At 74.5% G+C, this 57,671-nt stretch carries 42 protein-coding genes (2 of these 42 running past the window's edge); 32 read left to right on the forward strand and 10 right to left on the reverse strand.

Annotation, left to right across the window (positions count from 1 at the left end; genetic code table 11):
• On the reverse strand, positions 1-359 hold the 5' portion of the coding sequence (locus AMK27_RS14335) for a maleylpyruvate isomerase family mycothiol-dependent enzyme (RefSeq protein ID WP_073906523.1). Its footprint begins 310 nt before the window's first position; the window shows 359 of its 669 coding nt (coding positions 1-359); its start codon is at positions 357-359; its stop codon lies beyond the left edge, outside the window.
• Between the two features lie 71 nt (positions 360-430).
• Here AMK27_RS14335 and AMK27_RS14340 point away from each other — a divergent pair, with 71 nt between their 5' ends.
• Entirely contained in the window at positions 431-1,369 is a 939-nt protein-coding gene (locus tag AMK27_RS14340; protein WP_073906525.1) for a LysR family transcriptional regulator, read from the forward strand.
• Between the two features lie 102 nt (positions 1,370-1,471).
• Here the strand turns inward: AMK27_RS14340 and AMK27_RS14345 are convergent, their stop codons facing one another.
• Positions 1,472-1,957, reverse strand: coding sequence for a VOC family protein (locus tag AMK27_RS14345; protein ID WP_073906527.1), 486 nt, complete (start codon positions 1,955-1,957; stop codon positions 1,472-1,474).
• Between the two features lie 175 nt (positions 1,958-2,132).
• Between AMK27_RS14345 and AMK27_RS14350 the strand changes: the two genes are divergently transcribed.
• From AMK27_RS14350 to AMK27_RS14365, 4 genes are all read left to right on the forward strand, one after another.
• A complete protein-coding gene (locus tag AMK27_RS14350) occupies positions 2,133-2,564 on the forward strand; it encodes a cell division protein SepF (protein WP_073906529.1) in 432 nt (143 codons plus the stop codon).
• A gap of 55 nt (positions 2,565-2,619) precedes the next feature.
• Positions 2,620-4,092 (forward strand): biotin transporter BioY, encoded by a 1,473-nt coding sequence (locus AMK27_RS14355; RefSeq protein ID WP_073906531.1) that lies wholly within the window; start codon positions 2,620-2,622, stop codon positions 4,090-4,092.
• Positions 4,093-4,117: 25 nt separating this feature from the next.
• Positions 4,118-4,510, forward strand: coding sequence for a nucleotide pyrophosphohydrolase (locus tag AMK27_RS14360; RefSeq protein WP_073906533.1), 393 nt, complete (start codon positions 4,118-4,120; stop codon positions 4,508-4,510).
• A 127-nt stretch (positions 4,511-4,637) separates the two neighbouring features.
• Positions 4,638-5,123 carry a DUF6099 family protein gene (locus AMK27_RS14365; RefSeq protein ID WP_073907528.1) on the forward strand — a complete coding sequence of 162 codons (486 nt, stop codon included), beginning with the start codon at positions 4,638-4,640 and terminating at the stop codon, positions 5,121-5,123.
• A gap of 212 nt (positions 5,124-5,335) precedes the next feature.
• Here AMK27_RS14365 and AMK27_RS14370 read toward each other — a convergent pair whose 3' ends face one another.
• Positions 5,336-5,587 (reverse strand): hypothetical protein, encoded by a 252-nt coding sequence (locus AMK27_RS14370; RefSeq protein WP_073906535.1) that lies wholly within the window; start codon positions 5,585-5,587, stop codon positions 5,336-5,338.
• 249 nt (positions 5,588-5,836) lie between these two features.
• On the opposite strand from AMK27_RS14370, the gene AMK27_RS14375 reads away from it, so the two are divergent.
• From AMK27_RS14375 to AMK27_RS14455, 17 genes are all read left to right on the forward strand, one after another.
• Positions 5,837-6,760, forward strand: coding sequence for an LLM class F420-dependent oxidoreductase (locus AMK27_RS14375; RefSeq protein ID WP_073906537.1), 924 nt, complete (start codon positions 5,837-5,839; stop codon positions 6,758-6,760).
• A gap of 13 nt (positions 6,761-6,773) precedes the next feature.
• The gene (gene mmuM / locus AMK27_RS14380; protein WP_073906539.1) at positions 6,774-7,685 is read left to right on the forward strand and encodes a homocysteine S-methyltransferase; all 912 of its coding nucleotides are present in this window, start codon (positions 6,774-6,776) and stop codon (positions 7,683-7,685) included.
• A gap of 203 nt (positions 7,686-7,888) precedes the next feature.
• Positions 7,889-9,433, forward strand: a complete 1,545-nt coding sequence (locus AMK27_RS14385) for a 3' terminal RNA ribose 2'-O-methyltransferase Hen1 (RefSeq protein ID WP_107425566.1) — start codon at positions 7,889-7,891, stop codon at positions 9,431-9,433.
• Positions 9,430-12,000: a polynucleotide kinase-phosphatase gene (locus AMK27_RS14390; RefSeq protein WP_073906543.1), complete on the forward strand. Its 2,571-nt coding sequence runs from the start codon at positions 9,430-9,432 to the stop codon at positions 11,998-12,000. Before AMK27_RS14385 ends, AMK27_RS14390 begins: the two co-directional genes overlap by 4 nt.
• A 565-nt stretch (positions 12,001-12,565) precedes the next feature.
• A complete protein-coding gene (locus AMK27_RS14395; RefSeq protein WP_073906545.1) occupies positions 12,566-13,291 on the forward strand; it encodes a Crp/Fnr family transcriptional regulator in 726 nt (241 codons plus the stop codon).
• A 92-nt stretch (positions 13,292-13,383) separates the two neighbouring features.
• Positions 13,384-14,361, forward strand: a complete 978-nt coding sequence (locus AMK27_RS14400) for a hypothetical protein (protein WP_143204854.1) — start codon at positions 13,384-13,386, stop codon at positions 14,359-14,361.
• Positions 14,358-16,832: a hypothetical protein gene (locus tag AMK27_RS14405; protein ID WP_073906549.1), complete on the forward strand. Its 2,475-nt coding sequence runs from the start codon at positions 14,358-14,360 to the stop codon at positions 16,830-16,832. The genes AMK27_RS14400 and AMK27_RS14405 overlap by 4 nt, the downstream gene beginning before the upstream one ends.
• The gene (locus tag AMK27_RS14410) at positions 16,829-18,595 is read left to right on the forward strand and encodes a hypothetical protein (protein WP_073906551.1); all 1,767 of its coding nucleotides are present in this window, start codon (positions 16,829-16,831) and stop codon (positions 18,593-18,595) included. Before AMK27_RS14405 ends, AMK27_RS14410 begins: the two co-directional genes overlap by 4 nt.
• Before the next feature lie 245 nt (positions 18,596-18,840).
• A complete protein-coding gene (locus AMK27_RS14415) occupies positions 18,841-19,284 on the forward strand; it encodes a Pycsar system effector family protein (RefSeq protein WP_073906553.1) in 444 nt (147 codons plus the stop codon).
• An 8-nt stretch (positions 19,285-19,292) separates the two neighbouring features.
• Positions 19,293-21,746, forward strand: coding sequence for a VWA domain-containing protein (locus AMK27_RS14420; protein WP_073906555.1), 2,454 nt, complete (start codon positions 19,293-19,295; stop codon positions 21,744-21,746).
• Between the two features lie 21 nt (positions 21,747-21,767).
• Positions 21,768-25,412, forward strand: a complete 3,645-nt coding sequence (locus AMK27_RS14425) for a tubulin-like doman-containing protein (RefSeq protein WP_073906557.1) — start codon at positions 21,768-21,770, stop codon at positions 25,410-25,412.
• Positions 25,409-28,114, forward strand: a complete 2,706-nt coding sequence (locus AMK27_RS14430; RefSeq protein ID WP_073906559.1) for a hypothetical protein — start codon at positions 25,409-25,411, stop codon at positions 28,112-28,114. Before AMK27_RS14425 ends, AMK27_RS14430 begins: the two co-directional genes overlap by 4 nt.
• On the forward strand, positions 28,111-30,462 hold the full coding sequence (locus AMK27_RS14435; RefSeq protein WP_241847494.1) for a hypothetical protein: 2,352 nt from the start codon (positions 28,111-28,113) through the stop codon (positions 30,460-30,462). The genes AMK27_RS14430 and AMK27_RS14435 overlap by 4 nt, the downstream gene beginning before the upstream one ends.
• Complete coding sequence (locus AMK27_RS14440; RefSeq protein WP_073906561.1) at positions 30,459-33,233, forward strand: hypothetical protein; 2,775 nt, start codon at positions 30,459-30,461, stop codon at positions 33,231-33,233. The genes AMK27_RS14435 and AMK27_RS14440 overlap by 4 nt, the downstream gene beginning before the upstream one ends.
• 143 nt (positions 33,234-33,376) lie before the next feature.
• Positions 33,377-34,609 (forward strand): arginine deiminase, encoded by a 1,233-nt coding sequence (locus tag AMK27_RS14445; protein ID WP_073906563.1) that lies wholly within the window; start codon positions 33,377-33,379, stop codon positions 34,607-34,609.
• A 204-nt stretch (positions 34,610-34,813) separates the two neighbouring features.
• Positions 34,814-35,869, forward strand: coding sequence for an ornithine carbamoyltransferase (gene argF, locus AMK27_RS14450; protein ID WP_073906566.1), 1,056 nt, complete (start codon positions 34,814-34,816; stop codon positions 35,867-35,869).
• Positions 35,870-35,987: 118 nt separating this feature from the next.
• Positions 35,988-37,427 (forward strand): amino acid permease, encoded by a 1,440-nt coding sequence (locus AMK27_RS14455; RefSeq protein ID WP_073906568.1) that lies wholly within the window; start codon positions 35,988-35,990, stop codon positions 37,425-37,427.
• Here AMK27_RS14455 and AMK27_RS14460 read toward each other — a convergent pair.
• Complete coding sequence (locus AMK27_RS14460) at positions 37,381-37,929, reverse strand: ATP-binding protein (RefSeq protein ID WP_079188434.1); 549 nt, start codon at positions 37,927-37,929, stop codon at positions 37,381-37,383. The two genes, AMK27_RS14455 and AMK27_RS14460, sit on opposite strands and share 47 nt — an antisense overlap.
• A gap of 247 nt (positions 37,930-38,176) precedes the next feature.
• Here AMK27_RS14460 and AMK27_RS14465 point away from each other — a divergent pair, with 247 nt between their 5' ends.
• The 3 genes from AMK27_RS14465 to AMK27_RS14475 all read left to right on the forward strand — a co-directional run bounded on the left by AMK27_RS14465 (position 38,177) and on the right by AMK27_RS14475 (position 41,963).
• Positions 38,177-39,004 (forward strand): enoyl-CoA hydratase family protein, encoded by an 828-nt coding sequence (locus tag AMK27_RS14465; RefSeq protein ID WP_073906570.1) that lies wholly within the window; start codon positions 38,177-38,179, stop codon positions 39,002-39,004.
• A complete protein-coding gene (locus AMK27_RS14470; protein ID WP_241847495.1) occupies positions 38,989-41,337 on the forward strand; it encodes a bifunctional salicylyl-CoA 5-hydroxylase/oxidoreductase in 2,349 nt (782 codons plus the stop codon). The genes AMK27_RS14465 and AMK27_RS14470 overlap by 16 nt, the downstream gene beginning before the upstream one ends.
• A gap of 95 nt (positions 41,338-41,432) precedes the next feature.
• Positions 41,433-41,963, forward strand: a complete 531-nt coding sequence (locus tag AMK27_RS14475; protein ID WP_073906572.1) for an anthrone oxygenase family protein — start codon at positions 41,433-41,435, stop codon at positions 41,961-41,963.
• Here the strand turns inward: AMK27_RS14475 and AMK27_RS14480 are convergent.
• The gene (locus AMK27_RS14480; RefSeq protein ID WP_073906574.1) at positions 41,960-42,829 is read right to left on the reverse strand and encodes a PaaX family transcriptional regulator; all 870 of its coding nucleotides are present in this window, start codon (positions 42,827-42,829) and stop codon (positions 41,960-41,962) included. The two genes, AMK27_RS14475 and AMK27_RS14480, sit on opposite strands and share 4 nt — an antisense overlap.
• 115 nt (positions 42,830-42,944) lie before the next feature.
• Entirely contained in the window at positions 42,945-44,567 is a 1,623-nt protein-coding gene (locus tag AMK27_RS14485; protein WP_073906576.1) for an AMP-binding protein, read from the reverse strand.
• Positions 44,568-44,789: 222 nt separating this feature from the next.
• Here AMK27_RS14485 and AMK27_RS14490 point away from each other — a divergent pair, with 222 nt between their 5' ends.
• The 3 genes from AMK27_RS14490 to AMK27_RS14500 all read left to right on the forward strand — a co-directional run bounded on the left by AMK27_RS14490 (position 44,790) and on the right by AMK27_RS14500 (position 48,008).
• Positions 44,790-45,944 (forward strand): acyl-CoA dehydrogenase family protein, encoded by a 1,155-nt coding sequence (locus tag AMK27_RS14490; protein ID WP_073906577.1) that lies wholly within the window; start codon positions 44,790-44,792, stop codon positions 45,942-45,944.
• On the forward strand, positions 45,941-46,354 hold the full coding sequence (locus AMK27_RS14495; RefSeq protein ID WP_073906579.1) for a RidA family protein: 414 nt from the start codon (positions 45,941-45,943) through the stop codon (positions 46,352-46,354). Before AMK27_RS14490 ends, AMK27_RS14495 begins: the two co-directional genes overlap by 4 nt.
• A 97-nt stretch (positions 46,355-46,451) precedes the next feature.
• On the forward strand, positions 46,452-48,008 hold the full coding sequence (locus AMK27_RS14500) for an MFS transporter (RefSeq protein ID WP_073906581.1): 1,557 nt from the start codon (positions 46,452-46,454) through the stop codon (positions 48,006-48,008).
• Between the two features lie 75 nt (positions 48,009-48,083).
• On the opposite strand, the gene AMK27_RS14505 is transcribed toward AMK27_RS14500, so the two are convergent.
• Positions 48,084-49,067 (reverse strand): Lrp/AsnC family transcriptional regulator, encoded by a 984-nt coding sequence (locus AMK27_RS14505; RefSeq protein ID WP_073906583.1) that lies wholly within the window; start codon positions 49,065-49,067, stop codon positions 48,084-48,086.
• A 421-nt stretch (positions 49,068-49,488) separates the two neighbouring features.
• Here AMK27_RS14505 and AMK27_RS14510 point away from each other — a divergent pair, with 421 nt between their 5' ends.
• Entirely contained in the window at positions 49,489-50,949 is a 1,461-nt protein-coding gene (locus tag AMK27_RS14510) for an MFS transporter (RefSeq protein WP_073906585.1), read from the forward strand.
• Positions 50,946-52,169: a M20 family metallopeptidase gene (locus AMK27_RS14515; protein ID WP_107425568.1), complete on the forward strand. Its 1,224-nt coding sequence runs from the start codon at positions 50,946-50,948 to the stop codon at positions 52,167-52,169. The genes AMK27_RS14510 and AMK27_RS14515 overlap by 4 nt, the downstream gene beginning before the upstream one ends.
• 181 nt (positions 52,170-52,350) lie before the next feature.
• Here AMK27_RS14515 and AMK27_RS14520 read toward each other — a convergent pair whose 3' ends face one another.
• The 3 genes from AMK27_RS14520 to AMK27_RS14530 all read right to left on the reverse strand — a co-directional run bounded on the left by AMK27_RS14520 (position 52,351) and on the right by AMK27_RS14530 (position 56,310).
• Positions 52,351-53,880: a helix-turn-helix domain-containing protein gene (locus tag AMK27_RS14520; protein WP_073906587.1), complete on the reverse strand. Its 1,530-nt coding sequence runs from the start codon at positions 53,878-53,880 to the stop codon at positions 52,351-52,353.
• Positions 53,881-53,931: 51 nt separating this feature from the next.
• Entirely contained in the window at positions 53,932-54,288 is a 357-nt protein-coding gene (locus tag AMK27_RS14525) for a VOC family protein (protein ID WP_073906589.1), read from the reverse strand.
• Positions 54,289-54,432: 144 nt separating this feature from the next.
• Positions 54,433-56,310 carry an amidohydrolase gene (locus AMK27_RS14530; protein ID WP_073906591.1) on the reverse strand — a complete coding sequence of 626 codons (1,878 nt, stop codon included), beginning with the start codon at positions 56,308-56,310 and terminating at the stop codon, positions 54,433-54,435.
• A gap of 93 nt (positions 56,311-56,403) precedes the next feature.
• Between AMK27_RS14530 and AMK27_RS14535 the strand changes: the two genes are divergently transcribed.
• Both AMK27_RS14535 and acnA read left to right on the forward strand, forming a co-directional pair.
• Complete coding sequence (locus AMK27_RS14535) at positions 56,404-57,402, forward strand: LacI family DNA-binding transcriptional regulator (protein WP_241847496.1); 999 nt, start codon at positions 56,404-56,406, stop codon at positions 57,400-57,402.
• A gap of 268 nt (positions 57,403-57,670) precedes the next feature.
• Position 57,671: a 1-nt sliver of an aconitate hydratase AcnA gene (gene acnA, locus AMK27_RS14540; protein WP_073906595.1), read on the forward strand. 2,714 nt of this gene lie beyond the right edge of the window; just 1 of its 2,715 coding nucleotides falls inside the window; only part of the start codon is in view: it crosses the right edge, with 1 base visible at position 57,671; the stop codon falls past the right edge of the window.

The raw sequence follows: 57,671 nt of genomic DNA on the forward strand, positions 1-57,671 counted from the left end.
AGTGCCGCCGCGAACCCGCCGACGGGCGGCGTCCACGGGTGGCCGGCGTTCTCCCGCAGGAACGCGGCGAGCGCGGTGGTGGAATGGGCGGCCGCGTCGCGGCGCGCGACCCGGTCGGTCATGCGGTGGAGGTTCCCGCGCGCCCGTACCAGCGCGCCGAGCGTCGCGGGCAGCGAGAGCCGGAACCCCATCGACATGTGCGCCGCGACCTCGCGGACCCGCCACCCCGCGCACAGGCTGGGCTCGTTCCACTGCGCGGTCGACAGGCCGTCGAACAGGTCGGCCAGTTCCCGGCGTTCGGCCGCGATGGCGGCCCTGATCTCGGTGCTGTTCCTCGTGCGGGCCGTGGCTCTCTCCATGGGACCCACCCTGCGGCCCAGCGGGTGATAAGGCCAATAGATGGTTCTGCTGCGACCTAGAATCAACGCTTATGGAGCTTCGTCAGCTGCGGTACCTCGTCTCCGTCGTAGAGGAGGGCGGCTTCACCCGGGCCGCGGCCCGGCTGCATCTGGCCCAGCCCGGCCTCAGCGCCCAGATCCGCCAGCTGGAGAAGGAGTTGGGGCAGCCGCTGCTCGACCGCTCCGGCCGCTCGGTGACCCCGACCGAGGTCGGCCGGGCCGTCCTGCCCTACGCCCGCGCCGCACTGGCCGCCGCGGACGCGGTCCGGCAGACGGTGGACGCGTACACGGGGCTGCTGCGCGGCCGGGTCACACTGGGGCTGGTGTCCGGCGCCTCCGGGCACGTCTTCGACATCGCCGGCCTCCTCGCGGACTTCCACGCGGACCACCCGTCGGTGGAGGTGGCCCTCACCGAGGACACCACCGAACGCATGCAGGCCGCGCTCCTGGCCGGCGAGCTCGACATCGCCCTCCTCGGGACGGCGGCGGAGGAGCCACCGCCGGGAGCGGCCTTCCAGATGGTGATCGACGTGCCCCTGGTCGCCGTCGTCGCGCCCGGCGATCCGCTGCTCGGACACGTCGACGGCACGACCGTCCCGCTCGGCGCGCTGCGTGACCGGCCGCTGATCTGCCTGCCACGCGGCACGGGGGTGCGCGCGGCGCTCGAACGGGGCTGCGCGCAGGCGGGATTCCGGCCCCGGGTCACCTTCGAGGCGGCGACCCCGGACGTGCCGGCGCGGCTCGCCGCGCGAGGCCTCGGCGTCGCCGTACTGCCCGCCGGGGAGGACGGGGCACCCTCCGACGGAGGGCTTCGCACCCTGCGGATCGTCGAACCCGAGATGCGGGGCCGCCTCGCCCTCGCCTGGCAGGCCACCGGCCCTTCGAGCCCCGCGGCCCGGGTCCTCCTCGACCGCCTGCGGGAGGCCCTCCCCACGCCGCGCCCCGTCGAGGCGGTGCCCGGTCGGCCCTGACGGTCGGTCCCGGCCCGGAGGAGATCCGCGCCCGCTGCGGCTCGCCCGCGTCCGTCCCGGGCCGTCGGTCCCGGCCCGGGAGGAAGCCCGCGCTCCGGGACTTCAGTCCCGGCCCGGGAAGAAGTCGGCGCTCTGGACGTACTCCATGGCCTTGATGAACTCCGGGTCGCCGAGACGCCGTTCCATCTCCTCCGGGCCCACCTCCTCCACGCGGGTGTGGATCCAGTACAGGTTGCCCAGCGGGTCGCGCACGCGTCCGACCCGGTCGCCGAAGAACAGATGGGTGACCCCGGTGACCGAGGTGCCGCCGGCCGCGACGGCCCGCCGGTGCACGGCGTCGGCGTCGTCCACGTACAGACGGAGGAAGCCGGGGGTGGCCGGCCACTCCGGTCGCGCGTCGAACATCATCACCACCGAGTCGCCGATCCTGACCTCGGCGTGCTGGACGCTTCCGTCCTCGCCGGTCAGGCACGAGAGCTCCTCCGCGCCGAAGGCCTCCCTGAGGAACGCGATGAGCCGCACGGTGTCGCGCGAGATGATCCACGGCGTCACCGTGTGGTAGCCCTGGGGAACGGAGTTGACGGACATCTGGCTGCCTCCTGGGATGCGAGTACCTCCGTGCGAAGACGATCCTGGACCCGATATAGGTCGCTTCACGGCCTAGAAGACCAGGCTCGCCGGGTGACGGGGCCCGGCACCCCCGCCCGGCCATCACCTCGTGTCGTTGTTGGGCCGAACGGGTGAGGAGCGGGAGGATGTGCCCATGAGTAGGTACGAGAGGTACGACGTCACCGACGAGCAGTGGGAGGGCCTCGCCCAGGTCGTGCCCCTGCGCGGCCGTGACGAATGGCCGTCCAGGGTCGACCACCGCACGATCCCCGAGCAGTACGAATCCGCCGAGCAGCGCCGTATGGTCGTGCTCCGCGTGCAGGTGTTCGCCGACGCCCGTGAGGTCGCCGAGTACCTCATCGCCCAGATCCCGGTGCTCCTCGACCTGACGAGCGCCGACACCGAGGTCGCCAAGCGCATCCTCGACTTCAGCAGCGGTGTGGTCTTCGGTCTCGGCAGCGGGATGCACCGCGTCGACCGGAACGTCTTCCTGCTGGCCCCGGCCGGTACGGAGGTCGAGGGCTCGGAAGGCGAGGACGAGGAGGGTGTCGTGGGCGGCCGGACCGCCGGCGTCCCCCGATCGTAGGAAGGTCATCTAGCCGTAACGGTTCGTCAGGGAACGGACTGCGTACGGTCCGGGCATGGACCTCACCGGTGGCTTCAGGCTCGACCACTCCTCCTCCACGGCTGCCCCTTCCCGCCGCACTCCTTCCCGGGGCGCGTCCGCCACTGGCACCTCCGCCACCGGCGCCCCCGCCGTCGGTGCGCCGGCCGGTGGTGCCCCCGCGGTCGGCGCGCCGGCCATCGGTGCCCCCGGCATCGGCGCACCGGCCGGCGGGTCTCCCTCGACCGGTGCGCCGTCCGTCGGTGCCTCCTCCGTCGAGGCCGCGCCGCGGCTGCCGCCGCAGGGCGGGGCCGGGCGGAGGGCCGAGAAGGCGCCTGCCGGCGGGGGCCTTCGGGCGCGGCCCGTCGACGGGGGCGGCGGTGGGCGGCTCCGGGCCCGGCCCGCCGTCACCGAGCTGCGGTTGTCCGCGTTCGCCGGCCACCGCTCCGCCGCGCACGCCCTGGGGCCGGTCACCCTCTTCACCGGTCCCAGCGGCAGCGGGAAGTCCACCACCCTGAGGGCGTACGAGGCCCTCGCCCGGCTCTGCGCGGGCGACACCCTCGGCGAGGTGTTCCCCGACGCGGCCGACTGCGTCCCCGAGCGGGCCCGGCCCGACGCCCAGGGCCGGCGGGGCTTCCGTCTGGGGTGCACGGTCGACGGACCCGAGGGCCCGGTCCACCTGGACCTCGCCGTCCAGGCCGAACCGCGGCTCCGCATCGTCGGCGAACGGCTGACCGGCCGCGGCCGCACCCTGCTCGCCACCGCGCTGCGCGACCCGGGTCGCCCCACCGTCCAGGCCGAGTGGCACACGGCGGGCGCCACCCCCGTCACCCGGGCGCCCTTCCCCGACGACCTCCTCGGCACGGCCCTGCTGCCGCTGCGGGTCGCCGGCAAGACCCGCGGGCAGCTGGAGGTGCTGGCCGCCGCCGAGCAGGTGGTGGTCGGGCTGCGGTCCGCCTTCGCCTGCGACCCCCGGCCCGAGCGGATGCGCGCTCCCGTGCCGCCGGGCGAGGGCCGGCTGCGGCGCGGCTGCGGCAACCTCGCCGAGGTCCTCCACCGCACCCACACCGACTGCCCGCGCCGGCACCACCGCCTCGCGGCCGTGGCGGCGGCGGGCTGCGCGGGACCCGTCACCGGGCTCGGCGTGCAGGAACTCCCGGAGGGCACCGTCCGGGCCGTACTGGAGAGGGGCGACCGGCCCGCGACCCCGCTCGCCCGGCTCGGGGACGGCGAGCTGCGCTATCTCGCGCTCGCGCTGACCCTGCTCACGGGCCCCGGCGTCCTGGAGATGGACCGGATCGCCGAGGTGCCCGAGGCCATGCAGTCCCTGACGCTGCTCGCCGACGGCCTCGACCGCGGGCTCGACGAGCGCCAGGTCGGCGAACTGCTCGGGCTCGCCGCGGGCATCGCCGCCGACGGACACATCAGGGTCGCCGGCACCGTCGGGGCGCGCGCCGCGGCGCAGGCGCGCCGGACGCCCGGGGTGACGGTGGTGGACCTGAGCAAGTGACGGACCTGGTGGTAGACCTGGGCGGGTGACGGACAACGACGTAGCGGGACTGCAGCGCAGACTGGCCGAGTTCGCGGCCGCCCGGGACTGGCAGCCCTACCACACGCCCAAGAACCTGGCGGCGGCGCTCAGCGTGGAGGCGGCCGAACTCCTGGAGATCTTCCAGTGGTCGACCCCCGAGCAGGCGGAGCGGGTGATGGAGGACCCGGAGTCGGCGCACCGGGTCGCCGACGAGGTGGCGGACGTGCTCGCCTACCTCCTCCAGTTCTGCGAGGTGCTCGGGATCGATCCGCTGGCCGCCCTCGCGGCCAAGATCGACCGGAACGAGCTCCGATTTCCCCCGCGGAGGCGGGGCGGAGCGCGCGGCGAAGGGGGTGGGGAAGGGGATCCGAGCGAAGATCGTCACTCTTCGGAGTGATCGACTTTTCCCCGTCGAGCCTCCTGTCCACAGATTTCCGAATTCCCCTGGTGTTGGGGCTCAGGCCGCCTCACTCTGGGTAATGGAGTGAGTGGGCAGATAAGTCGTACGAACGGGGGCGGCGTTGATGGAAGCGGAACGACTCGTCGCGCTTGGCCGGCACGCGCTGGCGGAGAGCGGATCGGCACAGGACATCGTGGCGGAGGCCTGGCAGGCGCAGGCCCTCGCCCAGGCGATAGGGAACCATCTCGCACTCTGCGGGCCGCAGGAACTGCGCGGCGAGGCAAGGGGGCTGAGCGAGATCGGGGAGTACCCGGCGTGGGGTGCCGGTGGGCCGCGTGCGGCCCGGTTGTCAGAGGTGGCGGAACCCCGCGGGGCGTTGACCGCGCTCGGCGAGCTGCTGGGCGAAGTGGGCATCGCGCTGGTCGGGGTCGCCTGCGCCACCGACGACGAGGGGCTCTACTGGCAGTGCATCGAGGCCATCGACGCCGCCGACGAGTCGAGTGACCGGGTCCGCGGGATGCTGCGGCGGCTCGCCGTGCGGGACGGGGAGCGGGCCCGCCCTCCCGACGCCGCCCGGGGGCGCGCGGGCCCCGGACGGGGCCGGGGGTGAACGGCGCGGGGCGCGGTCCGCTCGGCACGGCGTACCCGGGGCCGGAGCCAGGTCTGCCTGGTTCGCCCGGCCCGCTCCGCTCCGGTCCGGTGGGGATCGTCCTGCTCTGGTCCGTGTTCCTGGTGCTCGGCCTGTTCGGGGCGGGGGCGGGGGCGGCGGCGGGAGGAGCGGGGCTCCGGCGGCCGGCTCTGATGTCGGAGCTGGTGTGGGTGCTAGGGCCGGTGCCGGTCGGACATCGGCTGCTCCGGAAGGTGCCGGTCGGGCGCGGACTGTTCGGGGAGGAGCCGGTCGGACGTGGACTGGAGGTCGGCGTCCAGCTGGTTGAGGTCGGCCGAGAGCGCCGCCATCAGTTCCTCCATCTGCTGAAGCAGGCCCTTGGGGGCGCCGTTGCCCTTCTGTTCGGGCACGGACCGCGGCGCCGGCTGTTCGGGAACGACCTGCTCAGGGGCGGCTTCCTGGGACATGGGGGTCTCCTCGGCCCGGACCCCGCCGGCGAGGACGGGGCCACGAGAGAGAGCGGCGCACCGGCAGCGGCCGCCGGCGCGCGGGCCGGGCGGTCCGGCTCCGCCCGAGCCAACGACGGGTGCCGGGCCCCGGTCACTGGCCTGGGCGGACGCGGCCCGCCCGGGGGCCGGATATTCACCCGACCGAGCCGGGGCGCGTGAGGGGCTGACGGAGAGGTTGACACGCACCCGACGGTGCAGGATGGAGGCATGGATCTCCGTATCTTCACCGAACCCCAGCAGGGGGCCGACTACGACACCCTCCTCAGGGTGGCACGGGCCACCGAGGAGCTCGGATTCGACGCCTTCTTCCGTTCCGACCATTACCTCAGCATGGGCTCCGCCGACGGGCTGCCCGGACCCACCGACGCCTGGATCACCCTGGCGGGGCTCGCCCGGGAGACCAAGCGGATCCGTCTCGGCACCCTGATGACGGCCGGCACCTTCCGGCTCCCCGGTGTCCTGGCCATCCAGGTCGCCCAGGTGGACCGGATGTCCGGCGGCCGGGTCGAACTCGGCCTCGGCGCGGGCTGGTTCGAGGAGGAGCACAAGGCCTACGGCATTCCGTTCCCGAAGGAGAAGTTCGGCCGCCTCGAGGAGCAGCTGGCGATCGTCACCGGTCTGTGGGAGACCGAGATCGGCAAGACCTTCAGCTACGAGGGGGAGTTCTACCGGCTCAGCGACTCCCCGGCGCTGCCCAAGCCCGCTCAGGACAGGATCCCGGTCCTGATCGGCGGCCACGGCGCGAGCCGCACGCCGCGGCTGGCCGCGCGGTACGCGGACGAGTTCAACATCCCGTTCGCGTCGATCGCGGACAGCGAGCGGCAGTTCGGCCGGGTCAGGGCCGCGGCCGAGGAGGCCGGGCGGGCACCCGACGACCTGGTGTACTCCAACGCCCTGGTCGTCTGCGTCGGCAAGGACGACGCGGAGGTTGCCCGCCGGGCCGCCGCCATCGGGCGGGACGTGGACGAGCTGAAGGCGAACGGCCTGGCGGGTTCTCCCGCCGAGGTCGTCGACAAGCTCGGGCGCTACGCGGCGATCGGGTCCTCCCGCGTCTACCTCCAGGTCCTCGACCTGGACGACCTGGACCACCTGGAGCTGATCTCGGCGCGGGTCCAGTCGCAGCTGGGATGAGCGGGGCGATCCGATGAAACCGGTCCGTACGCTCGCCGAAGCCCTCGGGGCGGGGGCCCTCGTCCTCGACGGCGGGCTGTCCAACCAGCTGGAGGCGCAGGGCTGCGACCTCTCGGACGCGCTCTGGTCCGCGCGGCTCCTGGCCGACGGGCCCGAGCAGATCGAGGCGGCCCACGCGGCGTACGTACGGGCCGGTGCACGGGTGCTCATCACCTCCAGCTACCAGGCCACCTTCGAGGGTTTCGCCCGGCGGGGCGTGGACCGGGAGGCGGCGGCGCGGCTGCTCGCGCGGAGCGTGGAACTCGCCCGGGCCGCGGCCGTGGAAGTGGGGGAGGAGGTGTGGGTCGCCGGGTCCGTGGGGCCGTACGGCGCGATGCTCGCGGACGGGAGCGAGTACCGGGGACGGTACGGGCTGTCCGTACGGGAGCTGGAGGCGTTCCACCGGCCACGCATCGAGGCGCTGGCGGCGGCGGAGCCGGACGTGCTGGCGCTGGAGACCGTTCCGGACGCGACCGAGGCGGAGGCGCTGCTGCGGGCGGTCGAGGGCTGCGGGGTGCCGGTGTGGCTCTCGTACACGGTCGAGGGCGGGCGGACCCGGGCCGGGCAGGACCTGGCGGAGGCCTTCGCGGTCGCCGCGGGGAACGACCGGGTCGTCGCCGTCGGGGTCAACTGCTGCGAGCCCGCGGAGGCGGGCCCCGCCGTGGAGCTCGCCGTCGCCGTGACCGGGAAGCCGGCCGTGGTCTACCCCAACAGCGGGGAGCGGTGGGACGCCCGTGCGCGGGGCTGGCGCGGCGGCGTCGCCTTCGACCCGGCCCGGGCCGCCGACTGGGCCACGGCGGGCGCCCGGCTGATCGGGGGCTGCTGCCGGGTCGGCCCGGCCACCATCTCCGCCCTGGCCGCGGACGCCGGCGGGGGCGCGGGCTGAGGGCGCCCCGCACCCCGCGCCTCACCGTCGGCGCGGCCCCCGGGACCCGGCCGCCGTCGGCACGGCCCCGGACCAGGCCGGCGCGGCCCCCGGGACCTGCCGCCGCCGACACGGCTCCCGGAACCGTCCACCGCCCCCGCGGGGTCCTGGCGCGCGGGAAAATGCCTGGTGGGGAGGGGAAGCGGCGAACCATACTCGGAAGTGTGTTCCTGACGATCAGTACGACCGGCAACCCGGAGCGTCCCGCGACCGATCTCGGCTTCCTGCTGCACAAGCATCCCGAGCGGGCGCAGACGTTCTCGACCTCGCACGGCACGGCGCACGTCCTCTACCCCGAGGCGAGCGCCGAGCGGTGCACGGCGGCACTTCTCCTGGAGGTGGACCCCGTGGCGCTGGTGCGCCGCGGCAAGGGCAAGGGCCGGGGCGGCGCCCCGGACTCCGCGCTCGCCCAGTACGTGAACGACCGGCCCTACGCGGCGTCCTCGCTGCTCGCCGTCGCGCTCGCGAAGGTCTTCAAGACGGCGCTGCACGGCGTCTGCCAGGCGATGCCCGAGCGGGCCGCGGCGGCGTTGCCGCTGCGTGTCGAGGTGCCCGCGCTGCCCGCGAAGGGCGGCGCCGAGCTGGTGCGCAGGCTGTTCGGGCCGCTGGGCTGGGACACCGTGGACGCCGAGCCGGTCGCCCTGGACGAGCGGTTCCCCGAGTGGGGCGCCTCCCGCTATGTGCGGCTGGTGCTGGAGGGCGAGCTGCGGCTCGCGGACGCCCTCAACCACCTCTACGTCCTGCTGCCCGTGCTCGACGACGCCAAGCACTACTGGGTCGCGCCCGACGAGGTCGAGAAGCTGCTGCGCGCCGGTGACGGCTGGCTCGCCGGTCACCCCGAGCGGACGCTGATCACGGCACGCTACCTGTCCCGCCGCCGGGGCCTGACGCGTGAGGCGGACGAGCGGCTCGAACTGGTGCGGCTCGCCGAGGCCGACGGCCTGGACGTCGACGACGTCGACAACGCGGTCGACGAGTCGACCGACACCGAGGAGCGGCCCGTGCCGCTCGCCGAGCAGCGCCGGGCGGCGATCCTCGCCGCCCTGGAGCGGGCCGAGGCGAGCCGGGTCCTCGACCTCGGGTGTGGTCAGGGCCAGTTGGTGCAGGCGTTGCTGAAGAACCCCCGGTTCACCGAGGTCGTCGGTGTCGACGTGTCCGTCCGCGCCCTGACCATCGCCGCGCGACGGCTGCGGCTGGAGCGGATGGGGGAGCGGCAGGCGGCCCGGGTGACGCTGATGCAGGGCTCGCTCGCGTACACCGACAAGCGGCTGACCGGCTACGACGCGGCGGTGCTCAGCGAGGTCGTCGAGCACCTGGACCTGCCGAGGCTGCCGGCCCTGGAGTACGCGGTGTTCGGCTCGGCACGGCCGCGCACGGTCCTCGTGACCACACCGAACGTCGAGTACAACGTGCGCTGGGAGTCGCTGCCGGCCGGACACGTCCGGCACAGTGACCACCGCTTCGAATGGACCCGGGAGGAGTTCCGGAGCTGGGCGTCCTCGGTCGCCGAGCGGTACGGGTACGGCGTCGGGTTCACCCCCGTCGGCCCGGACGACCCCGAGGTCGGACCGCCCACCCAGATGGCCGTCTTCACCCGGAACCAGGACCAGGGCCAGGACCGGAACCAGGACCGGAACCAGGACCAGAAGCAGGGCCGGAAGCAGAAGCAGACCACGGACCCGACCGCCGCGAAGGAGGAACAGGCATGACCACCGAGACCGTGAACCCGGCCGACACCACCCCGGCCCGCACCCTGCCCGTCACCGACCTGTCCCTCGTGGTCCTGGTCGGCGCCACCGGCTCCGGCAAGTCCACCTTCGCCCGGCGCCACTTCAAGCCGACCGAGATCGTCTCCTCCGACTTCTGCCGGGGGCTCGTCGCCGACGACGAGAACGACCAGTCAGCGAGCAAGGACGCCTTCGACGTCCTGCACTACATCGTGGGCAAGCGCCTCGCGGCAGGCCGGCTCGCCGTCGTCGACGCGACCAACGTGCAGCCGGAGGCGCGGCGTCAGCTCGTCCAGCTGGCCCGCTCGTACGACGTGCTGCCCCTCGCGATCGTCCTCGACCTGCCCGAGGAGGTGTGCCGCAGCAGGAACGCGGCGCGTCCCGACCGCGCGGACATGCCGGCGCACGTCATCCAGCGCCACCGCCGCGAGCTGCGCCGCTCGCTGCGCGGACTGGAGCGCGAGGGCTTCCGCAAGGTGCACGTCCTGAAGTCAGTCGAGGAGGTCGACGCGGCCCAGGTCGTCCTGGAGCGCCGCTTCAACGACCTGCGGCACCTCACCGGCCCCTTCGACATCATCGGTGACATCCACGGCTGCCGTTCCGAGCTGGAGACCCTGCTCGCGAAGCTCGGCTACGTCGACGGGCACCACCCCGAGGGCCGTACGGCGGTGTTCGTCGGTGACCTCGTCGACCGGGGCCCCGACTCGCCGGGCGTCCTGCGCCGGGTGATGGCGATGGTCGCCGCGGGCGACGCCCTGTGCGTCCCCGGCAACCACGAGAACAAGCTGGGCCGCTGGCTCAAGGGCCGGAAGGTCCAGGAGACCCACGGACTCGCCGAGACCATCGAGCAGCTGGGGCACGAGAGCGAGGAGTTCCGGGCCGAGGTCGGGCGGTTCATCGAGGGACTCGTCAGCCACTACGTGCTCGACGGGGGCGACCTCGTCGTCTGCCACGCGGGTCTGCCGGAGAAGTACCACGGCCGGACCTCGGGGCGGGTGCGCTCGCACGCGCTGTACGGGGACACCACCGGCGAGACCGACGAGTTCGGGCTGCCGGTGCGCTACCCGTGGGCCGAGGAGTACCGGGGGCGGGCCACCGTCGTGTACGGCCACACCCCCGTGCCGAACACCTCCTGGATCAACAACACCCTCTGCCTCGACACCGGAGCGGTCTTCGGCGGGAAGATGACCGCCCTGCGCTGGCCCGAGCGCGAGCTCGTCGACGTACCGGCCGAGCGCGTCTGGTACGAGCCGGCCAAGCCGCTCGCGGCCGAGGCGCCCGGCGGGCACCAGGGGCGCCCCCTGGACCTGGCGGACGTGCACGGCCGGCGGATCGTCGAGACCCGGCACCTGGGCAACGTCGCCGTGCGCGAGGAGAACGCGGCGGCCGCCCTGGAGGTGATGAGCCGGTTCGCGGTCGACCCGCGGCTGCTCACCTATCTGCCGCCGACGATGGCGCCCACCGCCACGTCGAAGGAGGAGGGCTATCTGGAGCACCCGGCCGAGGCCTTCGCCCAGTACCGGGCGGACGGCGTCGAACGGGTGGTGTGCGAGGAGAAGCACATGGGCTCCCGGGCGGTGGCCCTGGTCTGCCGGGACGCCGACGCGGCCCGTGAGCGCTTCGGTGTGGACGCCGAAGGGGCCACCGGTGCGCTGCACACCCGCACCGGACGGCCGTTCTTCGACGATCCCGCCGTCACCGAGCAGGTTCTCGACCGGCTGCGGACGGCGATCGGCGCCGCCGGGCTCTGGGACGAGCTCGACACGGACTGGCTGCTGCTCGACGGCGAACTGATGCCGTGGTCGCTGAAGTCGGCCGGGCTGCTCCGCGCGCAGTACGCGGCGGTCGGAGCGGCCTCGGGCGCGGTCTTCCCCGGAGCCGTCGCGGCGCTCGAACAGGCGGTGGCGCGCGGGGTCGAGGGGATCGACGGGCTGCTCGCGAAGCAGCGGGAGCGGGCGGTGGACGCGGCGGCGTTCACCGAGGCGTACCGGAGGTACTGCTGGCCGACCGAGGGCCTCGACGGGGTGCGGTTCGCGCCGTTCCAGCTCCTGGGGGCGCGCGGGCGCTCGCTCGCGGCCGTCCCGCACGACGAGCAGCTCGCCTGGCTCGACCGGCTCGTGGAGCACGACCCGACCGGGCTGCTCCAGGTCACCCGGCGGCTCGTCGTCGACACGGGCGACGGGGCGTCGGTCCTGGCCGGTGTCGACTGGTGGCTGGACATGACCGGAGCCGGTGGCGAGGGCATGGTCGTCAAGCCGCTGGCCGCACTCGTCCGCGACGGCAAGGGCCGGCTCGGTCAGCCGGGCGTCAAGGTGCGCGGCCGGGAGTACCTGCGCATCATCTACGGCCCCGAGTACACCCGGCCGGAGAACCTGGAGCGGCTGCGGCAGCGCTTCCTCGGCCACAAGCGGTCGCTGGCCCTGCGCGAGTACGCACTCGGCCTGGAAGCCCTCGACCGCCTCGCCGAGGGGGAGCCGCTGTGGCGGGTCCACGAGGCGGTGTTCGCGGTCCTGGCCCTGGAATCGGAGCCGGTGGACCCGAGGCTGTGAGTCGCTGACGGATCGTGAGGCCCCGCGGAGACGACACCGCGGGGCCTCACGGCAGCGGGCGGCCGCGCCGTGCGGACCTGTGACCGCGCGGCCCCGCGGCAGCGGCCCGGTCAGACCGTGCCGCCCTGCGGCTGCGAGTCCCCACGGCAGCGGCCCGGCCGCGTCGTGCGGACCTGGTGCTGTGCGACCCCGCGGCAGCGGGCCCCGCGTCCCGGATGCCCTCGTGGAGATCACCACCCCTTCGGACGGGTGGGGCTCCGCGAGGGCTTCTTCGTGGGTGCGCCCCCGTCTCCGCAGGGCCTTCGCACGGTCTTCGCGAGGTCTCCGCCCGGCCCCGCCGGGGGGCGCAGGGGCGCCGGGTGCGGCGCTCCCCTGCGCCCCCCGTGCCCGTTGACGCGTTTCTTCCGCACCCTCTAGCGTTCTTCACCCCATGACGTGACACAGCGTCAACAGTGTGGCGAGACAAGTCACTTGGGGTGGAAACACGCACACGAATACGCCGGTCGACCATCGGCGGGCCGGTCTTCCCCGGAGGGCCCGAGAGCGGTACGGGGGTGAGCGCGCGGTGAGTCTCTTCGGCCAGGACCGCTCCTTCCTCCACGCCCTCCCGGCGGCCGACCGGCGGTCCCTGATCGCCGAGGGCGCCCGGCGCGTCTACGAACCCGGGGAGGTGATGATCCGCGAACGCGACACCACCGCCTACGTCCTCGCGCTCCTCTCCGGCTGGTCCGTCGTCTCCGTGGGCACCGAGCGCGGCTCGCGGCTCATCCTCGCCCTCCGGGGCGCCGGCGAGGTGGTGGGCGACCTCGCGGCCGTCGACCGGCGCCCGCGCAGCGCCAGCGTCACCGCGCTCGGCAGGGTGGAGGCGGTGGCGATCTCCGGCGACCGGTTCCGGGGCTTCCTCGCCGCCCGGCCGCACGCCACCTCGCTGATCATGCGCCAGCTCGCGACCCGGCTGCGGAGCGCCGACGTGGAGCGCCGCGCGCTCGCCTCCGAAACGGTCCTCCAGCGCCTCGCGGCCCGTCTCGTCGAGCTGGCCGAGCGCGCGGGGCGGCGGGCCGAGGCCGGGACCGTACTCGAACTTCCGCTGCCGCAGCACGACCTGGCGGCGGCCATCGGAGCGACCCGGGAGGCGGTGGCCAAGGCCCTGCGCCTGCTGCGGGAGCAGGACGTGGTCCGCACCGCGAACCGCACCGTCATCGTCATCGACATGCGGGTCCTGGTGCTGCTCGCGGAGGGGCGCGCGCGCCCCGGCGGAGAACCGGCGGACGAATCTCCGCCGGGTGTGTAAACGGCTACATCGCCGGTCGCGGAACGCGGCCAGTCTGGACACGCACCACCACGGCACCAACGGCACCGGGGCAGCACACAGGGAGTCCGAGAGTGAGCAGTGCGGGAGTGAGCGGGGAAGTGGGCGGCGAGGCGTGCGGCATCCACCGGTTCGTCGTCTTCGGCGACATCTGTGGCTCCGGGACGCTCGACCTGGCCGAGAAGAAGCACCAGCGGGCGGCGATGTACGCCGCCTTCGACGACGCGTACAGCTCCGTCGGCGTCGAACCCGGGACCTTCCACCAGGAGGACCGGGGGGACGGCATCCTGGTCGCCCTGCGTCCCGACGTGCCGCCGACCCTCATGGTCGGCCGGTGGATCGACACGCTGTACGAGAGCCTGCGCGCCCACAACCAGGGCCGCGTCCGGCCGCTGCGGCTGCGGATCGGGATGAACGCGGGGCTCGTGACCCAGGACCGGCACGGGCTCGTCGGGCGTGCGGTGGACCTCGCCGCGCGGCTCTGCGACAGCCCCCCGGCCAAGCGGATCATGAACGAGACCCCGGAGATCGACCTCGTGGTCGTCGTCTCGGACTGGCTGTACGGGAACGTGGTCGCCGACGGCGGGCGGTACGTCGAGCCGGACCACTACCGGTCGGCCCGCATCCGGTCCAAGGAGACCGACGAGGCCGCCTGGTTCCACGTGCCGCGCAGGCCCGCGCCGCCGTTGATCGGGCGCGACGGGGAACTGCCGCCGGAGGGGGAGCCGGCGCCCGAGGGGGAGCCGGCGGCCGCGGGGGAGCGGCCGCCGGCGGGGGCGGCCCGGACCGGCGTTGGGCCGTCGCGGGGGGACGGCCCAACGCCCCGGCCCGTGGGCGGGAACCGTGAGTACCACGTCGGGGGCGACCTCCTCGACATCCACGGCAACACGATCCACGGCGGGTTCACCGGAATCCGCAAGGGCTCGACCAAGGGCTCCGGTGACTCGGTCACGGACCCTGACCCGGACCCGCGGCCCGGTTCCGGTCCGCGTTCCGGTTCGGGTGCCGGCGCGAGTTCCGGTAAGGCCTCCGGGGCGGGTGAGCCGGAGTGAGCGACGAGGACGACGCGCCGGAGGGCGGCTCCTCGGACGCCGGGAACGGCCACGGCGACCGGGCCGACGCGCCCGACCGGGGCGGCGACCGCGGCGACCGGGGCTCGGACCGGGGCGGCGGCGACCGCGGCGGCCGGGGTTCCGACCGGAACTCGGACCGGGGCTCGGACCGCGGCGGTGAGCGGGGCGACCGGGACAGGGGCCGCGACCGGGACCGCGACCGGGAGGGCGGGTCCGAGCGGGGGGACGGCACCGAACAGCCCCGCGAGCCGAGCGTCTTCGCGGCCGCCGACCGGGGCCCCCTCGGCGGCGAGAGCGACACCGGCGGCGCCGCCACGGCACGGCGGGCCGTCCGGACCTGGGCGGGCGGCGCCGCCGACCGCACCACCACCATCCACGGCGACGGCACCGTCTTCGAGGGCAACCAGATCTTCGCCCTGTACGGCTCCGAACGCACCGCCCACTTCGTCCAGGGACCCGTCCCGCCCGAGACGCTCGACCACCTGGGCCGGGTGTACTGCGCCACCTCCGGCTACCGTCGGATGCGGGACCGGCTCCGCGACCACCGGGTCCTCGTCCTGTGCGGCGAACCCGGCAGCGGCCGCAAGGCCACCGCCCTCGCCCTCCTCGACGAACTGACCGGCGGCAAGGTCTTCCGGCTCGACCCGCGCCACGGCGTCGACGAGATCACCGAGGAGGCCCTCCAGGAGAGCGGCGGCCACCTCCTGGAACTGCTCACCGAGGACGTGCGCGAGGCGGAGGGCGAACCGCGCGCCGCGCGGTCCGGCAGGGGCGACCACACCGCCGCCCGCCGGCCCGTCACCCGGCTCTCCGAACTGCACCTGGACCGCTTCGGCGATCTGCTGCGCGGCAGGGACGCGTACGGGGTCGTCCTCGTCGAGAACGGCGAGCTCGCCGACCGGCTCCTGCGCGGCCGGTACGGCATGTACTGCCCGCCGCCGCCGGCCGACGAGGTCCTCCACCGCCACCTCTGGAACCAGCTGCGCGCCGAGTCCGACCAGGCCCTCGGCGCCGCCCGGGCGCGCGGCGCGCGGCGGGACGTCGTCGAGGCCCTCGGCCTGGAGGAGCTGCGGCCCCGCGAGGCGGCGCGGCTCGCCGACCACCTCGCCCGGCACTGGCGCGGCGAGGTGACGGACGAGGAACTCCTCGCCGAATGCGCCTCCTTCGTACGCTCCCAGGCGCGCGAGTGGTTCGCGGGCGCCGACCGTCCGGGCGCCGTCCCCGAGGCCCTCCCGGCCCTCAACGCCGGAGCGTTCCGTATCGCCGTCGCCGTCTTCAACGGCTCCGCCTACAGCCTCGCCGCCGAGGCCGCCGAACTCCTCGCCTGGGAACTCGCGGTCACCCTCGACCCCGAACACCCGCCGGGCCGCCGTCTGTTCGGCACGCACGCCGAGCACCGGCCGGTGCAGGCGCGGGCCGTCCTGGAGGACGGCGAGCTCGACCTCGGCCCGGCCAAGGTGCCCGTGCGGGCCGTCCGCTTCCAGGGCGAGGCGCTCGCCGGAGCCGTACTCGGCGAGATCTGGCACGGCTACCACAACGTCCGCGGTCCGGTGGCCCGCTGGCTGCGCTCGCTGTGCGACGACGCGCGCCCCGAGGTGTGGGTACGGGCCTCCATCGCGGCCGGTGTCCTCTGCTCCTGGGACTGGATCCACGGCTTCCGCGAGCTGGTGGTGCCGCTCGCCGTGACCGACGACCCGGTCGCCCGCATGGCGGCCGCCACCGCGCTCGCCGAGTCCGCGCGCGACCCGCGCGTCCGGCCCGCCGTCGCCGACGTCCTCAAGAACTGGGCCGCGTCCGACGACGAGATGCTCGTCTGGACCGCGCTGCTCGCCCACGGCTACGTGCTGGCCGCCGGTGACGTCTCCGGTTCCCTCGACGCGATCGCCCGGGTCGTCAGGGCCCGCGAGGCGACCGACGTCGACGTCCTCGTGCCCGCCTCGTTCAGCGTGGCGCGGCTGCTCGCCTGCGGCGAACCCGCGCCCGTGCTCCGACGGCTCCGGCAGTGGCTCGAGGACGGCCGGCTCAACCTCGCCAACCTTGTCCACCTCGCCGTCATCCGCACCCTGAGCACCCGGACCACCCATCTGTGGGGGCTGCGGGAGGTCCCGGAACTGGACGGGCACGCGGCCCGCCCGCTCATGGTCGCGCTGCTCGCGACCCGGCCCGAGCTCGCGCCCGAACTGGCCGCGCTGCTGCGGTCCACCCTCACCACCGCCCGCTCGGGGGAGCCGGCCCTCGAGGCGCTCGGCGGGATGCTCCGCCGGGCCGCGAAGGACCCCGAGTCGCTCGGGCTCGTCTGCGGCCTCCTGCCGCGCCTCGCGGTGGACCGGCGCGACCGGGACCGGCTCAGGGGCCTGCTCAACGAACTGGTCCGGGACCGTGACCGGCCCCTGGACAGAGGCGCGGCGCGCCGGATGTGGGACGCCGTGACGGAAGGAGCGAACCGATGACCGGCCCCGAGCAGGACAGGAACCCCCGGCCCGACGAGCGGCCGCGCTGGGTCGACCGGGACCGGGACGACCGCGGCCGCGGCGGCAGGGGGCCTGACGAGCGGGCCCGCGACGACCGGGGCAGGGCCGGGCAGGCCCGCGACGAGCGGGCACGGGACGGCCGTGACCGGGACGACCGGGAGCGGCAGGGCCGCGCGGGGCAGCCCGGCGACGGGCAGCGCGGCGGTGGACGGCCGTACGGCGACCGGCGGAACGACGGGCAGCGGTACGACAGGCAGAACGGCGGTGGCCGGCCCGCCGGCGGCCGGGACGAGGACGAGGACCTGGACATGGACCCGGACGAGGAGCTGGACCGGGAGCGGCGGCAGCGGCAGGACGGGGGGCGGGCCCCGGGCCGTGGCGGGCGCTGGAGCGGGGACGGCGGCGGATCCGGTGCGGGGTCGCGGTCAGGGGATCGGCCGCGCGGGCCGCTGATCGGTGAGTACGCGCCCCCGTTCCGCCGCAGGACCGGCAAGGTCGCGGCCGTGCTCCTCTACCGCAACGGCGGCCACCGGGTGGTCTGGCCGGACCGCGTCGAGGACGTCAACAAGCCGTTGCTGGGCTCCGCGTACACCGTCTTCGAGGTACAGCTCGGGCGCAACGTGACCGAGTTCAGGCTCCAGTTGCCGGCCGCCGGGGACGGCGTCTTCTTCGAGGCCGTCGCCAGGGTCCAGTGGGTGGTGACCGACCCCCACCTCGTCGTCCGCGAACAGGTCGAGGACGTCGCCGAGCTGCTGCACGACGAACTGCTCGACGCGCTGCGCAGGATCTCCCGGCGGTTCCGCATCACAGAGGCGCAGCGCGCCGACGAGGCCGTACGCGAGGAACTGAGGGCCGGCCGCCTCCGGTTCGGCGCGGACATCGGGCTGCGCACCCGCGTCCACGTCTTCGTCGACCTCGACGACTCCGTCAAGGCCGAGGTCTCGCGCCGGGACCGGGTCGGCGTCACCATGGAGGCCGACGAGCGCGTCGCCGAGGCCGAGCGGCGCAGGGAGGCCGCCGACCGGGCCCTGGTCGCCGACCGCGCCCGCGAGATGGAGGCCCTCTTCCGGCGCGGCGACCTCGCGCAGATCGCCCACCACATGGCGATGCACCCCGACAAGCAGTGGGAGATCCGCACCCAGCTCCAGCGCGAGCGGCGCGAGGGCCAGGAGGACTACCTGGCCGTCTTCAACCGGCTCCTCGACACCGGCGTCCTGGAACGGCACGACATCGGCGAGCAGATGTACCAGGTGCTCATGTACCTGCGGACGCAGACCGGCACCGTCCTCGACGGCATCACCAACCGGGTGCTCAACCCCTCGGGCAACCCCCCGCCGCACCGCCTCGCCCTGGAGGACGCGGTGCCGGAGCCGAACCGCCCCGACTGGTACGAGGAGCAGGACCACAGGGACGCCCCGGCCGCCGGCGGGCCGCGCGTCTACGAGCCGACCCGCGTCGAGTCCGGCTCCGAGCGGGAACGGGAGCGGGGCCGGGCGCGGGAGAGGGGCCGCGACGGCGACGACCGCGAGCGCGCCCGCTCGCGGGACCGGCACGACGACCGCTACGACGACGGGCACGACCGGTACGAGGACGGCGACCCGTACCGGCGGAGCGACGCCTACGAGCGCAACGACCGGTACGACCGCGACGACCCCTACGACAGGGAGGGCCGCGACCGCACCCGGCGGCCGACCCGCCCGGCCCGGCCCAGCGCCGAGTTCAACGACTGGGACGACGAATGACCACCGCGCCGGGGCGCGGCCAGGACTCGCCGGGCGCGGCACCCGCCGCGGGAGCCTCCGCGCCGGACCCGGTGCCGGAGCACGCGCCCGCGCCCGCTCCGGCTCCCGGAGCCGCACCTGGGCTTGCACCCGTCCCCGCGCCCGTACATGCGTCCGCGCCCGCACCCGCCCCCGCACCAGCAACAGCGCCCCCACCCGTACCCACCCCCACGCCCCCACCCGTACCAGCCGAGGAGCTCCGCTTCATGGCCGAACGGCTGCTCGCCACCGTCCGGGAGGACATCGGCCGGGCCGACACCAAGGCCGCGATCCTGCTCTCCGGCGCCCTCGCCTTCCTCGCGGTCGTCTTCTCCGGCGACCGCGCCCTCCCCGGCTCGGGACCCGGGCTCGTCCTCCTGCTCCTCGCGGGCGCGCTCTGGACGGCCGGTGTCCTGATGCTCGTCTCGGTGGTGCTGCCCCGCACCCGGATCGGGGCCGACCGCACGTTCCTGCGCGAGCTGACGGGCGGACCGTCGGTGGCCGCGCTGCGCGAGCGGCTGGCCGCGCCCGGCGCGGACGCCACCGGCTGGCTCCTCGAACAGGCCAGCGTGCACGGCCTCGTGCTCGCGGCGAAGTACCGGTGGCTGCGCCTGGGCGTGTCCGCGCTCGCGCTCGGCGCCCTTCTGGCCCTCTTCAGCGAACTGTGGTGAGAGAGAACATGCAGTGGACCCACAAGGGGAGCGCCCTGCTCCTCGCCGGAGCGCTCCTCGCGCTCGCCGGCCCGCCCGCGGCGACCACCGCCGCGGGCGCGCCCGGCGTCTCCGGGGCGCGGGCGGTCCCCCGTACCGCTCCCGCAGCCCCCGCCGCGCCCGCCGACCCCGTCGAAGGGCCCGATCCCCTCGACTTCGCCGTCGTCGTCGACCAGTCGGCGAGCCTCGCCGACGAGGACCTGGCGCGCGAGACCGAGGCGGCGGCGCTGCTCGTCCAGGGCGAGATATCGGAGCGCTCCCGGGCGGCCGTCATCGGCTTCGGCAGCTCGGAGAAGCGCGGCCAGTCGCCCGTGCGTGATCTCTGCCAGCTCACCGTCGCCGACGCGGCGGGCCGCGAGCGGCTCAGCGACTGCGTGCAGGAGCTGGGGCGCCGCGACACCGCCCGGATGGGCCCCGGCACCGACTTCCCGGCCGCGATCCGGCAGGCCGTCACCCGCCTCACGCAGGCCGCGGCCCGGCCCGGCACCGGTGGTGCCGGGAAGCCCGGCCCGCCCAAGGTCGTCTTCCTGCTCACCGACGGCAAGCTCGACGTCGCCGACAGCCCCGAGTACGGCACCGACCGGGAGAGCCGCCAGTCCAACGGCGCGAAGCGGCTCGTCGAGGAACTCGCCCGCGCCCGGGCGGCCGGCGTCCAGATCTGGCCCCTCGGCTTCGGCGGCGAGATCGACCGCGCCAGCCTCACCACGATGGCCGAGGGCGGCTACCGCGGCGCCTGCTCCGAGATCCCCGGCTCCGTCCCGCGCATGCGGGTCGTCGACACGTCCGCCGAGATCGACAAGGCACTTCAGGAGACCTTCGCGGCCGCCCGCTGCGCCCGGATCGCCCACGGCACCGTCGGCAAGCCGCCCGCCGACCTGACCGTCACCATCCCGCCGATCGCCACCGACGGCTCGCTCACGGTCGCCAAGCACGACCCCGAGGTGCAGGTCACCTACTACGATCCGGCCGGCCGCAAGGTCCCCGTCCGGGGTGAGTTCGACGGCTCCTCCTTCGAGGTCAGCGGGCAGAACGGCCCGGTCGAGGCACTGCGGGTGAAGAACCCGCTGCCCGGCGCCTGGCGGGTGCACATCGAGGCGCCGCCCGGCCACGGCGGGCGCGAGGTCGCTGTCCGGGCCCTCTGGCAGGGTCGGCTGCGCTCCGCCGTCGTCCTCGACCCGGCCTCCCCGCGTGCCGGCGAGAAGGTCAAGGTCGAGGTGCAGATGCAGACCCGGCGCGGGGTCGTGATCACCGACCCGCGCCAGCTGGCCGACCTCTCGGTGGCGGCCGACCTGAGCGGCGAGGGCTTCGAACCCGTCACCTTCCGGCTCGCCGACGACGGCAAGGCCCCCGACGCCAAGGCCGGCGACGTCCGGTTCACCGGCACGCTCACCGTCCCGGCGGGCGCCACCGGCGCCCTGGAGCTCGTCACACGCATGGAGGCGCCCGGGATCACCTCCGACCGGCGCCCGCTGCACGCCGTCGTCGCCCAGGGCGCACCGCTCGTGACCGCCGCCCTCACCGTCGACAGCGACACCGTGCACCCCGGGGCCACCGTCCGCGGCACCCTCGACGTCACCAACAACGACTCCGTGCCGCACACCCTGCGGCTGGCACTCGCGGACCAGACCCCGGGCGCCGAACTCGTCGTCGGCCCGGCGACCGTCACGGCCCCGCCGAACGCCGGCACCCGGTTCCCCTTCACCGTCACCGTCGGCAAGGGCACGCCCTACGGCGCGCTCGGCGGCCAGGTCACCGTCGTGGACACCTCGGACGGCGACCGCACCCTGCGGGGCGCGCTCCTGAACGTCCGGGTGGTGGAGCCGCCGACGTGGTGGGAGGTCTGGTGGAAGGCCGTGGTCGGCGGGGCCGTTCTCGTCCTCCTCGCGGGCACCTTCGTCGGCATCCGGCTGCTCTTCCGGCGCCGCCGCCGCGACCTCACCGGTGTCACGCTCGAACTCTGCCAGGAAGGGCGGTCGCTCGACTCGCTGACGGTCCGCCGCGATCAGAGCCCCGGCGGTGTCTTCGCCTTCACCGTCGACGAACCGTACGGGGCGCCGCCCACGCTCCGCCGCGTTCCCGGCGGCGGCTCCTCCGCCCATGTGCTGCGCCGCACCGGCGCCGGCGAGCTGCTGCTGCGGCCCCGCGGCGGCGCGCAGGTCCCGGTGCGGACCGGCGAGCCGGCCGGGCTCGGCGACCACGAGCTGGTCGTCCGGGGCGGACGACCCGCGCCGAGCGGCGGACGCCCGGCACCGGCCGGCGGCCGGCGCACCTCGTGGATCCGTCCCCCTCGCCGTACCGGAGGAGGTTCCGGGGGCGGGTCCGCGGGTGGCGGCGCGGGCGACCCCGGGACCGGTTCCGGCCGCCTCACCGGGACGGGCTCGGACGGTTCCCCGGACGCGAACGCATACGACGGCAACTTCTGAACGGGTCCCGAGGAGAACGACATGAAGATCTATCAGCCCATGCTCTTCGTCGGGCTCGGCGGCACGGGCGGACGCATCGGCAGCGAACTCGAACGCAGCCTGCGCCGGGAGCTGTGCGGCCCCGACGGCACCGACCTGGTCGACGGCGGCCGCCGCCTGCCCTTCCAGCTGCCCGACTGCCTCCAGTTCGTCTACGCGGACTTCAGCGAGGCCGAGCTGCTCGGCTACCCGCAGTTCAAGGCGAAGGGCGCCGAGGGCGCCGCCTTCGCCCGCACCTCCCGGATCGTCCGCGACCTGCTGCCCACCGACTTCGACTCCTCGCCCGAGGTGACGCGCATGCTGCGCGTCTCCGTCCCCGAGGAGACCCGGCTCTGGCTGCCGCCGAAGGCCCGCGAGCCCCGCGTCGCCCCGCTGAACAGCGGGGCGGGACAGCTGCCGACCGTCGGACGCTCCGCGCTCTTCGCGACCCTCCGCTCCGGGCTCGAACCGGTCCTCCGCCAGCTCCGCGAGGCGATCGGGTCCATCGGGCAGGCCGCGGGCGACCTGCGGAGGGTCGGCGGCGGCAAGATCCGGGGCTGCGACGTGTTCGTCGCCTTCTCCGTCGCCGGCGGCACCGGGGCCGGCATCTTCTACGACTTCATCCACCTCATCGGGCACGAGTTCCGCAACGCCCGGGTGCCCGGGGTGAAGATCTACCCGCTCGTCGTCATGCCCTCCGCCTTCCCGCCCGAGGCCGGCGGCGGACGCGAGGCGGAACTCAACTCCGCCCGCGCCCTCGTGGACCTCTCGCGGCTCGTCGACGACCAGAACGTCCCCGACGCCGTCGACCAGGTCGGCGACGTCGAGGACCGCGGGCGGCTCAGCGTCACGTACCCCGGCGACGGCGTCGTCGCGCTGCGTCCCGCCACCATGCAGACCGCCTTCCTCTTCTCCAAGCCCTCCGTCATCAACAGCGAGGACCTGCGGCGCTCCATCGCCGCCATGGTGATGTCGCTGATCGGCACCGACCTCGGCCAGGACAGCGGCTCGGCGACCCGCGCAGAGGAGGACTACCAGTCCTTCGCCGCCAGCTTCATCAACAAGGCCGTGGAACGCTCCACCCCGGCCCGTACGGGCATCGGCTACCGGGGCATGTCCACCAGCCTCGCCGCCGCCCTCACCGTCCCCGTCGACGACCTCGCCGAGATCGTCGCCGCCCGGCTCCTCGCCCAGGCCGTACGCGGCATGACCGAGCGGGCCCGGCGACCCGACCGCGAGGGGCAGAACCACGTCAGGGAGCTGTTCAACCGCTCCGGCATCGGCCGCCTCTGGACCCGGGACGCCCCGGACGTCCCCCTGCCCGAGCAGCTCCCCCGGGGGAAGACGAAGATCACGCAGGAGCTGCGGAACCGGCTCGGCGACATGGAGGAGTCCCTGCGCCGCCTCGACACCGGTCTCGCCCGCGAGATCCCGCGCCTCACCGAGGACTTCAGGCCGAGCGCGGGCGTCCGTGAACTCCTCGGCGCCATGGACCCGTTCCAGATCAAGGTCATCCTGACGGGCCTGCCGGGCCACCCCGACCGGGTGGCGAGGGAAGGCTTCACCGGCATGATCGACAACCGGCGGAACGAACCCGAACGGCCTCCTAACGTCCACACCGCCGCCCCCCACATCCCTCCGATCAAGGGCCCCGTCGGCGGCGTCGTACCGGCCCGGTGGAGCGACCCCGACGTCCAGGACGCGCTCTCCGCCCAGCAGGCCTGGTACCAGTGGCGGGCCCGGACCCTCTGGCACCACGGCTGGCAGAACGGCGAGGCCCAGTGGCGGCCCTCCCTGAACAAGGCGAGCTCCGAGGTGGCCGAACTCGTCAAGGCGCTCCGCGACCACGAACAGGACGAGGGCAAGGCCTTCGCCGACAGCCGCCGCGACCTCTACCGCGACGACCGCGCGGGCATCGCCTATCTGCTGCCCCCGCAGAACACGCTGCGCGCCTTCTACGACGACGTCGTCGACCGGCTCGCCCAGAGCGAGGGCCTGCCCGAGGGCGCCGACGCCGCGGGCCTGCTCGGCCGGATCGTCGGCCCCGAGGACTGGCGACGGGCCCTCGACTCGGTCCGCCGGTCGTCCGGCGCGGCGGTGAAGGAGATCAAGCAGGTCGTCGAGCGGCGGGTCAAGCGGCTCTTCGGCGAGGCCAACGAGGACGCCTTCGCCCGCCCCCTGCTGCCCTCCATGGAACTGCTGCTCCGGGCCGCCGCGGGCGACGAGACCGCGGAGGCGAAGGTCGACCCGCGCTGGCTCGACCAGTTCCGCTCCCGGCTCGCCGGGCTCATCCCGGTGGGCTTCGTCCCGGACGGCAGCGGACCGCTCAAGATCCTCATCGTGCATCCGGCCAGCGAGTCCGACGGACGCGCCCGCGAGTACCTGGAGCAGGCGCTCAACCTGCCCTCCCGGGTGACGCCGGAGAGCCGGGCCGGCGACACCGACTCCATCACCGTCGTCTTCTTCCGCAGCGGCATGAACCTCACCGACATCTCCGAGGTCCGCAACGTCCTCAGCCTCTGGTCGGAGGCCCGGGACTCGGCCGGCGAGGACGACTTCCTGCACTGGCGCCAGCGGCTCGGCTACGAGGACGACTGGCTGGTCTCCACCGAGCACGACCGGCAGCGCATCCTGCACCGGCTGCTCTGCGCCATGTGGAACGGACACATCGACACCGAGGGCCCGGTCGGCTCGCCCCACCGGGTCCGCATCCGGCTGCAGGACGGCGAGTCCGCGACCATGTCCCTGCGTCTCGAGGACTTCGACGGCTCGCTCACCAGCTGGGCGGGGCTGCTGCGCGCGTACGAGCGGTGGGCGCTGCTCGACGAGGGACAGATCATCGAGCAGTTCTGCGAACGCCTCATGCAGGCCCTGCCCAAGGGCCTCGCGCAGGTTCCGGCGCCGCCGTCGGCGCTCTTCACCCACTTCGTGGAGCAGGTCGCGCCGCGACAGCTCGCCCTGATCGACGCACTCGTCTCGGAGTACGGGGAGTACGGCGACTCCGAGGTCGAATGGATCGCCCCGTTGCGGCACTTCTGGGAGGTCACCTTCCCCGGCGCCCTCGACATGCGCTTCCCGAGGTCGGCCCGCGCCACCCGCTCGAACCTGCGGGCACTGTACGAACGGCACGCGCCGCGGGCCGGCACGGTACCGGGCCAGGGCCGGGGCCCGGGCGCCGGCCCGGGGGAGGCCCGGCGGGACCGCTCGTACGAGAACGGAGCCCGTCCGGCGTACGAGAACAGCCCCACCGGGCAGGGGCACAGCCCCACCGGGCAGGGGAACAGGCCCCGCTCCGGGTACGGGAACCGCCCCCGGCCCGAGTACGGGAGCGAGCCCCGGCCCGGGTACGGGAACCGCCCCCGACCCGAGTACGGGACCGGCGCCGTGCCCGATCCCCGTACCGCCTACGGGGACGGGGACATCCCGGGCCCGGGACCCGCGGCGCAGCCGCCCCGGCGGAACTCCGCCTTCGAGGACGACTGGGAGCGGGAACCGGAGCCCGACTTCGGCCCTGACTTCGGTTCTGAATCCGGTTCCGGCTACAGCCCTGAATTCGGTCCCGACTTCGGTCCCGAGTGCGGAGCCGACTTCGGTCCCGACTTCCCCGACGAGCCCTACCGCCGCGACCGGGCCGGGGAGGCGGAGTGAGCGCGCGCGTTCTTCCCGAACGGCCGCTGCCCGGCCACGCCGTCTGCCTCGACCTGCGGACGGCGGGGCCGTACGACCCCGACGCCGTCGTACGCGCCGCCCTCGACGCCCCGCAGCCCGGCGGCGAGCGCCGCTTCCTCGTCCTCGACGAGGCCGACCGGCTCGTCTCCCACCAGCTGCTGTACGAGCGGCTCTCGTCCTACGGGCCCGCCCGCGTCGTCTGCCTGGCCGTCGGGGTCCGGGGCGAGCGGAGCGTACGCCGCACCCTCACCCTCCGCCCGCCCGCGGCCGGCGTCCTGTGGGTGTTCGACTCGACGGAGGAAGGCGTCCCCGCCGAGGCCGTGCTGCGTCCGCTCGTCGACGTCCTGTCCACTCCCGAGGTCTTCGACGCGGTGCTGCGCGCGCTCGGCGAGGTGGTGCACGGCGTCGCCGTACCCGCCGTGCGCGTCCTGGAGCACGACCTCACCGACGAGGCGAGGGCGCGCGCCTGGCGGCAGGCGGTGGAAGGGCTCACCGGACCGGAGGTCCCGGCCGGCACCGCCTCGGCCGAGCAGGTGCCGCCCGCGCTCGCGCTGCTGCTCGACGAGGGCCTGCCGCGCTCGCTCGCCGACCACCGCTGGCTGCCCGCCCAGGGCCGGGCCGGGCTGCGGCTCGCCGGCTGCGACGAGGCCGTCCAGGACGCCGTCGACGGCTACCACCGGGTGCGCGGCGCGGCCGGACTCCTCACGGGGGCCGGTCGCACGGTCGACCTGCCGGGGGACATCGAGCGGGTGACGGGGGAGCTGGAACGGTTCCGGACCGCCGTCGCGGACGCGTTCGCCGCCGCGGGCGGCAGCAGGCTCACCGTCGAGCACCGGGGAGTGCTGCGGGACCGGGGCATCGAACTGCCCGAGATGCCACGGGAGATCTCCCGCGCCGGGATCGTCCCCGCCCTGCGCGACCACACCCACGAACTGATCGGCAAGGGGCTGCCGCTGCGGTCCGTCGCGGCCCGGCTCGGCGCGCTCTCCGCACGCACCGCGCCCGTCGGCAGCGCCTCCCGGCTGGCCAGGCTGGACGCGATCTGCGGGCCGGAGCGGCTGCGGCGGCTCGGTGGCCGGTACCCGTTCACCGCCGGCGGTCCGCGGCCGGTCGCCTTCGCCGTGACCGGCCTCCTGGCCCTGCTCGCGGGGGTCTGGCCGGTCCTCGGCTGGGTCCTCGGACCGGCCGTCGGGGTGCTCGCCGCCGGGCTCGCCCATCTGATGCTGCGCCGCAGGCCGAACCGTTCGCCGGACGGCCGGATCGACGGCGGCGGTGCCACGGGGGCGGCGCCCCGGCTCTTCGGCGGAGTGCTCGGCGGTCTCGTCGGCGCGGGCCTCGGACAGTTCCTCGGCCTGCCGCCCTGGGCGGGGGCCGTGGCCCTCGCGGTCTCCCTGACGGCGGTCTTCCTCCTCGCGCTGCGCGACTGGAGCCGGGCCGTGGACGACTGGTGGGCCCGCGCCGACCCGGAGGACGCCTGGCGGATCCTGCGCGAGGTCCAGGGCCTGGTGGTCACGACCGCCGTGCACGACTGGCTCTTCGCCGAGGTGCGCCACCACTGCTCGGCGGGCGCGGGCGCGGTGGCCCGACTGCTCCGCGGCCTCGCGGACACGGCCGACGCGCACGGCCGGGGGCCGTCGCACGCGAAGGGACCGGGGTACGCGTACGGGCCGTCGGCCGACTCCGCCGGGAGGGCGGAGGGAGGACCCCGGAGGGGGTCCGCCGGGCCGCCGGAACCGGACGGCGTTACCTCGTCGTGGACGTGGGAGGACTGGGGGGACGGCGGCGCGGACGACGTCTGGTCGGACATGGACGAGGAACCCCCGCCGCCGGCACGGGCCGCCGCCCCGCCGGCCGGCGGATCCCCGTACGCCTCGGACCCGTTCGGGGCCGCCGATGCGTTCGGACCCGCCGAGGCGTTCGGCGCCGCAGACCCGTTCGGACCCTCCGGTCCGGTCGGCGCCCCGGGGCCGTACAGGTCGTCCGCGCCCTCCGAACGGGACCCCGCCCTCGCCGACGGCGGGGCCGCCTGGGCCGGACCGGGGGGCGGCCCAGGGCCAGACCCCGCGCCCGCGTGGCTGGAGCGGCGCTACGGCGACGGCGGCCCCCTGCTCGTCGACACGCTCGTCGGCGACCTGGTCGCCGGGACCCTCCTGATCCTCGACCGGTCCTGGGCGGGCATCGAGCGCGACCCCGGGGCCGTGGTGTCCGCGGTCCACGAGGAGCGCATCGCCGAGCTCCTCGACGACACCCGGGTGCGCCTGGAGCGCGACGTCGCCGCCTCGCCGCCGCCCCGCCACGACGGCCTTCGCGACCAGGACGCGCTGGCCGGCCTCGGAGCCCTCACCGACCGCTCCGACCGGCCCGACGCCGCCCGGCTCACCGGCGTCGCCCCCGACGCGGTGGCCCGGCTGGTCCTCGCCGAGGACGACCCCGCCCGCACGGTCGCGCTCTGCGGCCCGGAGCACATGCGCCTGCTCTCCCACGACCCCCTCGCCGCCCGGCAGGTCCGGTTCGTCCCGGAGGCGATGCGGCGCGGGGCCGCGGGCGACGACATCTGGCGCGGCATCGCCGAGGACGTCGTATGGACCGGTGCGGGACGCCACGCCGGGATCCTCCGTCTCGTACCCCTGCGCGCGGACGTCGTGCACACCGTCCGCGCCGAGGAGGCGGGAGAACCGTGACCGACCCGAACCATCCGAACCAACCGAACCATCCGAACGACCGGCGCGACCCGGACCGGCCCGAGGACCGGGACCGATCCGCGGGCCCCGGCGACCGCGGCCAGGACGCCGGCCCGGGCGGGCCCATCGGCCCGGACCACCCCGACCATCTGAGCCGGCCGAGCCCGCCGCCCCATCCGTACTACCAGGAACTGGAGTTCCTCACCCCCAGGGAGGCGCAGAGCCGCTTCGTCGTGCGGTACGGGGAGGACCACAGGCCCCCCGGACGCCCCGGCTTCCTCGCGCGCCGGGCGGTCCTGGGGGCCGGTGGCGTGCCCGTCGTCCAGTACCGGCTCGCCTCGTCCGCCCAGGGCGACCGCCAGGCGTACGGCCTCCTGGAGCGGGAGGTGGCGGCCTCCGTCGCCCTCGAACGGCGGTACGGCGGCGACCGGTTCGTCGGCATCCTCACCCGGATCGTCGGCTTCGACCTGACCGCCGCCGAACCCTTCGTGCTCTACCGGCCGCCGAGCGGGCGGCCGCTCTCCGAGTGGGCTGGGCGGCTCGGCGCCGAGGACCAGGAGCGGATCACCGGCCAACTCGCCATGGCCGTACGCCTGCTGGGAGACGTGGGACTCGTCCACCGGGCGATCACACCCGAGAACGTCCGGTGGGACGGCGCCCGCGTACGACTCTGCGAGCCGTACGCGGCGCTGCGCGCCGGAGAGGCACGCGCCCCCTTCGGCACGGCTCCCTGGGCCTCGCCCGAGCAGCGCACCGGGCGCGGCACCGTCGACCCGCGCGACGACCTGTGGTCCGTCGCCGAACTCGCCTACTACCTGCTCTCCGGCCGCCCCGACCGCGGGGAGGGCCCGCCCGCGGACCTCGCCGACTACCGGCGCCTCGCCGCCCTCCAGCACAGCGGTCTCTTTTCCCCGCACGCGACGGAACGGCCGCACCCGGCCGAGCTGTTGAGGCTCCTGTACGTGCCCGACCCGCTCGTCTCGGGGGCCGAGGCCGTCGACGTCCTCGAACCGCTCCGCGCCCAGTACGACGCGCAGCTCGCCAGGAAGCGCGCGCTGACCGGAGGGAGCAGGCCGGGCGCCGGTCCGGCCGACGGGGCCCCGGAGGCTCCCGCCCCGGATCCGCGCCCGTCGCGCCCCTCCCTGATCAGCAAGATCTTCGGAGGCGGCGAACCGCCCCGCGCCGCGGCACCCCGCCCCGCCGCCCCACCCGCCGCCGAACCGCCCCGCCCGCCCGCCGGGCCCTCCGCACTCGTCCAGGCGCCGCCGTCGGGCAGCCGGATGTGCCCGCACTGCCTGCTCCCCGTCGAGTACGACGAACGCCTGCTCGTCACCATCGACGCCAAGGGAAACCGCGTCCCGCTGGACCTCAGGGCCGACCGCCGGCCCGCCCACATCGCGGACGCCCTGCGCAAGGCGTACCACCTGTGCCCGCACACGGTGGACGGCGACGAGGGCCACGAACTGCCCCTGCCCTACCTCGTCAACGGCGAGCCGCTCTCCATCGCGCTCGTCGGCAGCTCCTCCGTCGGCAAGACCCACCTGCTCGCCGCCATGCTGGGCGAGGTCGAACTCGGCGGCCTCGAACCGTACGGACTGAAGTGCCTGCCGCTCAACCCCGAGGCCCACCGCGCCTATCTGCGCGAACGCGTCCAGAGCCTGCAGCAGGGAAGGCAGTTGGGCCGCACCGGGCAGCAGACGTTCGCCCGGTTCGCCGACGGGCTGCTCGTCTCGGCGGGCGGCGCCACGCCCCGGCCCGTCGTCTTCTTCGACCTCGCGGGCGAGGACCTCGCCCAGGACAGCGAGGTCGGCCGCTTCCTCATGGGCGTCGACGCCTTCATCTTCGTCCTCGACCCGCTCCGCGCGCTCCGGCTGCCCTCCCTCGAACCGGTACGGGAGCAGAGCGGACTGCGGCTGCGCGAACTCGGCGACGAGGCCTTCGCCACCGTGCTCAACCGGATCCCCCGCCGGAGCGGCGGACTCGTCGCCGCCCCCGCCGCGCTCGCCGTCAACAAGAGCGACCTGGTGCGCTTCGAACCGGTCGTCGACCGCTGGCTCGGCCGGGCCCTGCCGGCCCGCCACGACCCCGCCGCGGTACGGGCCGAGAGCCGGGACGCGTACGCCTTCCTGGCCCATGGGGCGAGCCCCGCCTGGCTCAAGCCGTTCGACGACTGCGCCGACTGCACCCTGCACTTCGTCGCCGCCACCGGTGGGCAGGCGCGCGGCGACCGATTTCCGCACGGGGCCCGGCCGCGCCGGGTCCTCGCGCCGCTGCTGTCGCTCTTCGCCCTGTGCGGGCTGCTGCCCGGGGCGGAACCCGCGGGACCTATGGAGGGGATCGACCGATGACACGGTCGGAGAACGAGGTCGACCAGATCGTGTTCCGCTGGGACAGCGAGAACCTCACCGGCAGCACCGGCTTCGGACCGGTGGCCTGGTCCGGGCCCCGGGAGGAGGCCGAGAACCTCTTCAGGATGTCCGGGCCCGTACTGCGCGCCAGCGGCGACGAGACCCGGCCCGCGCTGATCCGGCTCCAGCGGCGCTCGGAGGTGATGCTCATCCACCGCAGGCCGTTCACGGACGCCGACGGCCGCACGTCCGTGCTCTGCCACGCGCTCGTCGGCTCACCCGGACTCCTCGAACCCGCCACCTGCCTCGGACTCCACGCCTGGAACTGGGAGGGAGCGGCCATGGACGGAGCCCGGGTCCGCGGCCAGCTGCCGGTGATCCCCGAACGGGTCCTCGTCCCCGCGACCGGCCACGGACAGGGGGAGCTCGACAGCGCACTGGAGCGCGCATCCGAGGAACTCACGGGAATGGTCGCGGAGTTGCTGCGCCACCAGGACGAACGCTTCACCGTCCTGGACGAACGCGGCGACACCGCGGGCCTCGTGCTCTGGGGACTGCACAGCATGTTCGGCGCGCTCACCGGCCGCCGGTGGACCTTCGCCACCCATGACACCGCCGAACTCAGCGCGCTCCGCTTCGTTTTCGTCGGACGCTGGTCGGGCGCGGCGAGCCGCAACACCGACCGGCGCCGCGTCGACCCGCGCGAGCGCGTCGGCGACCGGGCGGAGGAGATCGCGGACCGGCTCGTCCGCCACCACCTCAGGGGCGTAGCCGAGGGCAAGGAGTACGCGGTCGGCAGCGCCCTGCACGAGGCCTCCTCCGCCCGCGGCACCTCGCTCCTGGAGACGGCCGTCCGGGCCCTCGACGCCCTCGACCGCCGCAGTCCCGGCGGGCCCGCGCCCGCCCCGGAGGCCGCCGGCCGGGCCGCGTGGCCCCCGGCCCCGGTGGCACCCCGCGCCGAGCCGCCGGCACCGCCCGCCCCGGAGACCCGGAGGACGCCGGGCCGGAAGTGGGGATGGGGCCTGGGGGGCAGGGCCGGCGACGACGCCCGGACGACGGAGGGCGGCACGGCGGCCGACCGGCCGGGGGCCGGTGACGCGGCCGCCGAAGAGAACCCCCGAGGAGCGGGCCGCCCCGGTCCGTACGAGAGCCCCGACGAGTGGTTCCGCCCGGACCCGCCGGCGCGGGAGCCGGCGGCGCCGGCCGGTCCCGGGGCCCCGACGTCGCCCCGCGACGGCACGGCGACGTCCCAGAACGGCGCGACGGCACCGGCCCGCCGACCGGACCCGGCCCGTCCGGCGCCGGACACCACCCCGTACCGCACCCCGCGCCCGCCGCGGCAGCAGCCGGAGCGACACCTCCCGACGCACCCGACGCCGGAGCAGGACTCCTCCTTCAAGCCCGGCCCGGCGCCGGATCAGGACTCCTCCCGCCCCGCTTCCCCGCCCCGCCCGGCTTCCCCGCCCGACGCGGACCGCCGCTCGCCCCGCCCGGCCGCCGAGCCGGACACGTACCGCACTTCCCGCCCGGCTGCCGAGCCGGACACGTACCGCACGCCCCGCCCGGCGCCCGACCGGGACACGCACCGCACTCCCCGCCCGACCCCGGAGACCGATTCCTACCGCCGGCCCCGCCCGGACCCCGCGACCCCGGACCCCGCGACCCCGAACCCCGCGACCCCGGACCCCGCGACCCCGGACCCCGACCCTTACCACCCGGCCCCGGAGCCCGAGCCGTACGGGCGTGACGCCCTCGATCGCGAGCCGCACCCCGTCCCCTCTGCCCGCCCAGGCCGACCCGACAGCCCCGTCCGACCCGACAGCCCCGTCCGACCCGACAGCCCCGTCCGACCCGACCGCCCCGGCCAGCCCGACCGACCCGCCGCCCCGCCGGCCGGGGACCGGTCCCGGGCCGCCGACGTCCCCCCGACCCGCCCCGATCTGTCCAAGGGGCCCGCCGAGTCAGGCGTCCGTTCCTCCCCGGCGGCGGGTCCCGACGCGTACCCCCGTCCCGCTCTCCCCCTCGTCGCGCCCGTCTGGACCGGACCCCGGGCGACCGCGGGGCGTGCCTGGGCCGCCGTGCGGGGCCGAGGACGCGAGCAGGAGGCCGAGACCGGCCTCCTGCACAAGTTGCCCGCCGCGCGCACGGTGGACGAGGCGCGCGAGCTCGTCGAGCGCGGCGGCAACCGTGAGCTGCTGGACTCGCTGCGCCGCCCGCAGGCGTACGTCGTCCTCACCCTCCTCCTCGGCGAGGCCGCCCGGCGTCTGCCGTCCTGGGACCATCCGCTGTGCCGGGAGCTGTGCGAGGTGGCCATCGGCAAGGAGTTCTGGGCCGTCGCTCCGCCGGGTGCCGCCGCCGATCCGTCCGACCCGCCGGACGAGCAGCGCGCGGCCAACGCCGCCGAGCTGCACCGCTGGGCGGTCCGCCCGCTCCTCGCGGGCGGCGACGCCCCGGTCGGCACCGTGGGGGAGCTGCTCGCGCGGCTCCGTACGAGCGAGGTGCCGTCCGCCCGCGAGACCTTCTGGCTGATCGTCGACGACGAGCGCCCCGGCCTGCCGGAAGCGGTCTGGCTGACCCTCCTCAAGGACGCGTACGGCGTGCCCCGCACGGCGCGCCGCCCCGCGCCGGTCGCACCCGGGGCGGTCGCCGGCCACCCGGACGATCCCGGCAACGGCTACACCCGCCGCTTCCTGCGCCGCGCGGGGCTGCTGATCGGCGGGATGGTGGCGGCGATCCTCCTGCTCGTCGCCGTACGGGCGTGGTTCGGCTGACCGGGGCGAGGGCCGGAGCCGGAGCCGGGACCGGGACCGGGACCGATACGGAGACCGGGGACGCCGCCGGCCCCGTGACGCGTCCCGGCCCCGCCTGTCCCGAAACACGGGCCACGGGCGCCCCGCTCCGTCAGGATGGGCGCATGGGATTCCACGTCGATTCCGAGACCGGGCGGCTGCGCCGCGTCATCCTGCACCGGCCCGATCTGGAGCTGAAGCGGCTGACCCCCACCAACAAGGACGCCCTGCTCTTCGACGACGTGCTCTGGGTGCGCAGGGCCCGGCAGGAGCACGACGGCTTCGCGGACGTCCTGCGGGACCGGGGCGTCGAGGTCCACCTCTTCGGGGACCTCCTGGGCGAGTCCCTCGACGTGCCCGCCGCACGCGCGCTGGTGCTCGACCGGGTCTTCGACGAGAAGGAGTACGGACCGCTCGCCGCCGACCACCTCCGGGACGCGTTCGACTCGCTGGACGCGGGCGCGCTGGCCGAGGTGCTCATCGGCGGGATGACGAAGCGGGAGTTCCTGGCGGCGCACCGGGAGCCGACCTCGGTCCGCTTCCACGCCATGGACCTGGACGACTTCGTCCTCGGCCCGCTGCCGAACCACATCTTCACCCGGGACACCTCGGCCTGGATCTACGACGGCGTCTCGATCAACGCGATGCGCTGGCCGGCCCGGCAGCGCGAGACCGTGCACTTCGAGGCGATCTACAAGCACCATCCGCTGTTCACGGGGGCCGACGCGGGCCCCTTCCACCACTGGTCGGAGGGGCAGGCCGACTACCCGTCGACGATCGAGGGCGGGGACGTGCTCGTCATCGGCAACGGCGCCGTGCTGATCGGGATGAGCGAGCGGACGACGCCGCAGGCGGTGGAGATGCTGGCCCGGGGCCTGTTCGCGGCGGGTTCGGCGCGCACGATCGTCGCGCTCGACATGCCGAAGCGGCGCGCGTTCATGCACCTGGACACGGTGATGACGATGGTCGACCAGGACACGTTCACGCAGTACGCGGGGCTCGGGATGCTCCGCTCGTACACGATCGAACCGGGGGACGAGGGCCAGCCGCTGCGGGTGACCGACCATCCGCCGGAGCAGATGCACACCGCCATCGCGGCGGCGCTCGGCCTCCCGGACATCCGGGTCCTGACGGCCACGCAGGACGTGCACGCGGCCGAGCGCGAGCAGTGGGACGACGGCTGCAACGTGCTCGCGGTGGAGCCGGGCGTGGTCGTCGCGTACGAGCGGAACGTCACGACCAACACCCATCTGCGGAAGCAGGGCATCGAGGTGATCGAGATCCCCGGCAGCGAGCTCGGCCGGGGGAGGGGCGGCCCGCGCTGTATGAGCTGTCCCGTGGAGCGGGACGCCGCCTGACGGCCTCCCGGCGGACCCGTACCGGACGCGTACCGGAACCGGACCCGGGACCGGAACCGCCCCGGAGGGGCAGCCGGGGTGCGGGCGGACAAGGCCAGGGGGCCGGGCTGTATATAAATGTTGAAGTGCGTATACACTTCCAGGGTCCCTGATCGTCGTCCCCCGATCGCCGACCCCTCGACCGTACCCACAGGAGCGCGTCCCATGGCCACAGACCTCATCGGCCGCCACTTCCTCAAGGAGCTGGACTTCACCGCCGAGGAGTTCCGCGGCCTGATCGCGCTCGCCGCCGAACTCAAGGCCGCCAAGAAGGCGGGCGCCGAGGTGCAGCGGCTGCGCGGCCGGAACATCGCGCTGATCTTCGAGAAGACCTCGACCCGCACCCGCTGCGCCTTCGAGGTCGCCGCCGCCGATCAGGGGGCCACCACCACCTACCTGGACCCGGCCGGCTCCCAGATGGGTCACAAGGAGTCGGTCAAGGACACCGCCCGCGTCCTCGGCCGGATGTTCGACGGCATCGAGTACCGGGGTGACGGCCAGGCCATCGTCGAGGAACTCGCCACCTTCGCCGGCGTCCCCGTGTTCAACGGCCTGACCGACGACTGGCACCCCACCCAGATGCTCGCCGACGTGCTCACCATGACCGAGCACACGGACAAGCCGCTGGACGGGATCTCCTTCGCCTACCTCGGCGACGCCCGCTTCAACATGGGCAACTCCTACCTGGTCACCGGCGCCCTGCTCGGCATGGACGTCCGGATCGTCGCCCCGCGCGCGTACTGGCCGGCCAGGAGGATCGTCGCCGCCGCCCGCGAGCTCGCCGAGACCAGCGGGGCCACGGTCACCCTCACCGAGGACGTCGCCGAGGGGGTCCGGGGCGCCGACTTCGTGGCCACCGACGTCTGGGTCTCCATGGGCGAGCCCAAGGAGGTCTGGGACGAGCGGATCGCCGCCCTCTCCCCGTACTCCGTGACGATGGACGTGCTGCGCGCCACCGGGAAGCCCGACGTCAGGTTCCTGCACTGTCTGCCGGCCTTCCACGACCTCGGGACGGACGTCGGGCGGGACATCCACGCCCGGCACGGACTCACCGAGCTGGAGGTCTCCGACGAGGTCTTCGAGTCGGCGCACTCGGTCGTCTTCGACGAGGCGGAGAACCGGATGCACACGATCAAGGCGGTCCTGGTCGCGACGATGGCGGGCGGTCCGCTGCCCACGGCGATCCCCGCGGTGATCCCCACGGTGCTTCCGACGGCATAGCTTTACGCCCGATTGGGTGGATATACGCGGTGCGGTTTACGATCGCACCCTTACAGGGGGTTCGGGCCTGCGTGCCCGAACCCCCTGACGCGTGCCCCCGAGAGATGAGAACCACCGCATGACCCCGTCCGCCTCGCGGATCAAGACCCCGCAGCAGCTCCTCGCCGAATCCGGCGCCGACCTCGAAGGCCACGGCCTCAAGCGCACCATGGGCCTCTTCCAGCTCGTGTGCTTCGGCGTCGGCGCGATCGTCGGCACCGGCATCTTCGTCGGCCTCTCCGACAGCGTCGCCGAGGCGGGGCCCGCGGTGGTGATCTCCTTCGTCCTCGCCGCGGTCACCTGCGTCTTCACCGCCTTCTCCTTCGCGGAGCTGGGCGGCGCGATCCCGGTCTCCGGCTCCTCGTACTCCTTCGCGTACGCGAGCCTCGGCGAACGGGCCGCGTTCCTCGTCGGCTGGTGCCTGCTCCTGGAGTACGGCGTCTCGGTCTCCGCGGTCGCCGTCGGCTGGAGCCAGTACCTCAACGAACTGCTCGAAAGCCTCACCGGCTGGCAGCTCCCGGCCGCGCTCTCCGCGGGACCCGGTGAGGGCGGGGTCGTCAACGTGCCCGCCGTCGTCGTGATCGCGCTTGCCGCCACCCTCCTGGTGCGCGGAGTCAGGGAGAGCGCGCGGGCGACCGCCGCCATGGCGATCCTCAAGATCGGCATCCTGATCGTCTTCTGCGCCGTCGGCTTCTCGGCGTTCCGGGCCGGCCACCTCTCGCCGTTCGCCGAGAACGGCATGGCCGGGATCACCGCGGGCGCCTCGGTGGCCTTCTTCTCGTACATCGGCTTCGACGCGATCACCACGGCCGGCGAGGAGGTCAAGAATCCGCGGCGGAACATCCCCCTCGCGATCCTCATCTGCATCGGGCTCGTCACCCTGCTCTACTGCGCCGTCGCGCTCTCCGCGATCGGGGCCCTCGGCGCCGAGGCCGTGGCCGACCAGCCGGCCGCGCTCTCGCTGGTCGTCGACCAGGTCACCGGATCGTCGGTCGGCGGTGGGATCATCGCGTTCGGCGCGGTCGTCGCGATCGCGTCCGTCGTCCTCGCCGTGATGTACGGGCAGACCCGGATCCTGATGTCGATGTCCCGCGACGGTCTCGTGCCCCGCGTCTTCGAACGCGTCTCGCCCAGGTCCGCCACGCCGGTGGCCAACACCTGGATCGTCGCGGCGGTCTTCGCCGTACCGGCGGCGTTCGCCTCGCTCGACGTGGTCGTCAACCTGACCACCATCGGCACGCTCGCCGTCATGGCGGTCGTCAATCTCGCGGTGATGGTGCTGCGGCGCCGGAACCCCGAGCTGCCGCGCTCGTTCCGGGTGCCGCTCTTCCCCCTGAGCCCGATCCTCGGCATCGGGTTCTGCCTCTACCTGATGTGGGGCACGGGCTGGACGACCTGGCTGCAGTTCGCCGGATTCCTGGTCGTCGGGACGCTGGTGTACGCCGGCTACGGGCGCCGCCACTCGCGGCTGGTCACGGCTCCGAGCGAGGGCGCTGCGCCGGTATCCCCGGCAGAGTGAACCAGACCGCCTTGCCGTGCTCGGTGGGGCGGTGGCCGCAGTCGCTGCTGAGGGCCCGGATGAGCAGCAGGCCCCGGCCGTGCTCCTGCCACGGGTCCACCTCCCCCGGCGCGGGGCAGACGAGCCCGCCCGCGCGGGCGGGCTCGGCGTCGTGGACCTCGATCTGACAGCCGCCTGGCGTGGCGAGCAGTTCGACGACCAGGTCGATGGGGCCGAGGCCCGCGGTGTGCTCGACGGCGTTGGCGACGAGCTCGGCGGTGAGCAGCTCCGCGGTGTCGCGGTCGGGGCGGCCGCCGGTCTCGGGGTCGAGGTCGGTGAGGGCGGTACGGATCAGGGCGCGGGCGATCGGCACGGCGGCCGTGGTGTGCGGCAGCCGGACGCGCCACGAGGCGGCGGGCCCGGTCGGACCGGCTGGCGCGGGTGGACCGGCGGACGCGGTCGGACCCGCGGGCCCGGGCGGGCCGTCGGACGGGCCGTCGGCGGGGCCGGTGGCTTCGGGCATGGGGGCAGGCTCCCTTCACCGAGTGGGGGTGGGCGAGTGGGGTGGAGGCGTCCCGAGACGTCCTGGTTTCAACCTTACGAGGCGCAATCCGGTTCTCCAGAGGCGCCCCTCCCTGATCGGTGGGGACCTCCGTCATGGGCTGCCGGGGACCTTGTGCGGGGCACCGTCGTTCCTCCCTTATCGCGTACTCGTGACGATGGTCACAGGAGAGTGATACCCTCCGAACGGAGGAAGGAGGCCGTTCCGGATGAGCCCCTTTACCGGCTCCACGCCCCGCACGGCACGCTGGCACCATCTGCGCGTCGACATCGACCGGGGTGTCGCCACCGTCACGCTGGCCCGACCCGAGAAACTCAACGCCCTCACCTTCGGCGCCTACGCCGATCTGCGCGACCTCCTCGCCGAGCTCTCCCGCGAGCGGTCCGTCCGCGCGCTCGTCCTCGACGGCGAGGGCCGCGGGTTCTGCTCCGGCGGCGACGTCGACGAGATCATCGGCGCCACGCTCGCGCTCGACACCGCCCAGCTCCTCGACTTCAACCGGATGACCGGCCAGGTCGTCCGGGCCCTCCGGGAGTGCCCCTTCCCGGTCGTCGCCGCCCTCCACGGGGTCGCGGCGGGCGCCGGGGCCGTCCTCGCCCTCGCCGCCGACTTCCGGATCGCCGACCCCACGACCCGCTTCGCGTTCCTCTTCACCCGGGTCGGCCTCTCCGGCGGCGACATGGGCGCGGCGTACCTGCTGCCCCGGGTCGTCGGCCTCGGCCACGCCACCCGGCTCCTCATGCTCGGCGAGCCCGTCCTGGCCCCCGAGGCCGAGCGCATCGGCCTGCTCTCCGAGCTCACCGAGGAGGGCGGGGCGGGGGAGCGGGCCGCCGAACTCGCCCGCCGCCTGGCCGACGGCCCGGCACTCGCCCTCGCCCAGACGAAGGCGCTGCTCACCTCCGAACTCGACATGCCGCTGGCCGCCTCGATCGAACTGGACGCGGCCACCCAGGCCCTCCTGATGAACGGCGAGGACTACGCCGAGTTCCACGCCGCCTTCACGGAGAAGCGCGCCCCGAAATGGCGGGGGTGCTGAGGATGCGGGCCCCGGCCCAGGCCCCCGACCCGGCCCAGGCCTCCGACCCGGCCCAGGCCCCCGACCCGGCCCAGGCCGCCGCCCCCGCCCTCTCCCGTATCGCCGTCATCGGTGGCGGACCCGGCGGGCTCTACGCCGCCGCGCTCCTCAAGCGGCTCGACCCCGCCCGTGAGGTCACCGTCTGGGAGCGGAACGCCCCCTCCGACACCTTCGGCTTCGGCGTCGTCCTCTCCGACGAGACCCTCGGAGGCATCCGGGAGGCCGATCCCGTCGTCTACGAGGCGCTCGGCCGCGACATGGTCCGCTGGGACGACATCGACGTCGTCCACCGGGGCCACCGCACCACCTCCACGGGCCACGGCTTCGCCGCCCTCGGCCGCCGCCGGCTCCTGGAGATCCTCCACGCCCGCTGCGCCGACCTGGGCGTACGGCTCCGCTTCCGCACCGAGGCCCCGCCCGCCGAGGTCCTCGCCGCCGACCACGACCTGGTGGTCGCCGCCGACGGCGTCCACAGCCGCACCCGCGAGGCCCACGCGGCCCACTTCCGCCCCAGCGTCACCACCCACCGCTGCCGCTACATCTGGCTCGCCGCGGACTTCGCCTTCGACGCCTTCCGCTTCGAGATCGCGGAGACCGAGTACGGCGTGATGCAGCTCCACGCCTACCCCTACGAGGCCGGTGCCTCCACCGTCATCGTCGAGATGCGCGAGGAGGTCTGGCGGGCCGCCGGGTTCGACGAACTCGACGAGGCGGAGTCCACCGTCCGCTGCGCGAAGATCTTCGCCGAGGCGCTCGGCGGCCGGGAGCTGCGCTCCCACCGCTCCGCCTGGACCGCCTTCCGCACGGTCGTCAACGCGCGCTGGTCGTACGGCACCACCGTGCTCATCGGCGACGCCGCCCACACCGCGCACTTCTCCATCGGCTCCGGCACCAAACTGGCCGTCGAGGACGCCCTGGCCCTCGCCCACAGCCTCCGCGACCACCCCACCACCGGCGAGGCCCTCGCCGCCTACGAGGCCGAGCGCCGTCCCGTCGTCGCGTCCACCCAGCGTGCCGCCGCCGCCAGCCTCCAGTGGTTCGAGGAGCTCGCGGGCCACGTCGACCGGCCGCCCCGGCGCTTCGCCTTCGACCTGCTCACCCGCAGCCGCCGCGTCACCCACGCCAACCTGCGGCTCCGCGACCCGGCCTTCGCCACCACCGTCGAACGGGACTTCGGATGCCCGCCCGGCACCCCGCCGATGTTCACGCCCTTCCGGCTCCGCGGCCTGACCCTGCGCAACCGGATCGTCGTCTCCCCGATGGACATGTACGTCGCAGAGGACGGCGTCCCCGGCGACTTCCACCTCGTCCACCTGGGCTCCAGGGCCCTCGGCGGCCCCGGACTCGTCATGACCGAGATGGTCTGCGTCAGCCCGGAGGGCCGGATCACCCCCGGCTGCGCCGGACTGTGGACCGACGGCCAGGCGGCCGCCTGGAGCCGGATCACGGACTTCGTCCACGCGCGGGCCCCCGGCACCGCGATCGGCGTCCAGCTCGGCCACTCCGGTCGCAAGGGCTCCACCCGCCGCATGTGGGAGGGCATCGACCAGCCCCTGCCCGAGGGCAACTGGCCGCTCGTCGCCGCCTCGCCCCTCCCGTACCGCCCCGGCCTCAACCAGACCCCGCGGGCCCTCGACCGCGCCGGACTCGCCTCCGTGCGCGAGGAGTTCACGGCCGCCGCCCGCCGCGCCGCGCACGCCGGCTTCGACCTCCTCGAACTGCACTGCGCCCACGGCTACCTGCTCTCCGGTTTCCTCTCCCCGCTCACCAACCACCGCACCGACGGCTACGGCGGCGACCTGGCCGGCCGGCTCCGCTTCCCCCTCGAAGTCTTCGACGCCGTGCGGGAGGCGTGGCCGGAGGACCGCCCCATGACCGTCCGCATCTCGGCCACCGACTGGGCCGAGGGCGGGACGACCGGCGAGGACGCGGTCGCCGTCGCCCGCGCCTTCAGGGAGCACGGCGCCGACGCGATCGACGTCTCCACCGGCCAGGTCGTCCCCGACGAGACCCCCGCCTACGGCCGCTCCTATCAGACCCCGTACGCCGACCGGATACGCAACGCGACCGGCGTCCCCGTGATCGCGGTCGGCGCGATCTCCTCCTGGGACGACGTCAACTCCCTGCTCCTGGCCGGCCGTGCCGACCTGTGCGCGCTCGCCCGCCCCCACCTCTACGACCCGAACTGGACCCTGCACGCCGCCGCCGAACAGGGCTACGAGGGACCGGCGGCGCCCTGGCCGGCCCCGTACCGCGCGGGCAACCGCCCGCCCCCGACCGGCCGCCGGGGCTGAGCGGCGCCCCCGGACCGGTGTCCGTGGACGCCCGCGTATGCGGGGGCGACGCGCGAGCATGGTCCGCGCACCACCCGCTGCTCTTGAATGGGGACATGACAGAGCAGCGGGGTGGGAAGGGTGCCGGGGCGGTCCTCGGCGCGGCGACGGTGGCGACCGGACTGGTCGCGGGGGTGTGGTTCGCGTACGTGTGCTCGGTGATGCCGGCGCTGGCGCGCAGCGACGACCGGGTCTATGTCGAAGTGATGCGGAACATCAACGAGGTGATCCAGAACCCGCTCTTCTTCACCCCGTTCTTCGGCGCGACGATCCTCGCGGCGGTCGCCGCCTGGCAGCACCGCGCCACCCGGGCGCGGACCTGGACGCTCGCCGCGCTCGTGCTCTCCGTGGCGGTCTTCCTGGTCACCTCGGCGGCGAACGTACCCCTGAACGACGCGCTCGCCGCGGCCGGGGACCCCACGGCCGCCCGCGCGGCCTTCGAGGGGCCCTGGGTGGCCTGGAACCTGGTCCGGGCGATCCTGACCACGGCGGGCTTCGCCTGCCTGCTCCGGGCCCTGGCGGTACGGTCCCGGCCCCGGGCCCAGCCCGTACGGTCCCGGGCCCAGCCCGCACGGTCCCGGGCCTAGCCCCCGGTCCCGGCCCCGGACAGGAACGGGCGGACGAACTCCGCGCCGCGGTCCCGCAGCAGCTCGTGCAGGGCCGTGAAGACCTCGGCCGAGCGCCGCCCCGGCCAGTCGTCGGGCAGGAGCTCGGCGGGGAGCACCGGGTCGGCGTACGGCAGCCGGCGCCAGGAGTCCAGAACGAGCAGGTAGTCCCGGTAGGCCGCCTCCGCGTCCCCCGGGGCGGCCGTGTCCCCCGGGGCGTCGGCGCCCGTCGGGGCCGCCCGCCAGGCCCGCAGTACCGGCTCGTGGGCTGCCAGGAAGTCCTCGTGGAGCCGCGCGATGGCCGGCAGGTCCCACCAGCGGGCGACCGCCCCGGCCGTCGCCGCGTACCCCAGGTGGTCGCCCCGGAAGAGGTCCACGTAAGGGGAGAGCTCCAGGCGCTCCAGGGCGTTCCGGGTCTCGTCGTACAGCCGCGCGGGTGCGATCCAGACGCCGGGAGCGGCCGTGCCGAAGCCCAGGCGGGCGAGCCGCGAACGCAGCAGGTGCCGCTTGTGGCGCTCGGCCTCGGGCACGGAGAAGACGGCCAGGACCCAGCCCTCGGAGAGCTTGGGCTCGGTACGGGCGTAGATGCGGCGGTCGCCGTCGTCCAGGAGCCTGCGGGCGTCGTCCGAGAGGGCGTATCCGGCGGCCCCGTCGGCCGTCCGGCCCGGCAGCAGCAGTCCGCGCCGCTTCAGACGCGACACCGAGGAACGCACCGAGGGCGCGTCCACCCCGAGGACCGCGAGCAGCCGGATGAGCGCGGCCACCGGCATCGGCGACCCGTCGGGCGTACGGCCGTACGCGCCGTAGAGGGAGACGATCAGGGATCGGGGGGTGTGCTGCTCGGCCACGTGATCACTTTAGAGGGTGGCGCGCCGGTCGGGCCGGGTCGGGCGGGGGAGCCGGGCCGGGGGAGTCCCGGAGGGCCGGCCAGGGGCGGCCGGCCCTCCGGGGCCTGGCCGGCCGTCATGCCGGCGCGCGCAGCCGGAAGCGCTGGAGCTTTCCCGTGGGGGTGCGGGGCAGCGCGTCCAGGAAGACGATCTCGCGGGGCGACTTGTACGGGGCGAGCCGGGCGCGGACGAAGGCCCGCAGCGCGGCGGCGGTGCCCGCGTCGCGCGGCACCCCGTCGCGTACCACCGTGTAGGCGACGACGACCTGCCCGCGCAGCTCGTCGGGGCGGCCCACGACCGCCGTCTCCACCACGTCGGGGTGGTCGAGGAGCACCTCCTCGACCTGGGGTCCCGCGATGTTGTACCCGGCCGAGATGATCATGTCGTCGGCGCGTGAGACATAGCGGAAGTAGCCGTCGGGCTCACGGACGTACGTGTCGCCCGTGACGTTCCAGCCCTCCCGCACGTACTCCGTCTGCCGGGGATCGGCCAGATAGCGGCAGCCGACCGGGCCGCGCACCGCGAGCAGCCCCTCCTCGCCGTCCGGGACGTCCTGGCCCGCCCGGTCGACGACCCTGGCCTGCCAGCCGGGGACGGGGCGGCCGGTGGCGCCGGGGCGTATGTCGCCGTCGGCGGCGGAGATGAAGATGTGCAGGAGTTCGGTGGCGCCGATGCCGTTGATCAGGCGGAGCCCGGTGCGGGCGTACCAGGCCTTCCAGGTGGTCTCCGGCAGGTTCTCCCCGGCCGAGACGCAGCGCCGCAGGGAGCCCAGGTCGGGGGCGGTCCCCTGGGTGAGCTCGTCGAGCATGACCCGGTAGGCCGTCGGGGCGGTGAAGAGCACCGAGACCCTGTGCCGCTCGATCGCGGCGAGCAGCTGCTTGGGTCCTGCCTGTTCGAGGAGGACCGCGCTCGCCCCGGCCCGCAGGGGGAAGACGACGAGCGCGCCGAGGCCGAACGTGAAGGCGAGCGGCGGCGAACCGGCGAAGACGTCGTCGGGCAGCGGGCGCAGGACGTGCGCGGAGAACGTGTCGGCGATGGCCAGGACGTCCCGGTGGAAGTGGACGCAGCCCTTGGGCCGCCCGGTCGTGCCGGAGGTGAAGGCGATGAGGGCCACGTCGTCGGCGGCCGTCTCCACCGCCGGGTACGGGCCGGGGCGGCGGGCCGCGAGGCTGATCAGGTCGTCCGGGCCCTCCCCGCCGAAGGGGGTGACGCGGAGCCCGGGTATCGCGGCCGCGAGGAGCTCGTCGAGGCTGTGGACGTCGCAGAGGGCGTGGGTGCAGCGGGCGGCGTCGGCCATCGTGGCCAGCTCGGGGGCGCGCTGCTGGGCGAGGACGGTGACGGCGACCGCGCCGGCCTTCATCACGGCGAGCCAGCAGGCGGCCAGCCAGGGGGTGGTGGGGCCGCGCAGGAGGACCCGGTTGCCGGGCCGCACCTTCAGGTCGGAGGTGAGGACATGGGCGATGCGGTCGACCCGGTCCTGGAGCTCTCCGTAGGTCCAGACGCCGCCGTCGCCGTCGTGGAAGGCGGGCCGGTCGGCGCCGAACCGCTCGGCCGTGCGGTCGAGGAGCTCGGCGCCGCAGTTGAGCCGCTCGGGGTACGCCAGCTCAGGGAGGTCGAAGAGGAGTCGCGGCCACCGGTCCGGCGGAGGCAGCCGGTCGCGGGAGAAGGTGTCGAGGTGGGCCGAGGGTGTCAGCTCCATGAGTCCGTCCCCCTGTCGTGGTGGGGTCGACCGTCGCCCCACGAGCGTATCGTGTTGGTGACGGCAGTCAACGGTTCGCGACAAGGGTGCGTGAGAGCGCCCTCACGAAGGCACCGGACGGCGCGCGGACGCCGCACGGCGCAGGGACGCACGCGCCGGGCGGCACAGGCACGCCGCCCGGTGCGGGGACGAAGACGCCCGAGGGCGTCAGAGAGGGCCCACATGCCCGCATTCTCGCTCGATCCGGCACAGACCACCTGGTGTGCGGAGCTCCGCACCCTCGCCGCCGACCACCTGAAGCCCCTCGCCGACAAGGGCGAACCGGGCCGGGTCAACCGCCCCCTCGTGGCCGCCCTCGGCGAGCTCGGCCTCCTCGCCCGGCTCTTCGACGCGGGCGCCCTCGAACTCTGCCTCCTGCGCGAATCCCTCGCCCGGACCTGCACCGAGGCCGAGACCGCCCTCGCCCTCCAGGGCCTCGGCACCCACCCCGTCGCCGCCTTCGGCACCCCCGCGCAGCGCGCCCGCTGGCTCCCCGAGGCCACCGCGGGACGCGCCGTCGCCGCCTTCGCGCTCTCCGAGCCGGGCGCCGGCTCCGACGCCGCCGCACTGGCCCTGGAGGCCCGCCCCGACGGAGCCGGCGGCTGGCGCCTGTACGGCGAGAAGCGCTGGATCTCCAACGCCCCCGAGGCCGACTTCGCCACCGTCTTCGCCCGCACCACCCCGGACGCCGGAGCCCGCGGCGTCACCGCCTTCCTCGTCCCCGCCGGCCGGCCCGGACTCGGCGGCGAGGCCCTCGACATGCTCGCCCCGCACGCCCTCGGCACCCTCACCTTCGACGGTGTCCCCGTCGGCCCCGACGACCTGCTCGGCGAACCCGACCGGGGCTTCCGGGTCGCCATGAACACCCTCAACCTCTTCCGCCCCAGCGTCGGGGCCTTCGCCGTCGGCATGGCCCAGGCAGCCCTGGACGCGACCCTCGCCCACACCGCCGACCGCCCCGCCTTCGGCGGACACCTCGCCGACCTCCAGTCCGTCGCGCACCGGATCGCCGAGATGGCCACCCGCACCGAGGCCGCCCGCCTCCTCGTCTACGCGGCGGCCACCGCGTACGACGACGGCGACCCGGACGTCCCCCGGCGCTCCGCCATGGCGAAGCTCCTCGCCACCGAGACCGCCCAGTTCGTCGTCGACTCCGCCGTCCAACTCCACGGCGCCCGCGCCCTCCAGCGCGGCCACCTCCTCGAACACCTCTACCGCGAGGTCAGGGCGCCCCGCATCTACGAAGGGGCGACCGAGGTCCAGCGCACGATCATCGCCAAGGAGCTGTACGCGTCCCACCGACGGTCCCACTCCCGCCAGGAGGAGCCGGCCCCATGAGCCTGCACCGGCACAACCCCGCCGAACTCGCCCCGCCCACCGGCTTCTCCCACGCCGTCACCGCCACCGGTACCCGGCTGGTCTTCCTCGCCGGACAGACCGCACTCGACAGCGAGGGCGCGGTGGTGGGGGACACCCTGGCCGAGCAGTTCACCACCGCGCTCGCCAACCTGCTCACCGCGCTGCGCCATGCCGGCGGCACTCCGGCCGACCTCGCCCGCGTCACCGTCTACACCACCGACGTCGACGACTACCGTGCACACGCACCGGAACTCGGCCGCATCTGGCGGCGGTTGGCGGGCCGCGACTATCCGGCGATGGCCGTGATCGGAGTCGTACGGCTCTGGGACGAGCAGGCCCGGGTGGAGCTGGACGGCTTCGCGGTCCTGGACGAACCGTCCCCCCATTGATCAACTGGTCACCCGGGTGGGCCGGGCTTAATGTCGAAAGGTGGACTGACCGGCCCACGGACCCGTCAGGTGAGGGCGCGATGCGCCATGAACTGCCATGAGTAGAACCCCCGAGCCGAAGGCTCCGACGGCGACCGCCCCTCGCAGGGGCGGCAAGGACGGCAAGGGCATCGCCCTGTTCGTGATCGCCTCGTGTCAGCTGATGGTGGTCCTCGACATCACCATCGTGAACATCGCGCTTCCCCACATCCAGACCGCGCTGGACTTCTCCACCACCAGCCTGTCGTGGGTCGTCAACGCCTACACCCTGACCTTCGGCGGTCTGCTCCTGCTGGGCGGACGCGCCGGCGACATCCTGGGCCGGCGGCGGGTGTTCATCTTCGGCGTGCTGCTCTTCGGACTGGCCTCACTGTTCTGCGGACTCGCCCAGAGCGAGTGGCAACTCCTCGCGGCCCGCGCCCTCCAGGGCGTCGGCGGCGCGATCGCCTCCCCGACCTCGCTCTCCCTGATCACCACCACGTTCGACGAAGGCCCGGAGCGCAACCGGGCCTTCGGCGTCTTCGCGGGCGTCTCGGCCGGCGGCGGCGCGATCGGCCTGGTGGCGGGCGGCATGCTCGTCCAATGGCTCGACTGGCGCTGGATCTTCTTCGTCAACGTGCCGATCGCGCTGGTCATCGCCTTCCTCACGCCGCGGCACGTCAAGGAGTCCGAGCGGCACCCCGGCCACTTCGACCTCGCCGGCGCGCTCACCTCCACGCTCGGCATGGTGGCCCTGGTGTACGGGTTCATCCGCGCCGCCCAGGAGGGCTGGAGCGATCCGTACACGATCGGCTCGTTCGTCGCGGCGGTCGTCCTCCTGGCCACGTTCATCCTGATCGAGCGGCGCTCCCAGCAGCCCATCACGCCGCTGCACATGTTCGCCGACCGCAACCGCTCGGGCACCTACGTCATCATGCTCTGCCTGGCGGCGGCCATCTTCGGGATGTTCTTCTTCCTCACCCTGTTCGTCCAACAGGTGCTCGGCTTCAGCCCCCTGGCGACAGGACTCGCGTTCCTGCCGGTCAGCGCGATCATCGGGGTCGGTGCCGCCCTCACATCCAACCTGCTGCCCCGGTACGGCCCGAAACCCTTCATGGTGGTGGGTTCGGTGCTCGCCGCCGCGGGTCTCTCCTGGCTGACCCTGACCGACATCGACTCCACGTACCTCGGCAGCATCCTCGGACCGATCCTCGTCTTCGGCCTCGGCATGGGCCTGATGTTCGTCTCCCTGACCATCATGGCGCTGTCCAACGTCGAACCCCAGGAGTCGGGCGCCGCGTCCGGACTGCTCAACGCCATGCAGCAGGTGGGCGGTTCGCTGGGCCTGTCGATCCTGGTGACGGTCTTCGGCACGGCCAGCCGCAACGAGGCGGACACCCAGGTCCCCGCGTTCCTCTCCCAGGCGACCCCGCTGGAGAAGGCCGAGTTCGCCCGTACCGGCCAACTCCCCGCCCCCTGGGGCGACCAGGTGCTGACCTCCGGCGTCTCCGCGGGCTTCGTCACCGCGGCGATCTTCGCCGTGGTCGGGGCGCTGGTGGCCCTCTTCGTGATCCAGGTCCGCCAGTCGGACATCGACCGCCTCAAGGGCGGGGTGGGGCCGGGAGTGGGCGCCTGAGCGTCTGGGGGCCTGAGCATCTGAGGGCCTGAGCGATCCCGGCCGGACCCGGCCCGCTGCGCCGAGCGGCAGCCCCTAGGGCCCCGACTCGAACCCGGCGCGCTTGTAGGTGCGCATCAGTACGGCGACCTCCGCCGACGTGACGCCGTCGAGCGACCCGAGGACGCGCGCGGTGAAGTCGTGCAGATCCCGGGTGGAGCGGTGGCTCGAGTAGCCGAGCAGGGCCGTCGTGCCGGTCGTGACCACGAGGTGGCGGACGGCCGGCTCCTCGGCCAGCCGACGGATCGCGGCATCCAGGCGGGCGTGCCCGACGGCCAGCCGGAACCGCGCCTCGACGGGGTAGCCGAGCACCTCGGGCTCCGCGTGCAGCCGCAGGTGCAGGACGTGCGAGTCCATCAGCCGCCCCAGCCGGCGGCGCGCGGTCGTCTCGCCGACCCGGAGCTCGCGCGCCAGCCGGGTGGTGGACATCCGGGCGTCGCGGTGCAGGAGCGCGACCAGCCGCCGGTCGAGTTCGTCCACCACCGGCGGCTCGGGCAGGGGTCTGCCCTCAATGGCGTGCCGGCGTACGTCCGTGGGCTCGTCGTCGTAGGGGGCCCAGTCGCTGGTGGTGAGCAGCAGCCGCAGCACCACCGAGGAGTGGATGTCGACCACACCGTCGAGCCTGCCGAGCCCCGCGTCGACGAGGGTGAGCAGGGCGTCGTGGTCCGGCACGATCAGCTCGGCGAAGACGTCGAGCGCGCCGGTGGCGACCTCCACGGACCGCGCCTCGGGCCGCCGGGCGAGGGCCAGGGCGGTGTCGTGCACACGGCCGGGGGCGCAGCGTACGGCCACCTCGGCGGTGACCCCCTCGCCGAGGTACTCGGGGACGAGGGCCGCGGTGAACCCCACCGCCCCGGTCGCGGTCATCCGGTCGAGCCGCCGCGCGGCGGTGCGCTCGTGGACCCCGGCCGTGGCGGCCACCTCGGAGAACGGCGCGCGCGGGTCGCGGTGGAGCGCCCGCAGCACGGCGTGGTCCAGGGCGTCGAGAGCGCCGGGCCGTGAGGGCGGCTCGGTCGGCATCGGAAGACCTCCTGGGGGAGCGGGCGGGGAGCGGACGGGAGGGCGGGCGGAGGAGCGGACGGGAGGGCGGGCGGGGGAGCGGACGGGCGTGCGGGGCGGCGGAGTGGGCGGTGTGCGGAGCCGGACCCTACGGTGCGGGCCCGGAGGGTCGCGAGGCCGTGTCGGAGGAGGGCCGTCAAGGGGCGGGCCGTGCCTGTATCCGCCGATCGATCCCCGCCGAATGACGCCTTCACCCGATTGTGAGGCGCACTCTTGCCGGATTGCCCGTCGGCTGGGGACATTGTGGTGCGGATTTCGCCATGTGGCCGCCGGGCCGACGACCGGACGCCGACCGGCTTCTCCGCCCGCCGCCCGCGCTCCCCGCGCTCCCGGCACTCCCCGCCAGGCCCCCGGGCCCCTTCCCCCCGAACAGGTGGTACGTATGACGGACACCGACACCCTGCGTACGCCAAGAGCGTCGCGGGCCGTCCGCGCGACCCCCGGCGCCGCTGTGATCGCCTCCGTCGCACTGGTCGAGCTGTCCAGCGGCATCACCCAGGGCTTCCTCTCCCCGCTGCTCAAGGGCCTCACGGAGACCCTCCGGGTCACCGCCGCGGAGCTGAACTGGATCAGCATCGCCAACCTGCTCGCCTCCGTCGCCTTCACCCCGGTCCTGTCCCGGATGGGCGACCTCTACGGCCACCGGCGCATCCTGCGCTGGAACCTCGCGATCGTGCTGCTCGGCTCCGTCCTGGTCGGCTTCAGCCGCTCCTTCGGCGTCCTGCTCGCCGGCCAGATCCTGCAAGGCGCGTTCGCGGGCTTCTTCCCGCTGCTCGTCGGCATCCTCCGCAACCGCGGCGGCGCCCGCGGCAAGGACGGCGACGGGGAGTCGCGCCGCGGCATCAGCTTCATGGTCGCCGCGCTCGTCGCCGGCATCGCGGTCGGCCTGGTCGCCAGCGGCTTCGTGGCCCGTACCGTCGACAGCCCCACCGCCGCCCTCTGGGTCCCCACCGCGGCCGTCGGCCTCGCCCTGGCCGTCACCTGGCCGCTGCTGCCCGAGTCCGCGGCGCGCCCCGGCGGACGGATCGACTGGGCGGGCGGGATCCTCCTGTGCGTGGGCCTCGTCGCGATCATGCTCGGTCTCGGCATGGGCGGACTGCCCGGCTGGGAGTGGACCTCGCCGCGCACCCTCGGCTGCCTCGTCGGCGGCGCGCTGGTCACCGCCCTGTGGGTCCGCGTCGAGCTGCGGGTCGCGGAGCCGATGATCGACGTCCGGATGTTCCGGCGCCGGAACGTCGTCACCGTCTCCCTGGTGACCGTGACCTTCACCGTCCCGATGATCGGCCTCCAGGTCGCCAACCCCGTCTTCATGGGCACCGGTCCCGAGCACGGCTACGGACTGGGCCTCGACCCCTTCGCCACCGGCCTGGCCATGCTCCCCAACATGCTCGCCATCGCCGCCGGAGCCCTGGCCGCGCCCAAGGTCGCCGCGGCGGTCTCCGACCGCCTCACCCTGTGCGCCGGCTCCCTGCTCATGGCCGCCGGCTACCTCGCCTCCCTCGCGTGGCACGGCTCGATGCCGCTGTTCCTCACCGGCACCGCCGTCGCCGGACTCGGCATCGGCTTCCTCCAGCACTCCACCCGTACCCTCGCCGTCGAGTCCGTCCCGCACGACCGGACGTCGGTCGGCTCGGGAATCAACGAACTCCTCATCAACGTCGGCGGCTCCGTCGGCGCCGCGATCGTCCTCACCGTCTTCGCCGCCCGCACCCCGGCCGGCGAGACGCTGCCCGAACTCGGCGCCTACACCACCTCCTGGACGATCTGCGCGGTCGTCTCCCTGGCGGGCGCCGCGCTCGCCCTCCTCTACCGCACGCCGAAGGACCGCGAGGCCCGCTCATGACCACCACCGCGACCGCCGCCCTCGACCTGCTGCGCGCCCGCACCCGCGACACCGTGACCCGTCGGCAGGACGAGCTCCTCGCCCTCAGCCACCAGCTGCACGCCGACCCCGAACTCGCCTACGAGGAACACCGCGCCGCACGCCGCATCACCGACCTGGCCGAAGCGGCCGGCTTCGACGTCACCCGCGGGGTGTGCGACCTGCCGACGGCGTTCACCGCCACCGCGGGCAGCGGCGACCTCGTCATCGGGATCTGCGCGGAGTACGACGCGCTGCCGGGCATCGGCCACGCCTGCGGGCACAACGTCAACGGCGCCGCCTCCGTCACCGCGGCCCTCGCGCTCGCGCCGCTGGCCGACGAGCTCGGCATCACCGTGAAGCTCCTGGGGACCCCGGCGGAGGAGTCCGGTGGCGGCAAGGTCGACATGCTGCGCGGCGGCGCGTTCGACGACGTCGCCGCGGCGATGATGGTGCACGCCGCGCCCTCGGACTCCGTCGGCATGAGCTCGCTGGCCATCAGCAGCTGGCAGGTCGGCTACACGGGCCGCGCGGCGCACGCCGCCGCCATGCCCGAGCGGGGCGTCAACGCCGCCGACGCGATGATGATCGCGCAGGTCGCCATCGCCGCCTACCGCCAGCAGATGCGTCCCGGAGCGGTGGTCTCGGGTGTCGTCACCCGGGGCGGCGAAGCGGCCAACGTCATCCCGGCCCGCACCACCGCCGACTACGACTGCCGTGCGGTCACCCACGAGGAACTTCGCGAGCTCCAGGCCCGCGTCCGCGCCTGCTTCGAGGCCGGCGCCCTCGCCACCGGCGCGGAACTGGCCCTGGAGGCCGTGGGCAACGACTACGCCGACCTCCGCCAGGACCTCGCCATGGGCCGCTCGTACCTCACCGCAGTCCGCGCGCTGGGCCGCGACGCGAAGGCCGAGGACCCCTCGATCCGCGGCGGCTCCACCGACATGGGCAACGTCTCGCACCACGTGCCGACCATCCACCCCATGATCGGCTACGACTGCGGCGACACGATCATGCACAACCCCGAGTTCACCCGCTACGGCACGACCCCGCAGGCCGACCGCGCGGTCCTCGACGGCGGCCTGGCGATGGCCTGGACGGCCCTGGACCTGGCCACCGACCCCGACCACCGCACGACTCTCCTGACCCGCCTCAAGACCCGCGCCCCGTACCAGGAACCGGCCACCCCGACGGCCTCCTGACACCCCGGCACACCCCGACACACTCCGGCACACCCCTGCACCCCACGCCCGCGACACCCCGACACCCCGGCGCCCCCGCCCCCCGACACCCCTGACACCCCGCCCCTCCTCGACACCCCACGCGAAAGGCCCCCTCGCTCCTGTGGAGCGAGGGGGCCTCGGGGCTTCCAGACGTCGGTTCCTAGATGTCCCGGAAGATCTCGATCTGCGCGCCGATCGAGTTCAGCCGCTCCGCCAGGTCCTCGTACCCCCGGTTGATGACGTACACGTTCCGGAGGACCGACGTGCCCTCGGCGGCCATCATCGCGAGGAGGACGACCACCGCCGGGCGCAGGGCCGGCGGGCACATCATCTCGGCGGCGCGCCAGCGGGTGGGGCCCTCCACCAGGACGCGGTGGGGGTCGAGGAGCTGGAGGCGGCCGCCGAGGCGGTTGAGGTCCGTGAGGTAGATGGCCCGGTTGTCGTAGACCCAGTCGTGGATCAGCGTCTTGCCCTGCGCCGTGGCCGCGATCGCCGCGAAGAAGGGGACGTTGTCGATGTTCAGGCCCGGGAACGGCATCGGGTGGATCTTGTCGATCGGCGCCTCCAGCTTGGAGGGGCGGACCGTCAGGTCGACCAGACGCGTGCGGCCGTTGTCCGCCGGGTACTCGGCCGAGCGGTCCTGGTCGAGGCCCATCTCCTCCAGGACCGCGAGCTCGATCTCCATGAACTCGATCGGGACCCGGCGGATGGTCAGTTCGGACTCCGTGACGACCGCCGCGGCCAGCAGGCTCATCGCCTCGACCGGGTCCTCGGAGGGGGAGTAGTCGACGTCGACGTCGATCTGCGGCACGCCGTGCACGGTGAGGGTGGTGGTGCCGATGCCGTCCACCCGTACGCCCAGGGCCTCCAGGAAGAAGCACAGGTCCTGGACCATGTAGTTGGAGGAGGCGTTGCGGATGACGGTCACGCCGTCGTGGCGGGCGGCCGCGAGCAGGGCGTTCTCGGTCACGGTGTCGCCGCGCTCGGTCAGCACGATCGGGCGGTCGGGGGAGACGGAGCGCTCGACCTGGGCGTGGTAGATGCCCTCGGTGGCGGTGATGTCGAGGCCGAAGCGGCGCAGCGCGATCATGTGCGGCTCGATCGTGCGCGTACCGAGGTCGCAGCCGCCGGCGTAGGGCAGCTTGAAGCGGTCCATGCGGTGCAGGAGCGGGCCGAGGAACATGATGATCGAGCGGGTGCGGATCGCGGCCTCGGCGTCCATCGAGTCCATGTCCAGCTCGGCCGGCGGCACGATCTCCAGGTCGACGCCGTCGTTCACCCAGCGGGTCCGCACCCCGATGGAGTTGAGCACCTCCAGGAGCCGGAAGACCTCCTCGATGCGGGCGACCCGGCGCAGGACGGTGCGGCCCTTGTTGAGGAGGGAGGCGCAGAGCAGCGCGACGCAGGCGTTCTTGCTCGTCTTGACGTCGATGGCGCCCGAGAGCCGGCGGCGGCCGACGACCCTGAGGTGCATGGGTCCCGCGTAACCCAGGGACACGATCTCGCTGTCGAGGGCCTCGCCGATCCGGGCGATCATCTCAAGGCTGATGTTCTGGTTGCCGCGCTCGATCCGGTTGACGGCGCTCTGGCTCGTGGCCAGCGCGTCGGCGAGCTGCGTCTGCGTCCAGCCGCGGTGCTGCCGGGCGTCACGGATGAGCTTGCCGATGCGTACGAGGTAGTCGTCTGCCATGGCGTCACGTTATCTCAGATATGAGATGGTGCTTGCTGTTGGGGTAGGCCATCAGGGTGACAGGCTGTGCGCGGTGGGGTGACGCGGCTCGTACAGGGGGAGTTCGGTGCCGCTCGGCAGCCGTACGGCGGCGAGCAGGCCCCAGCCCTGGTCGGTGATGGCGCGTGAGATCTCCGCGCCCCGGTCCTCGAGGTCCTTCAGGGTCGCGGTGAGGTCGTCGCACATCAGGTAGAGCTCGTGCTTCGGCTCCTCCGACGTCGGGTGGACGGCGACCTCGGCCGGCGGCAGCTTGAAGATGAGCCAGCCGCGCCCGGCGTCCACGTGCGGGAAGCCCGCGACGTCCTTGAGGAAGGCCCGGTCGGCCTCCGCGTCCCGCGTGTAGAGAATCACGTGCGCGCCACTGAACATGTCCCGATCGTCGGCCGCCCGTACGGCCGCGGCAATTCGTCCGCGGCCGTACGGGCGGCTCCGGCGCGCGGGCTCGGTGCGCCGCGCCCGGGGGGGTAGGGGTGCGGGCTCGGTGCGCCGCGCCCGAGCGGAGGACGCGCGGGCTCAGTGCGCCGCGCAGCCGCACGCCCGGTGCCGGCCGCCGTGCACCGCCGCGTACGTCGAGGGCCGCGGCGCGGACGCCGCGCGGGCCAGCCCCGCGGAGGCCGAGCGCCCCGAGGCCGACTCCGCGTCGTGGACCACACGGCCCCCGACCAGGGTGAGCCGCACCGCGGTGTCGCTGATGTCCGCGACCGGACACCTCATGACATCCCGGTCGAGGACCAGGAGATCGGCGGCGCGTCCCTCCCGGATCGTCCCCGTCTCCCCGTCCATCCGCAGCTGCCAGGCCGTGCCGTACGTGTGCATCCGCAGCGTCGACGTGCGGCTGAGGCCCTCCAGCTCGCGGTGGAGCGGGCCCTCGCCGTGCGCCCCCTGCCGGTCGATCGCGGTCCGGATCTGGTTCCACACCTGGAGCGCGTCCACCGGCCAGTCGGAGCCGCCCGAGAGCACCGCGCCGTGGCGTTCGAGGGAGCGCGCCGGGTACATCCACCGGTGCCGCTCGGGCCCGATGTACGGCAGCAGCGCCTCCATCGTCCAGGTGTCCGCGGACGCCCACTGCAGCTGCATGCAGGCCGCCACGCCCAGTTGGGCGAAGCGCCGCAGGTCGGCCGGGTCCACCAGCTGGAGATGGGCGACGGCGTTGCGCGGGTCGCGCAGCCCGGTGGCGCGGCGGGCGTACGCGTACCCGTCGAGCGCCGTCCGTACGGCCCGGTCGCCCAGGCCGTGGGCGTGCATCTGCCAGCCGGCCCGGTTGAAGACGGCCGACAGACGTCCGTAATCCTGCGCCGACACGTACAGTTCGCCCCGGTTGGCGGTGGTACGTCCCTCTCCGTCCAGATACGGCGCGAGGAGCGCCGCCGTCTGCGCGGGGTACTCGATCACCCCGTCGAGGAACACCTTGATCATCCCGAAGCGCAGTCCCCGCACGTCGCCGAACTCCCGGCGCAGCCCCCGGGCGTACGCGAGCGCCGCCGCCGGGTCCTTCGCCTGGTCCGGGTCGAGCCGGATCGCCGGGACGATCCGCTGGGGCAGCTTCCCAGCCGCCGCGAGCGCCCGGTACGTGCTGAGCTCCCCGCGCCCGACCAGGGCGTCCATCATCGTGGTGACCCCCGAGGCCGCCGCCTGCGCGAGCACCCGCGCGCAGGCCGCGACCAGCTCGGCCTCGCTCGGCTCCGGGATGTGCCGGGTCACCAGCGGCTGGGCGTCGTCCTTGAGGACACCGGTCGGCCGGCCGTCCGCGCCCTTCACGATCTTCCCGCCCACCGGGTCCGGGGTGGCTGCCGTGATGCCGGCGATCTCCAGCGCGCGGCCGTTGACCCAGATGTTGTGGCCGTCGCCGCCGACCAGCGCGACCGGACGGCGGGTGGGCAGGGCGTCGAGCAGCGAGTGGTGGGGGAGCGAGCCCTGCGGCAGCAGGCCGATCGGGTTCCAGTCCTCCACCACGAGCCAGCCGTCCGGCTCCTGCCCGGGGCTGTCCTTCAGGAAGCCGGTCAGGATCGCGAGCAGCTCCTCCCGCGTCGTCTCCGCCCCTTCGAGGGAGGGCCGGAGGGAGCGGCTGCCCGCGCCCAGCGGGTGGACGTGGCCGTCGTGGATGCCGCTCATCACGGTCGCGCCGCGCGCGTCGACGACCTCGGTGTCCCGGCCGACGAGGCGGCGCAGTTCGCCGCCCCGCCCGGTCGCCAGGATCCGGCCGTCGCGGCCGACGGCCACGGCCTCGACGGGGCGGCCGCCGGACCGGCCGGTGAACACCCGGGCGTTGTGCACGACCAGCGCGGCCGACCGGGGGCGCGAGCCCGCCGCCGCGGGGCCGCCGGAGACCCCGACGAGACCCGCCGCGCCGGCGGCCGCGAGGACGGTGCGCCGGCTCAGGGAAGAAGTCATGACCACTCCAAACGTTGGCTGTGGCCGGACGCTCGCTGATTAACGTCGTAACCAGTACCCTCCCCGGACCGCGAAATCCGTACGATGGCGCGCATGTCAGGGCCCACCCTCACCGACATCGCCCGTGCCGCGGAGGTGTCCACCGCCACCGTGTCCCACGCGCTCAACGGCACGGGCCGGCTCGGTGAGTCCACCCGGCGCCGGGTCCGCGAGGTGGCGGCGGCCCTCGGCTACGGCTCGCGCCGGACGCCCCTCAGCAGGACCGGGACGCTCGGCCTCGCCGTCACCACCTACGCGGGCGCGCCCTGGAACTACCTCGAGGTCCCCTACTTCTCCCGCCTGCTGACCTCCGCCGCGGCCACCGCGCACGCCCTCGGCTACGCGCTGACGGTCCTGCCCGCGGCGCGCGGCGGCGAGACCCTGTGGCACACCCTGACCGTCGACGGCATGCTCCTGCTCGACAGCCCCGAGGACGACCGGGTGCTGCGCGCCCTGCGGGCCCGGGGCATCCCCGTGGTCTTCGACGGCCGGCCGACCGACCCGCACCCCGACGACGTCTGGGTGGACAACGACCACGCCGCGACCACCCGCGAGGTCCTCGACCACCTGGCGGCCGCCGGTGCGCGCCGGATCGCCCTGCACGCCGGGTACGGCCGCGAGTACTACACCGGCGCCGTGACGCGGGCGTACGAGGGATGGTGCCGGGAGCGCGGCCGGGAGCCGTCGGTGGTCGCCTTCGACCCGGCGGACGGGCCGGGCCACGCGTTCGACCGGGTGTTCTCCGAGCGGTCCTGCGACGCCGTCCACTCCCTCTACGACCCCGGCGGCCGGCAGGTCCTGGCCGTGGCGGCCCGGCACGGTCTGCGGATCCCCGACGACCTGCTGCTCGTCTGCGCCAGCGAGGATCCGGCGTATGCCGAGCACGACCCTCCGGTGAGCACGGTGACGCTGCGGCCCGAGACCATCGCGGAGACGGCGGTCACGACCCTGGCGGCCCGGCTCGACCCGGCCCTGCCCGCCCCCGCGCCGGGCGGGCTGACGGTCCCGGCCCTGCTGTGTCCGCGCGCGTCGACCCGCCGGGGGAGCGGGTGAGGGCGGCGGTGGCTTCCGGGCCGTCCGCCGTGCGTCCGGGGTCGCCCGGGGGACGGGCGTCAGGATGACGCCCGTCACAGGCATGCCGGGCATGACCGTGCGGCGGGGATGCACTAGAGTTATCTCGACATCGAGATAACTGCTTACGGCGCACCGCGGCCGCCCACCCGGTAAGGGTTACCTAACTAAGCCTTACCTTAGCGGATCGGCGAGGGAGTCGTGGCGGCAGCATGGCGGTAATACGCGCACATTGATGAAGGAGACTGTCG

The organism is Streptomyces sp. CB02009 (assembly GCF_001905825.1).
GTDB lineage: Bacteria > Actinomycetota > Actinomycetes > Streptomycetales > Streptomycetaceae > Streptomyces.

Bases quoted from the DNA above. Each gene is read 5' to 3' on its own strand.
- AMK27_RS14535 (WP_241847496.1), top strand. From the start codon at position 56,404: ATGTCAGGGCCCACCCTCACCGACATCGCCCGTGCCGCGGAGGTGTCC.
- AMK27_RS14340 (WP_073906525.1), top strand. From the start codon at position 431: ATGGAGCTTCGTCAGCTGCGGTACCTCGTCTCCGTCGTAGAGGAGGGC.
- AMK27_RS14485 (WP_073906576.1), bottom strand. From the start codon at position 44,567: ATGGAGCTGACACCCTCGGCCCACCTCGACACCTTCTCCCGCGACCGG.
- AMK27_RS14465 (WP_073906570.1), top strand. From the start codon at position 38,177: ATGAGCCCCTTTACCGGCTCCACGCCCCGCACGGCACGCTGGCACCAT.
- AMK27_RS14525 (WP_073906589.1), bottom strand. From the start codon at position 54,288: ATGTTCAGTGGCGCGCACGTGATTCTCTACACGCGGGACGCGGAGGCC.
- AMK27_RS14355 (WP_073906531.1), top strand. From the start codon at position 2,620: ATGGACCTCACCGGTGGCTTCAGGCTCGACCACTCCTCCTCCACGGCT.
- AMK27_RS14415 (WP_073906553.1), top strand. From the start codon at position 18,841: ATGGCCGAACGGCTGCTCGCCACCGTCCGGGAGGACATCGGCCGGGCC.
- mmuM (WP_073906539.1), top strand. From the start codon at position 6,774: ATGAAACCGGTCCGTACGCTCGCCGAAGCCCTCGGGGCGGGGGCCCTC.
- AMK27_RS14510 (WP_073906585.1), top strand. From the start codon at position 49,489: ATGACGGACACCGACACCCTGCGTACGCCAAGAGCGTCGCGGGCCGTC.
- AMK27_RS14530 (WP_073906591.1), bottom strand. From the start codon at position 56,310: ATGACTTCTTCCCTGAGCCGGCGCACCGTCCTCGCGGCCGCCGGCGCG.
- AMK27_RS14505 (WP_073906583.1), bottom strand. From the start codon at position 49,067: ATGCCGACCGAGCCGCCCTCACGGCCCGGCGCTCTCGACGCCCTGGAC.
- AMK27_RS14475 (WP_073906572.1), top strand. From the start codon at position 41,433: ATGACAGAGCAGCGGGGTGGGAAGGGTGCCGGGGCGGTCCTCGGCGCG.
- AMK27_RS14390 (WP_073906543.1), top strand. From the start codon at position 9,430: ATGACCACCGAGACCGTGAACCCGGCCGACACCACCCCGGCCCGCACC.
- AMK27_RS14495 (WP_073906579.1), top strand. From the start codon at position 45,941: ATGAGCCTGCACCGGCACAACCCCGCCGAACTCGCCCCGCCCACCGGC.
- AMK27_RS14365 (WP_073907528.1), top strand. From the start codon at position 4,638: ATGGAAGCGGAACGACTCGTCGCGCTTGGCCGGCACGCGCTGGCGGAG.
- AMK27_RS14410 (WP_073906551.1), top strand. From the start codon at position 16,829: ATGACCGGCCCCGAGCAGGACAGGAACCCCCGGCCCGACGAGCGGCCG.
- argF (WP_073906566.1), top strand. From the start codon at position 34,814: ATGGCCACAGACCTCATCGGCCGCCACTTCCTCAAGGAGCTGGACTTC.
- AMK27_RS14420 (WP_073906555.1), top strand. From the start codon at position 19,293: ATGCAGTGGACCCACAAGGGGAGCGCCCTGCTCCTCGCCGGAGCGCTC.
- AMK27_RS14370 (WP_073906535.1), bottom strand. From the start codon at position 5,587: ATGTCCCAGGAAGCCGCCCCTGAGCAGGTCGTTCCCGAACAGCCGGCG.
- AMK27_RS14515 (WP_107425568.1), top strand. From the start codon at position 50,946: ATGACCACCACCGCGACCGCCGCCCTCGACCTGCTGCGCGCCCGCACC.
- AMK27_RS14425 (WP_073906557.1), top strand. From the start codon at position 21,768: ATGAAGATCTATCAGCCCATGCTCTTCGTCGGGCTCGGCGGCACGGGC.
- AMK27_RS14460 (WP_079188434.1), bottom strand. From the start codon at position 37,929: ATGCCCGAAGCCACCGGCCCCGCCGACGGCCCGTCCGACGGCCCGCCC.
- AMK27_RS14520 (WP_073906587.1), bottom strand. From the start codon at position 53,880: ATGGCAGACGACTACCTCGTACGCATCGGCAAGCTCATCCGTGACGCC.
- AMK27_RS14375 (WP_073906537.1), top strand. From the start codon at position 5,837: ATGGATCTCCGTATCTTCACCGAACCCCAGCAGGGGGCCGACTACGAC.
- AMK27_RS14455 (WP_073906568.1), top strand. From the start codon at position 35,988: ATGACCCCGTCCGCCTCGCGGATCAAGACCCCGCAGCAGCTCCTCGCC.
- AMK27_RS14440 (WP_073906561.1), top strand. From the start codon at position 30,459: ATGACACGGTCGGAGAACGAGGTCGACCAGATCGTGTTCCGCTGGGAC.
- AMK27_RS14490 (WP_073906577.1), top strand. From the start codon at position 44,790: ATGCCCGCATTCTCGCTCGATCCGGCACAGACCACCTGGTGTGCGGAG.
- AMK27_RS14350 (WP_073906529.1), top strand. From the start codon at position 2,133: ATGAGTAGGTACGAGAGGTACGACGTCACCGACGAGCAGTGGGAGGGC.
- AMK27_RS14500 (WP_073906581.1), top strand. From the start codon at position 46,452: ATGAGTAGAACCCCCGAGCCGAAGGCTCCGACGGCGACCGCCCCTCGC.
- AMK27_RS14470 (WP_241847495.1), top strand. From the start codon at position 38,989: ATGGCGGGGGTGCTGAGGATGCGGGCCCCGGCCCAGGCCCCCGACCCG.
- AMK27_RS14445 (WP_073906563.1), top strand. From the start codon at position 33,377: ATGGGATTCCACGTCGATTCCGAGACCGGGCGGCTGCGCCGCGTCATC.
- AMK27_RS14345 (WP_073906527.1), bottom strand. From the start codon at position 1,957: ATGTCCGTCAACTCCGTTCCCCAGGGCTACCACACGGTGACGCCGTGG.